This is a genomic window from Salinibacterium sp. G-O1, assembly GCF_030063305.1.
In the GTDB taxonomy this organism is placed as follows: Bacteria; Actinomycetota; Actinomycetes; order Actinomycetales; family Microbacteriaceae; genus Rhodoglobus.
The window spans coordinates 1-53,997 of sequence record NZ_JASISV010000005.1; the positions used below are offsets into that span (position 1 = coordinate 1).

General features: G+C 62.5%; 62 protein-coding genes. 31 read left to right on the forward strand and 31 right to left on the reverse strand.

Annotation, left to right across the window (positions count from 1 at the left end; translation table 11 throughout):
- The first annotated feature begins 252 nt into the window (after nt 1-252).
- The 8 genes from QMG83_RS15085 to QMG83_RS15115 all read left to right on the forward strand — a co-directional run bounded on the left by QMG83_RS15085 (nt 253) and on the right by QMG83_RS15115 (nt 6,596).
- Nucleotides 253-594 carry a hypothetical protein gene (locus QMG83_RS15085; RefSeq protein WP_283506245.1) on the forward strand — a complete coding sequence of 114 codons (342 nt, stop codon included), beginning with the start codon at nt 253-255 and terminating at the stop codon, nt 592-594.
- Nucleotides 595-859: 265 nt separating this feature from the next.
- Complete coding sequence (locus QMG83_RS15090) at nt 860-1,807, forward strand: ParA family protein (protein ID WP_283506246.1); 948 nt, start codon at nt 860-862, stop codon at nt 1,805-1,807.
- A gap of 176 nt (nt 1,808-1,983) precedes the next feature.
- Nucleotides 1,984-2,241: a ParB family protein gene (locus QMG83_RS15480; protein ID WP_502949045.1), complete on the forward strand. Its 258-nt coding sequence runs from the start codon at nt 1,984-1,986 to the stop codon at nt 2,239-2,241.
- A gap of 368 nt (nt 2,242-2,609) precedes the next feature.
- Nucleotides 2,610-3,551, forward strand: coding sequence for a DNA-processing protein DprA (gene dprA / locus QMG83_RS15095; protein WP_283506247.1), 942 nt, complete (start codon nt 2,610-2,612; stop codon nt 3,549-3,551).
- A gap of 319 nt (nt 3,552-3,870) precedes the next feature.
- On the forward strand, nt 3,871-4,335 hold the full coding sequence (locus QMG83_RS15100) for a single-stranded DNA-binding protein (RefSeq protein ID WP_283506248.1): 465 nt from the start codon (nt 3,871-3,873) through the stop codon (nt 4,333-4,335).
- Nucleotides 4,336-4,924: 589 nt separating this feature from the next.
- Nucleotides 4,925-5,092 (forward strand): hypothetical protein, encoded by a 168-nt coding sequence (locus QMG83_RS15105; RefSeq protein ID WP_283506249.1) that lies wholly within the window; start codon nt 4,925-4,927, stop codon nt 5,090-5,092.
- Nucleotides 5,093-5,177: 85 nt separating this feature from the next.
- A complete protein-coding gene (locus QMG83_RS15110) occupies nt 5,178-5,543 on the forward strand; it encodes a hypothetical protein (protein ID WP_283506250.1) in 366 nt (121 codons plus the stop codon).
- A 222-nt stretch (nt 5,544-5,765) separates the two neighbouring features.
- Nucleotides 5,766-6,596 carry an alpha/beta fold hydrolase gene (locus QMG83_RS15115; protein WP_283506251.1) on the forward strand — a complete coding sequence of 277 codons (831 nt, stop codon included), beginning with the start codon at nt 5,766-5,768 and terminating at the stop codon, nt 6,594-6,596.
- 184 nt (nt 6,597-6,780) lie between these two features.
- On the opposite strand, the gene QMG83_RS15120 is transcribed toward QMG83_RS15115, so the two are convergent.
- Together QMG83_RS15120 and QMG83_RS15485 are read right to left on the reverse strand one after the other, a co-directional pair.
- Nucleotides 6,781-7,053 carry a hypothetical protein gene (locus tag QMG83_RS15120; protein WP_283506252.1) on the reverse strand — a complete coding sequence of 91 codons (273 nt, stop codon included), beginning with the start codon at nt 7,051-7,053 and terminating at the stop codon, nt 6,781-6,783.
- Between the two features lie 227 nt (nt 7,054-7,280).
- Nucleotides 7,281-8,003, reverse strand: coding sequence for a CGNR zinc finger domain-containing protein (locus QMG83_RS15485; RefSeq protein WP_502949043.1), 723 nt, complete (start codon nt 8,001-8,003; stop codon nt 7,281-7,283).
- On the opposite strand from QMG83_RS15485, the gene QMG83_RS15125 reads away from it, so the two are divergent.
- On the forward strand, nt 7,986-9,272 hold the full coding sequence (locus tag QMG83_RS15125; RefSeq protein WP_283506253.1) for an MFS transporter: 1,287 nt from the start codon (nt 7,986-7,988) through the stop codon (nt 9,270-9,272). The genes QMG83_RS15485 and QMG83_RS15125 overlap by 18 nt on opposite strands.
- A 146-nt stretch (nt 9,273-9,418) precedes the next feature.
- Here the strand turns inward: QMG83_RS15125 and QMG83_RS15130 are convergent, their stop codons facing one another.
- Nucleotides 9,419-10,405 carry a helix-turn-helix transcriptional regulator gene (locus QMG83_RS15130; RefSeq protein WP_283506254.1) on the reverse strand — a complete coding sequence of 329 codons (987 nt, stop codon included), beginning with the start codon at nt 10,403-10,405 and terminating at the stop codon, nt 9,419-9,421.
- A 77-nt stretch (nt 10,406-10,482) separates the two neighbouring features.
- Between QMG83_RS15130 and QMG83_RS15135 the strand changes: the two genes are divergently transcribed.
- From QMG83_RS15135 to QMG83_RS15145, 3 genes are all read left to right on the forward strand, one after another.
- Complete coding sequence (locus tag QMG83_RS15135) at nt 10,483-10,902, forward strand: VOC family protein (protein WP_283506255.1); 420 nt, start codon at nt 10,483-10,485, stop codon at nt 10,900-10,902.
- On the forward strand, nt 10,899-11,360 hold the full coding sequence (locus tag QMG83_RS15140; protein ID WP_283506256.1) for a hypothetical protein: 462 nt from the start codon (nt 10,899-10,901) through the stop codon (nt 11,358-11,360). Before QMG83_RS15135 ends, QMG83_RS15140 begins: the two co-directional genes overlap by 4 nt.
- Before the next feature lie 183 nt (nt 11,361-11,543).
- Nucleotides 11,544-11,927: a hypothetical protein gene (locus tag QMG83_RS15145; protein WP_283506257.1), complete on the forward strand. Its 384-nt coding sequence runs from the start codon at nt 11,544-11,546 to the stop codon at nt 11,925-11,927.
- A 128-nt stretch (nt 11,928-12,055) separates the two neighbouring features.
- Here QMG83_RS15145 and QMG83_RS15150 read toward each other — a convergent pair whose 3' ends face one another.
- The 4 genes from QMG83_RS15150 to QMG83_RS15165 all read right to left on the reverse strand — a co-directional run bounded on the left by QMG83_RS15150 (nt 12,056) and on the right by QMG83_RS15165 (nt 14,756).
- Nucleotides 12,056-12,499: a VOC family protein gene (locus QMG83_RS15150; protein WP_283506258.1), complete on the reverse strand. Its 444-nt coding sequence runs from the start codon at nt 12,497-12,499 to the stop codon at nt 12,056-12,058.
- A gap of 94 nt (nt 12,500-12,593) precedes the next feature.
- Complete coding sequence (locus QMG83_RS15155) at nt 12,594-12,971, reverse strand: SRPBCC family protein (RefSeq protein WP_283506259.1); 378 nt, start codon at nt 12,969-12,971, stop codon at nt 12,594-12,596.
- A 4-nt stretch (nt 12,972-12,975) separates the two neighbouring features.
- Nucleotides 12,976-13,317 carry an ArsR/SmtB family transcription factor gene (locus QMG83_RS15160; RefSeq protein WP_283506260.1) on the reverse strand — a complete coding sequence of 114 codons (342 nt, stop codon included), beginning with the start codon at nt 13,315-13,317 and terminating at the stop codon, nt 12,976-12,978.
- A 182-nt stretch (nt 13,318-13,499) separates the two neighbouring features.
- Entirely contained in the window at nt 13,500-14,756 is a 1,257-nt protein-coding gene (locus QMG83_RS15165; protein ID WP_283506261.1) for an MFS transporter, read from the reverse strand.
- A 59-nt stretch (nt 14,757-14,815) separates the two neighbouring features.
- Between QMG83_RS15165 and QMG83_RS15170 the strand changes: the two genes are divergently transcribed.
- The 4 genes from QMG83_RS15170 to QMG83_RS15185 all read left to right on the forward strand — a co-directional run bounded on the left by QMG83_RS15170 (nt 14,816) and on the right by QMG83_RS15185 (nt 16,977).
- Entirely contained in the window at nt 14,816-15,361 is a 546-nt protein-coding gene (locus QMG83_RS15170) for a CGNR zinc finger domain-containing protein (protein WP_283506262.1), read from the forward strand.
- A 229-nt stretch (nt 15,362-15,590) separates the two neighbouring features.
- Nucleotides 15,591-15,998, forward strand: coding sequence for a VOC family protein (locus tag QMG83_RS15175; protein WP_283506263.1), 408 nt, complete (start codon nt 15,591-15,593; stop codon nt 15,996-15,998).
- Nucleotides 15,999-16,255: 257 nt separating this feature from the next.
- Nucleotides 16,256-16,459 (forward strand): DUF5708 family protein, encoded by a 204-nt coding sequence (locus tag QMG83_RS15180; protein WP_283506264.1) that lies wholly within the window; start codon nt 16,256-16,258, stop codon nt 16,457-16,459.
- On the forward strand, nt 16,459-16,977 hold the full coding sequence (locus QMG83_RS15185; RefSeq protein ID WP_283506265.1) for a TetR/AcrR family transcriptional regulator: 519 nt from the start codon (nt 16,459-16,461) through the stop codon (nt 16,975-16,977). Before QMG83_RS15180 ends, QMG83_RS15185 begins: the two co-directional genes overlap by 1 nt.
- Nucleotides 16,978-17,508: 531 nt before the next feature.
- On the opposite strand, the gene QMG83_RS15190 is transcribed toward QMG83_RS15185, so the two are convergent.
- Entirely contained in the window at nt 17,509-18,570 is a 1,062-nt protein-coding gene (locus tag QMG83_RS15190; protein WP_283506266.1) for an acyltransferase family protein, read from the reverse strand.
- Nucleotides 18,571-18,947: 377 nt separating this feature from the next.
- On the opposite strand from QMG83_RS15190, the gene QMG83_RS15195 reads away from it, so the two are divergent.
- Complete coding sequence (locus tag QMG83_RS15195) at nt 18,948-19,688, forward strand: hypothetical protein (protein WP_283506267.1); 741 nt, start codon at nt 18,948-18,950, stop codon at nt 19,686-19,688.
- Nucleotides 19,689-21,107 carry a helix-turn-helix domain-containing protein gene (locus QMG83_RS15200; protein ID WP_283506268.1) on the forward strand — a complete coding sequence of 473 codons (1,419 nt, stop codon included), beginning with the start codon at nt 19,689-19,691 and terminating at the stop codon, nt 21,105-21,107.
- Nucleotides 21,108-21,435: 328 nt separating this feature from the next.
- On the opposite strand, the gene QMG83_RS15205 is transcribed toward QMG83_RS15200, so the two are convergent.
- Nucleotides 21,436-22,035 (reverse strand): TetR/AcrR family transcriptional regulator, encoded by a 600-nt coding sequence (locus tag QMG83_RS15205; RefSeq protein WP_283506269.1) that lies wholly within the window; start codon nt 22,033-22,035, stop codon nt 21,436-21,438.
- 65 nt (nt 22,036-22,100) lie between these two features.
- On the opposite strand from QMG83_RS15205, the gene QMG83_RS15210 reads away from it, so the two are divergent.
- The 3 genes from QMG83_RS15210 to QMG83_RS15490 all read left to right on the forward strand — a co-directional run bounded on the left by QMG83_RS15210 (nt 22,101) and on the right by QMG83_RS15490 (nt 23,870).
- On the forward strand, nt 22,101-22,697 hold the full coding sequence (locus QMG83_RS15210) for a dihydrofolate reductase family protein (RefSeq protein WP_283506270.1): 597 nt from the start codon (nt 22,101-22,103) through the stop codon (nt 22,695-22,697).
- A gap of 260 nt (nt 22,698-22,957) precedes the next feature.
- Nucleotides 22,958-23,548: a recombinase family protein gene (locus tag QMG83_RS15215; RefSeq protein WP_283506271.1), complete on the forward strand. Its 591-nt coding sequence runs from the start codon at nt 22,958-22,960 to the stop codon at nt 23,546-23,548.
- Nucleotides 23,535-23,870: a DUF3024 domain-containing protein gene (locus QMG83_RS15490; RefSeq protein ID WP_502949044.1), complete on the forward strand. Its 336-nt coding sequence runs from the start codon at nt 23,535-23,537 to the stop codon at nt 23,868-23,870. Before QMG83_RS15215 ends, QMG83_RS15490 begins: the two co-directional genes overlap by 14 nt.
- Nucleotides 23,871-24,100: 230 nt before the next feature.
- On the opposite strand, the gene QMG83_RS15225 is transcribed toward QMG83_RS15490, so the two are convergent.
- Genes QMG83_RS15225 through QMG83_RS15235 form a run of 3 tightly spaced genes read right to left on the reverse strand, consistent with a single transcriptional unit; the run spans nt 24,101 to nt 27,550 of the window.
- A complete protein-coding gene (locus QMG83_RS15225) occupies nt 24,101-24,826 on the reverse strand; it encodes a DUF4238 domain-containing protein (RefSeq protein ID WP_283506272.1) in 726 nt (241 codons plus the stop codon).
- An 11-nt stretch (nt 24,827-24,837) separates the two neighbouring features.
- On the reverse strand, nt 24,838-25,887 hold the full coding sequence (locus tag QMG83_RS15230) for a hypothetical protein (protein ID WP_283506273.1): 1,050 nt from the start codon (nt 25,885-25,887) through the stop codon (nt 24,838-24,840).
- Nucleotides 25,868-27,550 carry an HsdM family class I SAM-dependent methyltransferase gene (locus QMG83_RS15235; protein ID WP_283506274.1) on the reverse strand — a complete coding sequence of 561 codons (1,683 nt, stop codon included), beginning with the start codon at nt 27,548-27,550 and terminating at the stop codon, nt 25,868-25,870. Before QMG83_RS15235 ends, QMG83_RS15230 begins: the two co-directional genes overlap by 20 nt.
- 305 nt (nt 27,551-27,855) lie before the next feature.
- Here QMG83_RS15235 and QMG83_RS15240 point away from each other — a divergent pair, with 305 nt between their 5' ends.
- Nucleotides 27,856-28,158 (forward strand): hypothetical protein, encoded by a 303-nt coding sequence (locus tag QMG83_RS15240; RefSeq protein WP_283506275.1) that lies wholly within the window; start codon nt 27,856-27,858, stop codon nt 28,156-28,158.
- Between the two features lie 39 nt (nt 28,159-28,197).
- Here QMG83_RS15240 and QMG83_RS15245 read toward each other — a convergent pair whose 3' ends face one another.
- Together QMG83_RS15245 and QMG83_RS15250 are read right to left on the reverse strand one after the other, a co-directional pair.
- Nucleotides 28,198-28,749, reverse strand: coding sequence for a hypothetical protein (locus QMG83_RS15245; RefSeq protein ID WP_283506276.1), 552 nt, complete (start codon nt 28,747-28,749; stop codon nt 28,198-28,200).
- 13 nt (nt 28,750-28,762) lie between these two features.
- On the reverse strand, nt 28,763-29,119 hold the full coding sequence (locus QMG83_RS15250; RefSeq protein ID WP_283506277.1) for a hypothetical protein: 357 nt from the start codon (nt 29,117-29,119) through the stop codon (nt 28,763-28,765).
- 920 nt (nt 29,120-30,039) lie between these two features.
- Between QMG83_RS15250 and QMG83_RS15255 the strand changes: the two genes are divergently transcribed.
- Complete coding sequence (locus tag QMG83_RS15255; RefSeq protein ID WP_283506278.1) at nt 30,040-30,312, forward strand: hypothetical protein; 273 nt, start codon at nt 30,040-30,042, stop codon at nt 30,310-30,312.
- A gap of 63 nt (nt 30,313-30,375) precedes the next feature.
- On the opposite strand, the gene QMG83_RS15260 is transcribed toward QMG83_RS15255, so the two are convergent.
- On the reverse strand, nt 30,376-30,759 hold the full coding sequence (locus QMG83_RS15260; RefSeq protein WP_283506279.1) for a hypothetical protein: 384 nt from the start codon (nt 30,757-30,759) through the stop codon (nt 30,376-30,378).
- 247 nt (nt 30,760-31,006) lie between these two features.
- On the opposite strand from QMG83_RS15260, the gene QMG83_RS15265 reads away from it, so the two are divergent.
- Together QMG83_RS15265 and QMG83_RS15270 are read left to right on the forward strand one after the other, a co-directional pair.
- Nucleotides 31,007-31,561 carry an LPD29 domain-containing protein gene (locus QMG83_RS15265; protein WP_283506280.1) on the forward strand — a complete coding sequence of 185 codons (555 nt, stop codon included), beginning with the start codon at nt 31,007-31,009 and terminating at the stop codon, nt 31,559-31,561.
- Nucleotides 31,558-31,737, forward strand: coding sequence for a hypothetical protein (locus tag QMG83_RS15270; RefSeq protein WP_283506281.1), 180 nt, complete (start codon nt 31,558-31,560; stop codon nt 31,735-31,737). The genes QMG83_RS15265 and QMG83_RS15270 overlap by 4 nt, the downstream gene beginning before the upstream one ends.
- 29 nt (nt 31,738-31,766) lie before the next feature.
- Here QMG83_RS15270 and QMG83_RS15275 read toward each other — a convergent pair whose 3' ends face one another.
- The 3 genes from QMG83_RS15275 to QMG83_RS15285 form a co-directional block, all read right to left on the reverse strand.
- A complete protein-coding gene (locus tag QMG83_RS15275; protein WP_283506282.1) occupies nt 31,767-32,843 on the reverse strand; it encodes a hypothetical protein in 1,077 nt (358 codons plus the stop codon).
- A gap of 11 nt (nt 32,844-32,854) precedes the next feature.
- Nucleotides 32,855-33,088 carry a hypothetical protein gene (locus QMG83_RS15280; protein ID WP_283506283.1) on the reverse strand — a complete coding sequence of 78 codons (234 nt, stop codon included), beginning with the start codon at nt 33,086-33,088 and terminating at the stop codon, nt 32,855-32,857.
- Nucleotides 33,089-33,372: 284 nt separating this feature from the next.
- Nucleotides 33,373-33,651, reverse strand: a complete 279-nt coding sequence (locus tag QMG83_RS15285) for a hypothetical protein (protein ID WP_283506284.1) — start codon at nt 33,649-33,651, stop codon at nt 33,373-33,375.
- Nucleotides 33,652-33,845: 194 nt separating this feature from the next.
- Between QMG83_RS15285 and mobF the strand changes: the two genes are divergently transcribed.
- Nucleotides 33,846-36,983 (forward strand): MobF family relaxase, encoded by a 3,138-nt coding sequence (mobF, locus tag QMG83_RS15290; RefSeq protein WP_283506285.1) that lies wholly within the window; start codon nt 33,846-33,848, stop codon nt 36,981-36,983.
- On the opposite strand, the gene QMG83_RS15295 is transcribed toward mobF, so the two are convergent.
- The 9 genes from QMG83_RS15295 to QMG83_RS15335 form a co-directional block, all read right to left on the reverse strand.
- Nucleotides 36,980-37,327, reverse strand: coding sequence for a DUF4913 domain-containing protein (locus tag QMG83_RS15295; RefSeq protein ID WP_283506286.1), 348 nt, complete (start codon nt 37,325-37,327; stop codon nt 36,980-36,982). The two genes, mobF and QMG83_RS15295, sit on opposite strands and share 4 nt — an antisense overlap.
- Nucleotides 37,317-39,035: a type IV secretory system conjugative DNA transfer family protein gene (locus tag QMG83_RS15300; protein WP_283506287.1), complete on the reverse strand. Its 1,719-nt coding sequence runs from the start codon at nt 39,033-39,035 to the stop codon at nt 37,317-37,319. Before QMG83_RS15300 ends, QMG83_RS15295 begins: the two co-directional genes overlap by 11 nt.
- A complete protein-coding gene (locus QMG83_RS15305; RefSeq protein WP_283506288.1) occupies nt 39,010-40,473 on the reverse strand; it encodes an ATP-binding protein in 1,464 nt (487 codons plus the stop codon). The genes QMG83_RS15300 and QMG83_RS15305 overlap by 26 nt, the downstream gene beginning before the upstream one ends.
- An 86-nt stretch (nt 40,474-40,559) precedes the next feature.
- Nucleotides 40,560-42,077: an SCO6880 family protein gene (locus QMG83_RS15310; protein ID WP_283506289.1), complete on the reverse strand. Its 1,518-nt coding sequence runs from the start codon at nt 42,075-42,077 to the stop codon at nt 40,560-40,562.
- Nucleotides 42,070-43,191 (reverse strand): hypothetical protein, encoded by a 1,122-nt coding sequence (locus tag QMG83_RS15315; protein ID WP_283506290.1) that lies wholly within the window; start codon nt 43,189-43,191, stop codon nt 42,070-42,072. The genes QMG83_RS15310 and QMG83_RS15315 overlap by 8 nt, the downstream gene beginning before the upstream one ends.
- Complete coding sequence (locus tag QMG83_RS15320; RefSeq protein WP_283506291.1) at nt 43,184-43,912, reverse strand: DUF8175 domain-containg protein; 729 nt, start codon at nt 43,910-43,912, stop codon at nt 43,184-43,186. The genes QMG83_RS15315 and QMG83_RS15320 overlap by 8 nt, the downstream gene beginning before the upstream one ends.
- A 9-nt stretch (nt 43,913-43,921) precedes the next feature.
- Entirely contained in the window at nt 43,922-44,230 is a 309-nt protein-coding gene (locus QMG83_RS15325; protein ID WP_283506292.1) for a TrbC/VirB2 family protein, read from the reverse strand.
- Nucleotides 44,227-44,907 (reverse strand): hypothetical protein, encoded by a 681-nt coding sequence (locus QMG83_RS15330; protein WP_283506293.1) that lies wholly within the window; start codon nt 44,905-44,907, stop codon nt 44,227-44,229. The genes QMG83_RS15325 and QMG83_RS15330 overlap by 4 nt, the downstream gene beginning before the upstream one ends.
- Before the next feature lie 2 nt (nt 44,908-44,909).
- Nucleotides 44,910-45,992: a MinD/ParA family ATP-binding protein gene (locus tag QMG83_RS15335; RefSeq protein WP_283506294.1), complete on the reverse strand. Its 1,083-nt coding sequence runs from the start codon at nt 45,990-45,992 to the stop codon at nt 44,910-44,912.
- A gap of 302 nt (nt 45,993-46,294) precedes the next feature.
- Here QMG83_RS15335 and QMG83_RS15340 point away from each other — a divergent pair, with 302 nt between their 5' ends.
- Nucleotides 46,295-46,615, forward strand: coding sequence for a winged helix-turn-helix transcriptional regulator (locus QMG83_RS15340; RefSeq protein ID WP_283506295.1), 321 nt, complete (start codon nt 46,295-46,297; stop codon nt 46,613-46,615).
- A gap of 7 nt (nt 46,616-46,622) precedes the next feature.
- Here the strand turns inward: QMG83_RS15340 and QMG83_RS15345 are convergent, their stop codons facing one another.
- From QMG83_RS15345 to QMG83_RS15360, 4 genes are read right to left on the reverse strand one after another with little or no spacing between them, the layout of a single operon-like run.
- Complete coding sequence (locus QMG83_RS15345) at nt 46,623-47,156, reverse strand: hypothetical protein (protein ID WP_283506296.1); 534 nt, start codon at nt 47,154-47,156, stop codon at nt 46,623-46,625.
- Complete coding sequence (locus QMG83_RS15350; protein WP_283506297.1) at nt 47,125-48,294, reverse strand: alpha/beta hydrolase family protein; 1,170 nt, start codon at nt 48,292-48,294, stop codon at nt 47,125-47,127. The genes QMG83_RS15345 and QMG83_RS15350 overlap by 32 nt, the downstream gene beginning before the upstream one ends.
- Nucleotides 48,294-49,232: a hypothetical protein gene (locus QMG83_RS15355; RefSeq protein ID WP_283506298.1), complete on the reverse strand. Its 939-nt coding sequence runs from the start codon at nt 49,230-49,232 to the stop codon at nt 48,294-48,296. The genes QMG83_RS15350 and QMG83_RS15355 overlap by 1 nt, the downstream gene beginning before the upstream one ends.
- 8 nt (nt 49,233-49,240) lie before the next feature.
- Nucleotides 49,241-49,585, reverse strand: a complete 345-nt coding sequence (locus QMG83_RS15360; protein ID WP_283506299.1) for a hypothetical protein — start codon at nt 49,583-49,585, stop codon at nt 49,241-49,243.
- Between the two features lie 366 nt (nt 49,586-49,951).
- Between QMG83_RS15360 and QMG83_RS15365 the strand changes: the two genes are divergently transcribed.
- The 4 genes from QMG83_RS15365 (at nt 49,952) to QMG83_RS15380 (ending at nt 53,976) form a co-directional block, all read left to right on the forward strand.
- Nucleotides 49,952-50,200: a hypothetical protein gene (locus QMG83_RS15365; protein WP_283506300.1), complete on the forward strand. Its 249-nt coding sequence runs from the start codon at nt 49,952-49,954 to the stop codon at nt 50,198-50,200.
- A 147-nt stretch (nt 50,201-50,347) separates the two neighbouring features.
- Nucleotides 50,348-52,336, forward strand: coding sequence for a hypothetical protein (locus QMG83_RS15370; RefSeq protein ID WP_283506301.1), 1,989 nt, complete (start codon nt 50,348-50,350; stop codon nt 52,334-52,336).
- 132 nt (nt 52,337-52,468) lie between these two features.
- On the forward strand, nt 52,469-52,843 hold the full coding sequence (locus tag QMG83_RS15375) for a hypothetical protein (protein WP_283506302.1): 375 nt from the start codon (nt 52,469-52,471) through the stop codon (nt 52,841-52,843).
- Between the two features lie 485 nt (nt 52,844-53,328).
- Nucleotides 53,329-53,976 carry a hypothetical protein gene (locus QMG83_RS15380; protein WP_283506303.1) on the forward strand — a complete coding sequence of 216 codons (648 nt, stop codon included), beginning with the start codon at nt 53,329-53,331 and terminating at the stop codon, nt 53,974-53,976.
- Nucleotides 53,977-53,997 lie beyond the last annotated feature (21 nt).

Genomic DNA, 53,997 nt, shown 5'->3' on the forward strand with positions numbered 1-53,997 from the left:
AAGCTCACGGCCAGCGACCAAGGCCCGATACCGGAAGGGCAAGATCCGGCCCGTCGGGATCAGCTACGACCGGGCGCTGCAAATCGCGATGAAGATCATCCGGTAGCCGGGCGCGGCTATGCCGCGGTGAGGGGGCGCACTGCCCCCTCACGCTCCCCCGCTTGCCAGGTTGTCCACAATCCCCGTCAACTCTCGGGCGCGACGCGACGTTGCGCGTACGGTCGAGCAGATTCGCTCTGAGAGAGGAACACGATGAACTTCATCAAGCTGGCCGTCACCACCTACCAAACCGGATCCACCCGACCCCAGATCGGCGCCGACGACACGTGGATCAACCTCGAGCAGGTCGTTAGCGTCGAGGAACGCCTGGGCAGCAACACATTCGACGAAGCAGTGCTCGCAGGGTCGAAAACAGAGGAGTTTTATCCCTGCGTGCTGCTGCACACCACCGACAGCCACAGCCATTTAGTGCCCATCGGGGTGTATCCCGATCAGGGCTCCGCGTTTCAGGCTCTGGTTACCTTCATGCCCCTGGTGATCGCAACCCCCGCCACCACACGCTGGGATGACCCGAGCGCCGCGGGTCTGGTCTGAATGGTGCGCGTGTCGCGGCCCTGTGTTCGGGCCCGAGGCCTGGCTTTATTCGGCCTTGAGACTTCGGTCAGAATACGGACGTGCGATTTTCGCGCAAGCTGCTGCACTACCAGCGCCGTCCAAAATAATAGTGCCATTAAATATAATGACGCTATTAGGGTTTATAGTTACAATCACGGCAAACACACCAATACGGTCAATGCAGTGAATACCCGTAATGCCGGTAATAGCGTTATTGTAGGTTTCATCCCGGAAGGATCACCTGATGCCTAAGACGCTCAACCGCTCAGCGCTTGATCGAGTCATTGCTGTCATTAACGGCAAAGGCGGAGTACTGAAAACAACCCTCACCGCCAATATCGGCGGGATGCTCGCCGCAAGTGGGTACCGTGTCCTCCTGGTCGACCTCGACCCGCAGGGAAACCTCGCGGAGGACTTGGGCTACACAGACGATGAACGAGGCGACGACGGTGCAGCGCTTGCGCGCGCGCTGATGTTCGGTGGGGGAGTAGAGCCCATCAAAGGCATCCGTCAGAACCTCGACGTTTTCGCGGGTGGTCTCCAACTCGACAAAGCGACCGGCGGCCTCGCTGTTATGGCCAACAAAGATCCCGACGAGGCGAAGCTTGCCGTGGCGCGCATCCTGGAGCCGATCGCTGCGAATTACGACATGATCCTTATCGACTGCCCACCAGGAGACGAGACACTCCAGACTGCTGCGGTCGCCGCCGCCCGTTACGCGCTCGTACCAGTGAAAACAGATAAGTCCAGTCGAAAAGGACTCACCGCAGTTGCTGCACGCCTCGACGCGGTGCTGGACATCAATCCCACCCTCGACCTCCTCGGGGTTGTCCTGGTGGACGTGGGCACCCCAAGCCAACGTAAAAACAGGATTGTCTTGCGCGCTTCAGAAATTGATGCACGCAAACACATCGCCGAACTGTTCAACTCCGATCACGACGTGGTTCTGACAGCCACCGTGCGCCACTCCGAAGCCACAGCACACGCCACCCGCGAAAAGGGACTGCTCGTCTATGAACTCGACGAACACGTCCGCAAAGGACCGAAATGGTTCGAGATCCGGCGAGGGGACGCCGAGGCGAGCACCCTCGCCCCCCAGGCAGCAGGGTCCGTCGCGGACGACCTTAAAGCGATCACTGACGAAGTCGTTGCCCGAATTACCGCGGCCGAAACACAGGAGCAATCAGCATGAGCGATGCACCGGACCGCACAATCGTCGGACTTACCCCACGCGCCACCCCTGACCTGTCACGAATGCAGGCTCGTAACAGGCCCATACCGCCCGCCGAAGAACCACCGGCAGCGGGAAAGTCAACTGTCGAGCCCGCGAAAGCGGCTTCTGCTGTGAAGAGCCAAGCTGTGGGGCGGATGCGCGCGGCGAAACAAGCCCCGCAAGCTGTCGCCGGCCCTAATGACCGGGTAAACGCCTACGTTTCCCCGGATCTCCACGAACGCGCCAAAGCTACGTTCAAAGCGACCCGGCACCTCGAGGGCGACATCAGCTGGTCCCAATATGTGGAACGGGCCATCCTCGCTGAAACCCAACGCCGCGAAGCTGAACATAACGCGGGGCAGGCATACCCCAGCAGCGGCACTCGACTGTCAGCTGGACGGCCCCTCAAATAGCATCGAAGCCAAGGGAGGTGACCGTGTGACCATCCCAAGCTTCGCGGCAGAGATGATTCCAGAATCCTCTCGGGATCATCAGCGCCCCGACTCAAGTGTCCGGAGGGTCCGAGATAGGTCAAACTGCTGACGACTGCAGAGGCGAGCGGAGCGAGACCGAGCCGCCGCCGCGGCGCTGTTGTCCGAGAGACATTTTTTCGTCTGTCTGGCCGGTCATCGTAGTTCGCTACCGCACCTTCGCTTCGGGCTTTCGCGGCATATCCTCACGATGTTCCGGTATTCCACGACCCTTCACTTCGGTGCTTCCGCTCTCAATCGATGCTCTTGCCAGACAGGCAAAAAAATCAGTTGACCAAGGGAGAAACACCATGACCGACACCACCACCACCGAGCTGCAGGGCCTCGAGGATCTCACCGCGGATGCGATCGCACGCGCGACGCTGTCGTGCCTGCTCGAGCCTGGAGACACCGACGCCGGAAGACTGGTCACACAGTTAGGTGCCGCCGACGCGCTGCGGGCGATCCTCAACACCGACACCGACACTGACGACGACGAGAGCAACGGTGGCGGCGGTGCGGGTGTGCCGGAGCAGTTGCGGGCTCGTGCGCAGCACCGGTTCACGCCGGGCACTCTCGCGATGGCTTACCGTGCGGCGGCCCAGTTCGGGGCAACGCTGGTGACTCCGGAGCACCCGCACTGGCCCACCCGTATGAACGACCTCGGGGACGCCGCCCCGTTCGCCCTATGGGTGCGCGGAGACAGCGAGATTCTGACCGATACCACCACCACGGCGATCGTCGGGGCGAGGGCGGCCACCGGGTACGGGGAGCACATCACGATGGACATCACCGCGGGGCTCGTCGCACGCGGGCACACGGTCGCGTCGGGTGCGGCGTATGGGATCGATGGGATGGCCCACCGGGCAGCCCTCGCCGCAGGGGGTCGCACCGTCGCCTACCTTGCCGGGGGAGTGGACCGGTTCTACCCATCCGGCCACGACGCCCTCCTAACCCGCATCGTGGAGCAGGGTGCTGTCGTGTCCGAGTTGCCGTGCGGGGCGATGCCCACCCGCTGGCGGTTCCAAGCCCGAGGCCGCCTCATCGCCGCCAACAGCACCGCGGTGCTGGTCACCGAAGCCGGGTGGCGCTCGGGGTCGCTGAACACCGCCCACCACGCACAGGCTTTGGGGCGTGGGGTCGGGGCGGTGCCGGGGCCGGTGACCAGCGCCGCCAGCGCAGGATGCCACCGCCTCATCCGCGACCACCACGCCACCCTCATCACCTGCGCCGAGGAAGCAGCCGAACTGTAGGGGCAGGGAGGCGGCGGCCGGCCTCCCGGGGCCGGCCGCTCGCCCCGGGCTCGTGCCTCACCAGGCGCGAGCGAGAAGACCAGGAAAGCGTGCGGAGCCGCCGGTGGCGGCGCTGACTGTTGAGAAGCCATTTTTTCGTCTGTCTGGCCGGTCACCGTAGTTCGCTTGCGCACCTGACGTTTCGGGCTTTCGCGGCATATCCTCACGCGCTTCGCTTGCTCCGGTATTCCACGACCCTCACACTCTCGGTGCTTCCGCTCTCAATCGATGCTCTTGCCAGACAGGCAAAAAAATCAGTTGAGCTAGAGGAGCAGAACCCATGACCGACACCATCACCCTCACCGGGCTTGTCGCCACCACACCGAGGAAGATCACCACCAGCGAAGGGCTTGATATCGCCTCGTTCCGCCTCGCCAGTACCACCCGCCGTTACGACCGGGGCACGAGCCGTTGGGTGGACGGGGACACCAACTGGTACACCATCACCGCATTCCGTGGCTTGGCCTGCAACACCGCCGAGTCCATCGACAAAGGACAGCGGGTCATCGTCACCGGAGCCTTGCGGATCCGCGAATGGGAGAACGGGGAGAGAACCGGAACAAGCATCGAGGTGGAAGCCGACGCCATCGGCCACAACCTCACCTTCGGCACCACCCAATTCACCCGCACACCCGCACCCGTCACCAGCGAACCAGAGCCTGCCGCGGAGGAGACAGGTATGGAGGAGACAGGCGTGGAGGAGGCGGATATCGCCGAGCTGCGGGCGAAGCTCGCTGGCGAGTAACCGACCTGGGTCGGCCTGCCCAGCAGGTCGGCCCACCAGGGGCGGCCCGCCCAAGGCAACAGCGCGCCGCCCGGCGCGGGAGGCGCTGTTGCTGGGTACGACGCTTGGCGCGTCCGGCGAGCCGGCCGCGCGGCGCATCATCGCCACGTACGCCCGGACGGGTGTCCGGTCTGATTCGCGCCCGCCGATGGCGGGGGAGCGGACCCCACCCAGGATTCGTGACGCTGACCAGCTCGTCGGTTCGGCGGCTGTCAACGATCATCGTGCCGCCGCTGGAGGGCAGGATCTCAGCGTCGAGCTCACCCGCGCACACCCGGCAGGGTGGCTCGGCAGGGTGGCCCCCGCCACGCGACAGCCCCATCAATTCCCACGAGCGCCGACGATGGGGGAGTAGGCGGGAGCGTCGCAGGAACTCTCCCCAGCGCTTGCCTTCCGGAAGAGGCGATCTTAGTTCGCTGCGCGGCTTACGTTTCGACCTTTCGCGGCATATCCTTCGCTACGCTTCCGGTATTCCACGAGTCGCCACTTCACCGCTTCACTCGGGGCGACCTCTCTCGCCGGAAGGCACACACCAGACAGGAGAGAGCACATGAACACCACCCACCAGAACCCCGCGATCATCGCCCAGGTCACCAAAACCGACCTCCACCCGGACGGGACCACCGAAACCACCGACAGCTACACGATCGCCTCCGTCGACGGGTACACCGTCCCCATCGACCCGATGGACAATCTCGAATGCGACAGCTGCCAATAACTGCAAGCGCTGACCGGGCACCACTGCACTGTCAGGGGTGCGCGGTTGGATCTGAAACACCACCCACCAGACAAGGGACACCACGATGGCCGTCAATGAGCAACACCGCCAGCTGCATGTAGCCGTGGAGCTTGCAGAGCAGGCGCGCACTCTCGCGCACTCGACACGGACCGTGCCGTCACCACCGGACTCCTATGATCTGCTGGCAGAGCTCGTCGGTACCCTCGACAGCCTGCAGCTGGTCTGTCAGCAACTCGCCGCCTGGCACACCGACACGGTCGACGGAAAGCACTACCAGGGCGAGGACAGCACCGGCGACGGAGCAACGGGAACCGTTGCTGCCGCCGCGAAACTCGACCAGGCCGCGGACGCGATCGCCACCGCGTCCGCCGCGGTCAGCGCCGCGCACACCGCCAACGGTGTCGTCCGCTGGTTCGACACCCCCCGCTAGGCGCGTGCGGAGCATCGCGACGAACGCAGGGCCCCGACAGGATCAGCGTTCGGGGCACCTCAGCTCGTGCGTTTCACGCCCGGCCATCGGGCAGTTTCTCGGGGCACCTAAACGGGCATCCACAAGCCTGGCGGTGCCGCGCCGCCGATAACGGCGGGGGAGTGTTCGCGGATCGTCCGGCTACCGGGCGTTAGCACGAAGGGCATGCTGCGACAATCGGGGATGACCATTCACAGCCTGACTCAGGAAATCACGTGGCAGGGAAGAACAGTCAAGTGGGACCGTTACGGTGATGGCCCAGCCCTGGTGCTTCTCCATGGAACGCCGTGGTCGTCGGCGCTGTGGCGGCCAATTGCTGACGCGCTCTGTCGCCAGTTCACTGTCTATCTTTGGGACATGCCCGGCTATGGGTCGTCTTCGAAGGACGCACCGCACAGGGTGGATCTTGGTGTCCAAAGTGAGATATTTGCGTTCTTGTTAGACCACTGGGGTCTCGATCGGCCCCACGTCATCGCACACGATTTCGGCGGAGTCGTCGCCCTTCGCGCCCGATTGCTCCTCGGCGCGAGCTACGCCTCTCTGTGCCTTGTTGACGTCGTCGCGCTCTCACCATGGGGATCACCGTTCTTCAACCTTGTGAGGCAGAACGCTGCAGTCTTCACCCAGCTACCACCCGCAGTGCATCGGGGCGCGGTGGAGGCGTACATCCGTGGAGCCAGCCACCGGGGTCTTCGAGAGGATGACCTCGAGATGTTGGTCTCTCCATGGATGAGCAACGAGGGTCAAAGAGCGTTTTACCAGCAGATCGCAGAAGCGGACGAGCGGTTCACCGATGAGGTAGAGCCGCTATACGAGAATCTAAGTGAACCGGTACACATTGTCTGGGGTGCTGAGGACACGTGGATACCGAAGGATCGCGCCGACCGGCTGCGTGCAGTGATTCCCCATGCTTCCATCTCGCTAATCCACGATGCCGGCCATCTCATTCAGCTCGATGCCCCTGCGGCTCTTTCCGCAGAACTCACCAGATGGCTTGCAGCCGGATTGGCATAAACCCCGTCCTGTGCCCCTAAGCGCGCGCGGTCCAGGATTGTTTGTCTTGCGGGTAAGTCGACTCACTCAAGGTCGGACCTGGCATGGGTCTGCCCGAAAGACGTTCCCGTTACGAGCATCATCGAGTGCTCGAGAACGAAGTGCCCGATAGGCGATCGCTATTCGTGCGCGGTGAGCGGACCCCTCAGCGTCCGAACTTCCCGGTCGTGCGCTTGGACTCCCAACGGTCAAGCTGGTGCAGTTCCTCCCGTGAATGACCGACTGCCGACATGGCTTCCTTGATGCGGGGGAGCGAAAGACTTTCTGAGGCTGCGCTTTCAAGCAGCTTCGGCATCATCTCATCGGTCTGCCCATTCCGATCCCACCCGTTGTTGCCGATGAAGTGCAGCGTTTCGAGGAGATCGTGCTGTTCCTTGGTGAAGCCGATCCAAGAAAGATTCGCGGGCGGAGGCGTCATGCCTCAATTCTGCTACTCGCCCTTCTCGCCCGTTAGTCGATCGTCTAACTAGCGTCTGCATAGCGCTCCCTGAGTGTTCCACTGTCTCATAACCAAAGTGCCTCGAAACCCATGGGATGCAACACAGTATTTGTAGTGTGTGCGCGGCGAGACCTCTTCTTTTCCTTGTGATTCGAGACGTAGCCGTAGCGGTGTACCTGCGGGGAGAAGGCTCACGATGGCTATCACTAAGTGCGATGGGGAGGTTGCGGCGTGCCTCGCTTGGTGCGGTCGAAGTACCGGGATGACTTATCCCGGCTTCCGCATGTTGCCATGTTGCACCAACGTCGCTTGCCGTTACGTGAAGTATCGAGAAACAGCCAGCCGCATGAGGGGCATTGCCCGAGCCTGCTGAGCGGCCCGCTCTGCAAGAGTTGAACGGCTGAAGCGGCAACCAAGTCTGGGATTTGTGAGGGATGCACCAGACTCCAGCCAGGGATCAATCGATCATCGACCATTTCCCAGGTCGCGCTTGACAGTGCCGCTGCGTGCCGGCTGACGATGCTAGTAAGAGGTCCGATCGGCATGGGCATCCCTCGTGCAACGTCGTGAAACACCGCGTACACAAGCTCCCGGAATTCTCGAAGTTCCGCGAGAACGGGAGGTTCAGCACTGGGCACGTGTCCATGGTCAAGCCCTGACGCTTTCAGCCAGGCGCTAAGACCTTCTGGGGTTTCCAGAAGGTCGCGTTTTGCCGTGGGCCGGGCGTTCACGGTGTTTGTGAAATCAAGACATAGCGAGTTCCCGGCCAGTTCGAAGGTCAACTCCATGACTGAACTCCTTGCGTGATGATATGTCAGCGTATCACCGCTAAAGCGGCGTTGACTGGTGATCGGGCGCCCGTTAGTCTCACTAGTGAAACTGGTTTTGATAGTGAGAAAGTGGTGTGATCGATGCGGGCAGCATCCCATGACCCCCAGTTGAGCGGACCCTTTCGCTGTCTATGGGCTGCAACAGCCTCCGCGAACCTTGCGGACGGTACGATCTTGACTCTTCTCCCGCTTCTGGCACTGACCATCACCGACGCTCCAGGAGAGGTCGCAGCGGTCACAGTTTCAGGCACCGCAGCATGGGCGATCTTTGGCCTCCCTGGAGGGTGGTTAGTTGACGTCGTTGACCGCCGCCGTTTGCTCGTAGTCGTTAACGTGTCCCGAGCGCTTCTTTTGCTTACGCTGATGGCAGTTTGGTCTGTTCTCGGTGGCAGCCTGCCGATTCTTATATCGCTCGCACTGCTTCTCGGTATGGGCGAGGTTCTTGCCGACAGCAGCTTCACTGCGCTGGTCCCCGAGGTTGTCCCACCTGTGCTGCGCGGGCGCGCCAATGCGCGAATTGAAACCACAATTAATGTACTCAATCAGCTAGCCGGACCGCCACTTGCGGGCCTTCTGCTCGGGTTCGGAGTGATAGCGGCAAGTGGCCTGCCTGCAGCGTTGTACCTGCTTGCAGTACCGGCGCTACTTCTCATGGGACGCCGAGCGGGCTCCCCGCGGATCGGACCACGTGACCGCGGGCGAAGGCACGCCAAACGCGGTGCATGGCACGCCGAGCTGACTTCGGGAATCCGGCTTCTCTGGCGCATCCCCATGCTGCGCTCCCTCACGGTACTCACCGCAGGCATGAATTTGGTGTGGGCGACATGGGGCGCATTGTTCGTGATCTACGCTGTTGGCCCGGGGGGCCTCGGCCTGACATCGATCGGCTATGGCGTGCTGCTAGGGGGAATGGCTTTGGGCGGGGTCCTCGTGGCGCCAGTCATCGATACCGCAGTTCGGAGAGTGGGCGTTCGGTGGGTGCTCTTTGCAGATCTGCTCGGCACGATATTCCTCGTGGCACCAGTTGCAGCGGGTCTCGGTCTCGCCCCGGTGGCGATCGGCCTAACTATCGCGGGCGCAGGGGCAACCGTGTGGCGCACGGTTGTGGCAACACTGCGCCAGAATCTAGTTCCACAGGCGTCTCTCGGTCGCGTCTACGCCGCCTCGAGGCTGCTCAGCTGGGGCGTCATACCCATAGGCGCAGCGGCGGCCGGTCTAATCGCAGAAGGCTTCGGGGTGCGCGTCGCATTCTTTGCGGCCATGCTCGTGGCTGTATCTGTGCTCTGCGGCTTCCTGCTGAGCCTCCGTCACACCGACCTGGAGAAACCATATGTGAAAGCGCAAGACGAGGAGGAACCGGAGGGGTGACCCGAAACTGCCCGTTGGCCGTCCCGCTTGCGGATGGTGGTGACCGGATCCAGTGCGCTGAGTCTGTAGTTCCTTCCAAAGCGGACGGATTGGCTCCGCTGAATGGCTCTGAGCAACGGTGTCGGTTGACAGCCGCCCGTCGTTCTTCAACCCATGTCGGCGATGGCATAGCGCTGCATGAGTTCCGCACCGAGCCGAGCTAGGTGGGTTTTGACCGAATCCGGTTCGATCACCTCAACCGCTGCGCCCCAGCCGGCGAGTTGTTCTGCGATGGATAGAGGCATCGGCGCCGTAATGCGCACCAGCGCGCGTCCGTCGTTGTCTAGGCCCAAGTCTTCGAAGTGTCGTCCAAATTGTGCGCGAAGGGCAGATGTCAGGTGGGAGTTGATAAGGATCGTTGCCGTCGCAAGCGATCGGTGCCGTTCGACCTCGACGACAATCAGCCACCATTCGCGGTTTAACTCGAAGTCGTCCGGCCGGTGATAGGCGACTTCGGAGGACTCCACTGCTGAGATGCGGTCGATTCGGAATGTCCGCTTTCCGGCCTCGGTCCCCGCGATGAGGTACCAGATGTTGTACTTACTAATCACACCCCACGGATCGACCAGCCGTCGCGTTTTCTGATGATCGCGATTCTCGTAGGCCAGCAAGACCTTGCGTCTGGCTGCGACGGCGTTTTGGAGTTCCGTGACCCACTCGGGGCGGTCGCGGACATCTTCTCCCCACTTAGTGTGGTCGATCGCAACGGCCGCGGCGGCAGCGTGAGCATGCTCGCGGAAGGTTTCCGGCAGAGCTTGGACTAGTTTTCGCAGCGCGGATCTCGCTCCCGGGTCGATGGACATTGCAGAGCCGGTTAGCAGGAACAGAGCCTTCACTTCGCTGGCGTTCAGCCCGGTCAAGTCGGTACGGGCACCGCCAACCAGGGACCAGCCTCCACCCCGCCCGGATTGCGGGTACACCGGGACACCTGCAGCGGATAGCGCCTCGAAATCACGCCGGCTGGTGGCCACAGACACCTCGAGTTCCGAGGCAACTTCGGCGGCAGTGACCCGCCCGCGAGCCTGCATCAGCAACAGGGTTGCCACCAAACGGTCCGCTCTCATATTCAGAAGTCTTCCACTGAAAGTGCTCACATGGTGCTCACTTTGGGTGGGAATACTTGAAGTTGTACAGCGGAGGTCGCGCCTCCGACCCAACTGAAGGAGTGTCAATGTTTCAAGGAATAGCAACGATCAGCTTTTACGCAGATGATGTGGCTGCAGCAGCGGACTGGTACGCAAAACTGCTGGGTATCCGTCCCTACTACGCGTTTCCGGCGCTGCCGGCGCCCGCAGCATATGTGGAGTTTCGGGTGGGCGATGATCAGGACGAACTTGGCCTCATCGATCGCAAGTACGCACCCCCAGGTGCAGCTAACGCCCCCGGTGGCGCAGTGACATTCTGGCATGTGGACGACCTGACCGAGACGGTTGAAAAGTTAACGGCGATGGGTGCCACACAGTACGAGGCCCTGACCGAGCGGGAAGCCGGCTTTACGACCGCGTCATTCATTGACCCATTCGGGAACATCCTGGGGGTCATGCACAACCCGCACTATATGGACATCGCGGCAGGCAGGAACTCCTCGTGAACGGTGTCGCCTCCACCCAGAAAGCTGCAAAGCGACCGACAGAACGAACAGTCGCGCAGAAGATGGGGATCAAACCCGGAACCCGCGCTTATCTGGTGGCTGCCCCACAACTCGCCGTGTCGGCCATGCAACTGCCGCCGCTCGCCATCGCACGTGAGCTCGCCGGCCAGTTCGACTATCTGCACCTATTCACAACGACTCAAGCGGAGATGGACGACCACTTCCCCAAGTTGAAGGAGAATCTGGCGCCCTCGGGGATGATGTGGGTGTCCTGGCCGAAGGCAAGAAAACTCAGCACCGACCTCACGCTTCCGACAGTAATAAGGGTCGGGTACTTCCACGGCTTGGTCGAAAGCACCTGCTTGAGCGTGAACGATACCTGGTCTGCGCTCAAATTCACCCACCCAAAGCCGGGAAAGCCGTATAACAATAGCTACGGAACACTCTTCACGCGCTGAGACGAGTGGATACCGCGGGTCGGTGCGGATGTGACCGGCATCAATTTTTCGAGTAAGTCCGTCAATGGCGCACACGCCCAATGCTTACCGCACAAACGTGGGTGGGCACTTCCCAGTAAAATATTCCGGTCGATTTCGAGCAAATGGCAGGGACTCGCAATCAACCGTCGATATGGTCGACCGATGAGCGGATCCTTCGGGCGAGAACTCACCGATCATGAGCGCGCGATTCTGCAGATGGCGATCGACACGATGCCAGTCGGTCGCGAGCAGGCGCATGCTCAACTCACGGTAGCGAAACATGGACGCCCCGCGCATGCGGGGACGCACCCGTGCTTCTTCATCACTGTGCCGAACGCGGTCGATCTAATACCTCCGGGATCGGAGCATCCATTGACACTTTATGTGGCACCGGATGAGCACACGGTTGGCACTATCGAGTTGTTCATCGAAGACGGCCGCCTCGACTCACTCGATTGGTCAGAAGTATCGCTAACTGACAATGCGCCAGAGGTCACCGAGTTTCCATCGCTGGCCCGAATCTTCACCGAAATGAATCTGGGTTAGTCCATCCTCAGAACAGTCCGCAAGATGTTCCCCTGAGACACGGGTCACGCTCCGCATAGGTTTGGAATTTCTGTGCGTGTGCTGCGTCGCTGATGGTTCGCGAGCCTCCCCCAGTATGCCGCTGACAGTTACGGCCAGGTCAGGCTTTGCGCGAGTCCGAGGAGGATTCCCTCGGGACCACGGATGTAACAGAGCCGGTATACGTTTTCGTACTGCACAACTTCGTTGCTGACGAGTTGTGCACCGTGCTTGTACAGACGATTCAGTGTCTCGTCGAGGTCGTCCACTTCAAACATGACGCGGAGGTAACCCAGCGTGTTCACCGGGGCTCTTCGGTTGTCGGCGATGACGTGTGGCGTGAGGAAGCGAGAGAGTTCGAGGCGGCTGTGACCGTCCGGAGTGCGCATCATGGCAACCTCGACCCGCTGATCGCCGAGACCGGTCACATGCCCCGCCCACTCACCCTCGACCATTGCTCGACCTTCGAGTTCGAGGCCGAATTCGATGAAGAACTCGACCGCTGCGGTGAGATCCTCGGCGACGATGCCTGTGTTGTTCATGGTGATTGCCATGATTCAGGCCAGTTCCTCACCGGCAAGACGCCGACCGATGTTCGTGAGGGCTTCGTCCCAGCCGTCGTAAACGAATCCATCGCCGGGCTTGCCGTCATATCCACGCAGATGGAATAAAGAGGTCTGTGCGTTCGCCCTGTGGAATGAGGGTGAGCGTGATCACCGGAGTCCCCTCGATGGGCGCATCAGGTTCGCCCCAGGTGAAGACGAGCCGATCGATAGGTTCCACTTCGAGGTACTCGCCTCCGGTCGGGAACTGCTCGCCGGTGTCCGCGTTCGTCATTGTGTAGCGGTATTGCCCGCCGACGCGAACGTCGAACGAGACGGAACCGGCGGTGACTCCGAACGGGTGTAGCCATTGCGCCAACTCGGCCTCCTCTGTCCAGGCTCGCCACACAAGCTCGCGCGGTGCGTCAAAGGTGCGGGTGATCGAGAACTGGAGAGCGTCGGGTGACGTGTTTGTCGTGTTCATTTTCTTACTTCCTGGGATTTGTGGTCTTCATGGTTTCGAGGTGGGTTTCCAGTGCGTCGAGGCGTAGATTCCAGTCGCGGCGATGCTTCTCAACCCAACCTGAAGCCTGGTCGAGAGATTTCGCCTTCATCGAAAGGGTTCGCCATTGGGCGTGAGCAGTGCGGGTCACCAGCCCTGCGCGCTCCAATACCTTCAGGTGTTGGGAAATGGCAGGGGCGCTCACCGCGAACGGCGCCGCCACCTCACCAACGGTCGACGGCCCTTGCGCGAGCCTCGACAGGATTTCGCGGCGGGTCGGATCGGCGAGCGCAGCGAAGACGAGACTCAGGGAGTCCGAAGCAACCATTTCACATACTGCTTAAATAAGACATGGCTTTATTAGGCACTAAGGCAGCGTAGATGTCAAGCGGGAGGTTCGGGATGGAAGTCGCCCGCACCATGTTTCCCTGCGATCACTCCTCGAAGATGGATCGCGCTTCTGTGTGTGGCGGCAAGGCGGCTGTGGTGCTTATCGAGGATGCGTGGGGCTCAGGCTCCAGGCGGGCGCACCTCGTCTATCGAGACGATGCGGCGCACCGGCGACAGTGCGACAGGCAGCGATGCGATTGCCATCACTGCTCCGCCGAGCACCGCGGCCGACCACGGGCCGAGTGCTGTCACGAGAATCCCGCCAGCGATTGCGCCCACCGACAGCGCACCCCAGGAGACCAGGCGATATCCCGCGTTCACCCGCGCTCGGAGCTCAGGGGCGACCGCGAGTTGCCGCAAGCTCACCGCCTGCGAGTTCGCGATTCCGATACCGATACCGGATACGAGGAAGGAAGCTGCAAGCGCGCCGATGCTCAGCGCCGTCGGGGTTGCTGCGGCCAGCACTCCGATCAGCGGCGCCGTGTTGCCCAAGAGGAGGGCTGCGACAAGCGACCGGCCGTAGCCGAAGCGGGCCGTGAGCCGACGGCTGAGGGTGCTGCCTATGAAAGCACCGAGTCCGCCGCACATCAGGATGATCCCGAGCACGAGAGGCCCGAAACCGTAGGTTTGCAGCACGAGGATTGTGAGCGCAAGGATCAGCACCTCGTTGCCAAGATTCCAGATGCTCGCCTCTGTCATAAGAGTCCGGAGCACGCGGTGGCGGGCGAGCAGCGCCATACCGACGCGAGCCTCGCCGAAGGCAGACCTGCGTTGCTCGCGGGGTGCTGGTGGGTCGTCAACGTGCACTCGGGCGATGAGGATACCGGATACCAGGTACCCAACGGCATTGACCAGTAGAGCGAATGGTGCCGTGAGCAGTTGCACGAGGGCACCACCCGCACCGGCGCCCGCGACGCCGATCGCGGACTGCGCAGCAGTGATTCGGGCGTTCGCATCGATGAGCTGGTGCTCGTCGACCACGAGCGGAATGAACGAGAAATCAGCAAGCGTGTACAGCACGGCGAGAGCTCCGATCAAACCCGCGACGGCGATGAGCATGGGGATGGTGAGCCACCCCGCGATCGCGAACCAGCACACCAACCCGAGCAGCAGCGCTCGCCCGAGGTCAGCGCCGATCATGAGGGGACGACGTGGATGTCGGTCGACGAGCACCCCGAGCCACAGGGTGAGTATCAGGTACGGCAGCAGCAACGCCGCACGGACGAACGACAATTCCGTGGCAGACGCACCCAGGGTCACGAGTGCGAGGACGGGAATGGCGAGCTCGCCGATCTCCGCGCCAAGGGCCGAGATCGCTCCGGCTCCCCAGACCCGTCGGAAGGGCGGACTGCTCCACGCGCTAGTAACCGTCGTCATACTGAAGAAGGTTACGAGAGCGACCGGCATTAGCGCAATGGCGGTTATATGCTGGGACGATGCAAACCTCAACGGTGGCTGCCGCGCCCGGCGAACTCGAGTTCGTGCGCGCATTCGTCAATACCTGGGATATTGAGTCGAACGTCGATCAACTCGGAGATCTTTCCCGCTGGCGCGTATGGGCGGCTACGCACGGCATCGGAGGAAGCGCATCCGCGGACGAGCTCGCCTTCGCCCGACACCTGCGCGAGGCGCTACGCGCGGGGATGCTCGCCAACCACGAGCGCGCTCCAATGCCCCACCACACTGCCGTCGCCCTCACGGAGGCAGCCACCCGAGGGCAGCTCTCGCTGCGCTTCGACACGACCGGAGCACGATTCGTCGGTGCGGGCAGCGGCGTCGACGGTGTCCTCGCGCGAGTGGCATCCGCCGTGGCATCCGCCGTGAATAATGCGAGCTGGTCGCGCCTCAAAGCCTGCATCAACGACCGCTGCCAGTGGGGCTTCTACGACCACTCCCGCTCTCGAACCGGTCAGTGGTGCTCGATGGAGATCTGCGGCAATAGGGCAAAGCAAGCGCGCTGGCGCGGGTCGACTCAGCGGTAAATATTCCCGTTTGGCACCCGTCGCCGCGCCGCTATATAGAGTCCGCTTCCCTATTCGAATTGCGTCGCCGGACGTTCCCTTCTGGCACACTTTAGGACCCACGCTTCGTTTGCCGTTTGCGCGCTCGACCTGCGGCGCGACCTTGCTGTCCGAGCCCCGCTAGCCCAGGGTTGTTCGCGGTAGTAGAGCGACATGGCGGGCGATTGGCTCTGCCAATACCATGTCAAAGATGACGTCCTCAAAGTCTCCAGTAATAGCGATCTCAGGCGTAGATCACCTCGTGATCTACGCGAGCGACGTTGCGCGCACAGTCGATTTCTACACGACCGTTCTGGGCATGTCGCATGTCATCTTCGAGGGCAGCTACCACGCCCTACGGTTTGGCGATCAAAAGATCAACATCCACGACGCCGCGCACCCGTTCGAGCCTCACGCCGCTCGAACGAACGCGGGTGGGCTTGATGTCTGTTTGCTAACCCAGATGCCGATTCTCAAAGTAGTTGAGCGGCTCCACGAGTGTGAGGTCGCCGTCGTCGAGGGACCCTGCCAACAAACTGGCGCACGAGGCACCATAACGTCGGTCTATATCAAGGACCCAGACGGAAACCTCATCGAGATCGCCACCTACTCGACATAGATTGCGAGCACGCGACGACACCTTTTCTCCGCGGCCTTCCTCAATGTTCGACGTGGGCCGCAGAAGGTCCCGCTACTGGTTCGCTTGTGCGCGCGATTGGTGCGTAGTCATGGACGACGCTTGCGGAACTGCTCGGGACAAGCAATCCGTCGCTGCCTCCCAGGCGAGCAGCGTCTGGCTTGACCATCTCGTTTCACCACCTGTACGGTACGTACCGTACGAGCGTACCGTACGAGCGTACACATACGGAGATGGGCATGAGTATGAATAAACATGGTTGGAAATTTGCTATTGGAGCAGTCATGGTCGTCGGGGGTCTGGTGTTGTTCTTCGCCTTTCTCAATATTGAAACCCCAGTGGTCGGTCTGCGTCAGGCGGGTTTGGTGATCGCGGTGCTTGGCGTGATTGAGCTCGCTGTAACTGCGTGGTCGATGAACCGCGCGAGACGATCGCAGAGCTAATGTCCGCCACTCGCTTGCTCGACGGTGTGCTGACCGTGCTCGCCGAGCAAGGAGTTGGAGCGCTCAGCGTCCGGAGCGTGGCCGCTGCGGCAGGCATTTCGAAGGCACAGGTGCAGTACTACTACCGGACTAAGAGCGAACTGGTGCGTGCAGGCTTCGACCATGCAGAAGAACAGTTCCTCGCAGACGTCCTGGCCGCGCAGGCCACGACCCTGATGGGCGTCGTGCATCAATGGCTCCCCCTAGACGATCGGCGCGAACGCCGTGCTCGCGTCTGGATCGCGTACGCCGCCATGTCGGCCGTCGATGCGGAACTGGCCGCGACTTCGGCGCAGCTCGATCAGGAACTTCGTCGATGGTTCACAGACCAAGGTCTCTCGGACCAAGCGGCCACGCAGCTCTTCGCGCTGATCGACGGCGTCACCATCCAGTGCCTCATGCTGCCCCTATCGGAACGTCGATCATTTGTTGAGCAGACGATCGTTCCATTTGTCTCGGGACTGCCAACATGCGCTTGAGGCGCGACTCGGCCGTTCGTAGGCTTGCGCACGAACCGACGATCCCGCACGGGTAGCAATTGCTGAATGCTTACCCTTGAGCGCCTCTTCCAGCGCGCTGACCCGGTAGCGGTTCTGCTGCGGACGCAGGCCGGGGGTGCTGAAAGGATGGTGACATCGATCCCATCTGGCTGCTCGTTGTGCTCATCCTCGTAGTCGCGTTCGCGAGCATCAGCATCGTCGGCGCCCTTCACCGAATTCGCGATGCGAGCGAAAAGACACTCGCAATTCTCGAGGCGCAGACTGCTTCCCAAAACCCTGGGACGCCATCTCACTGAAGGTTCCACTTGCGGGCCGCACCGCCTGCACGGTTTCTCGTATCCCGTGGGTTACGAGACACTTCGGTTACGAGACAGTGGACAGCCCCAATTCGGGTCGGCCGGAGTAAGTACGGCCCGCAAGCGGTACGAAAGCCGGCGCGATTCAGCACGAGAGCGGCCGTTACATCGCGGCCCACATTGTGTGTTAAAAGCCGCACCTCAGGGCCGCGGCTTAAGTGTCAGTCGGTACCAGGACCGCAGACGTTGCGGGACTCACGCGAAGCCGGTTCCTTATCGCTGCCAGTGCTCTCTTCTCGACTAGATGCCAGGAGGCCCACGCGACGGCGAGAGTGAGCGCCACGACGATAATCAGGTCCGTTACTAGAGCGAGGTTCGGCCAGGCTTGCCAGACAAGCTGCTGAATGAGGTAGCCCCAGAGGTAGACGCCGTAGGAAACATCGCCAAAACGTCCCGCTCGTCGGACGAATGGTGTCGCCCGGGAGCCCAGGCACAGCACCAGATATGGGAGGGTAATCCAAGTCATCACCTGTGCGAATTCTGGCGTCAGTGCACCGCCAAGCAGCCACGCCGGGATAAGAACCGCCGCTGGCCACAGGGGTAATCGATGCAAAGGTAGCTGCGATACAGCGGCTCCAATAGCAAAAAAGACCATCGCTGTCAGCGCTGGTCGCGGCCCATCGAACGATTCGAGGGGGAGGCTGCTTACGATCGCAAGCACAACTCCGACAACTGCGAATACGGCGGCGCGTGTGAATTCGTGTCGCGCCCGAAGAGCAACCGCGACGGTCGCCACAACCATCACCCCGACGTAGCAAAGAAACTCGGGTCCCAACGTCCATAGAACTCCGTTGACAACCGGTCGCGGGTTGGCCGCGAACACTCCAGGAAGTTCATACGACGCGACCAGGGTGACGTTTGTGAGATAGGTCCACGTCTGAGCGGACGTGAAGTAGTCGAGAAGGGGGAGCGCTGTCGCCAACGGGCCGAGCACAAACGTGGTGAGTACAACGACGACGATCAAAGCGGGAAAAATGCGTGAGGCTCTGCGGGCTAGGAACGGGAGAAGGCGCGGATCTCGTACCCAACTTGTCCCGACGAGGTAGCCACTTAGGGAGAAGAAGACGAAAACTGCGAGAGTGAACAGTGGGATCCCACCGATTCGAGGCGCGTGGCTTAGCCCCGTCAGCGGCCATGCGTGACCGACCACGACGGCCACCGCTGCCACCAGGCGGACAGCATCAAAATTGTTGTCGCGATTCACTTCGGCTCGCATGCGATCACGTTATCTCGCCACGCGCTGCGAATCGCAGTGCGAATCGCAAGGGGCTCCTTCCAGCCCCGCTTTAGCGAGCTGCATATTCAACAAGGCTCACAAACCTAGATCACCCACCTGGCTGCAACATCGGGCCGGAGCTTCACCGAGTCGAAGCTGTAGCTGGCCCACTGATCAATCATTCGAAGTACGGCGTCGCACGCGAATATTCGCCGGCCGCTCGAGACATCGCCGAGCAAGTTCGGCAGCAGCGATGAGCCGCAACGGTGAAATGATATGCACCATTGCGGCGACACGCCTTAGCCTGAATGACGGAATACTGTGTCTGGCTAAACCGATCTGCTACGGTGTTCCTTGTTGAAAGGTAGGGACACACTATGGAAGAGCCAGAGCGCCCCGATTGGCGTGCGGAGTTCTCGGACAAGCAAATTTCCGCCATACGCAGCGCCATCCCCACGGCTATCCATGACAGTCAGGAGCGCTCGGCGCGGGCGCACACCGAATACGCCGATCCTGACGGAGATCAGGATGTCTACGGCGTCGGGATGTCCCGGGGCGCGCAGAAGGAATTGCAGGCGGCGCTCAAGAGCCTCGAGGGCTACCGCGAGCAGCGCGTGGAGGGGACGCGGCGATCGCTGACCTACGTCGGTGACGCGCTCATTTTCTTGCAGCGGGTTGGCAAAAAAATGCCTCGCAACCACCGCCGCTTCCGGTTGAGCTATCTGCCGGAGCAGCGTCGTGAGTTGCTCGAGACGACTAGCAACGTGAAGTACACCGAGCCTGGCTTGTTCGATCTGCCCGAGGAAGAACCGGATGAGGCGGCCAACCTCTCCGACGTGCTGGATATCGTGGGCGACCTGGGCCGTGTGACGCTGTTCGTGCCGTACTACAGCAGCACGCCGTTTGCTGTTGGTTCGATGTTTTGGGCGCCGGCCCGGCTGCGCGGTCACCATCTCGAATTCACTGACCCCGAGCGTCTGACCTACGTGAAAGAGCCCGTCGCGAAGGAAACCAAGCGCGAGGCACCGCGCCCGGCGGGCGGCTTCGCCGAGGGAGATCGACCCCGTACCTCCGCCAAGCTCCGACCTCGTCCAGAAGACAAGGAGGGCCACAACTAAATGGCTGAGCAATGGGCAACCCCGCAGCCAAGCCTTACCGATGTTGCGCGCTTGTTTGATCCGGCACGTCTCACCCAGGCTCGTCAAGTCTGCAAGATGAGTAAGACCGAGCTGCACGAGGCAGTCGGTGTTTCTGCTGCTGCGATCGGGCAGTATGAACGCGGCGAGATGAAGCCGCGGGCCGAGACGATCGCCCTGCTTGCCAACGCCCTCCGTGTTCCTCCGGGGTTTTTTGCGCATGGTCGGCCTCGAGCGCAAGTCGATATTGCAGAGGCGTCGTTCCGTCGGCTGCGGGCGACGTCACTTGCCCAGCAGCAGCAGGCGACAGCCTACGTCGAGCAGGCTTGGGAACTCGGCTGCTACTTGGAAGAAAGCGTCGAGTTCCCTCCACTTGATATGCCGGACTGGGCGCTTGTAGATTCGCAGGACACTCCGGATCCGGTGACCGCGGCGCGCGCTATGCGAACGCACTGGGAACTAGGGCAGGAGCCGATCAAGCACCTCGTTTACGAGCTGGAGCAGCACGGCATCCTCACTGTCTTCTTCACCATGAAGCAGGAGGGTGCTCCCGATGACAAAGGTCGCATCGACGCCTTCTCGACGACTGCCCTCCCGCGGCCAATGATCGTGCTCACCCCGGATAAGGCTAACGACGTCATGCGTCACCGTTTCTCTGCGGCGCACGAGCTCGGGCACATCGTGCTGCACCACGGTAGGCAGGGCACCGACAGCCAGATGGAGCGTCAGGCAGACATGTTCGCCGCCGAGTTTTTGACTCCGAGGGAGATCATCGGCAATCAGCTTCCTCGACGTCTCAACTTCGACAAGTTGGAAGAAATCAGTCAGTGGTGGGGCGTCTCTGTTCACTCGCTGGTGTACCGGTCCAAGGAACTGGAGTTGATCTCCGAGTCGACCGCTCGTCGCGCCTACATAACGTTAAGCAGTTCGCCGCGTCGGCCACTGTCGATCCGGGACTTCCCCGGCGAGCGTCCGGAGCTGCTAAAGAACGCCATCGAGCTCTTGGACACGGTAGACGTCACCTTGACGCAGATCGCCGCTGATCTGCAGATGACCCCGAAGCACATCCGGCGCCTGGCCGACATCGACGACCCACAGCCCAAGCTCACCCTGGTGGGCAACACAGACGACCGTCGGCAGACAAATCCGGCGGCGACTCGTGGAGATTCCTCCATGAGTGACATCCAAAAGGAAGGAGCCGATATGGCTCACCGTTCCGCAATATCAGGCCGCTACATTTCCACGGCAGCGGCCGCCAGGCACCCGAGGACGAGCGTCACCGAGACCGGTGGCAACAAGTCGAGTGGCGTGCACAACCGGTCCGCGATCAGCGGAAAGTACATCTCTGACGCTGCGGCCGCGCGTCATCCAAACACCAGCGTCACAGAGCGCGGCAAGTAGTCAACCTCGCGAATGCGAGAGGGCGTTCGATCTCACTGGTATTGAGATCGAACGCCCTCTTCTCCCTCCTACTGTAGCGATTCGACCGCCAGTATCCTTTAGTCGCTAGGCGGACTCGTGCGTCAGTTTGCGGTACATCGCCGACTGCTTCGTTACATCGGAAGGAGTGCTCCCGATGCGTGTTGTGAGCAATGTCTCATATCCCTAGGGAATCGACGCGTCTCGCCCTGCGCCTGCTGTCGGCGGTCTGGCCCAGACGCGCTGAATCTCATCTGTTTCGAGGCGCTCCGGTTATGCGACGTTCTGGCCCGCCTTTTGGCGATTGAAGCTAGTAACTCCCCCTGGTGCCGGGAATGATCTGCACGCCTGAGGCGAGGTGTTGGGCTGCTTCTTTAGCGGTCGCAACGGGATCGCTGTGGGGATCAAGGGGAATCGTGAGGTGATCCAGGAGAATGCCGTTCACTAGATGGTGAAGGAGGATGACGACCCGCGGGTTCGCGCCAAGGCCCCTGACCTGGTGGAATTCGAGGTCGTCGCTCAGTCCTTGACGGAGGAACGGTGCCAATGCGTCGTGCACTTCGTGATCGCGTGAGGCTTCGAGGCGCAGTTCGATGAGGGCTCGTGCCATATCAGGATTCTTTGTAAGGCGCTCGACGACGTAGCCGGCGTATGACGCTAACGCTTCCTCCTCCGTCACCTGCTCGAGTTCCGTGAGGCGATTGCCGGCGGGCTCGAGCCGGTCAAATATTCGCTTAGCCATGGCGAGCAGGAGTGTCGCACGGGTGGGAAAGTAATTCGCACAGGTTCCTGACGGGATGTCAGCCAACGCATCCACTGCCCGGTGAGTTAGGGCGCGCCCACCGTCACGTCCGAGGATGACTAGAGCGGCGTCCGTGACGACCGCTCTGCGTTCCGGATTCGAGGCCATGAAGACATGATAAGTCAATCAATACAGGTGTTGTAGATTGGAGGCGACTACAACAGTTGTATTGATTGGAGTACTTCATGCGCAAACTTGTCTACTTCGTTGCCGTGTCGATCGACGGCTTCATCGCCGACCTGGCAGGCGACTTCTCTCGCTTCCCGGTCCATCCGGAAACGCTGGCGAACTTGTTCGCCCGGTACCCCGAAACGTGCCCGGCGCATCTGCGTGAAGTGCTAGGCGTGACCGGCAGGCCTCGCCGCTTCGATACGGTTCTCTTGGGTCGCCGCTCCCACGCCCCGGCGTTGGAGGCCGGTCTGACCGACGGCGCATACTCACATCTACGGCAGATCGTCGTCACGCATCAGGACTTACCCGAGTCACCCCAGGTCGAACTCATGGGTGGTGACATCGCCCCACGCATTGCTGAACTCAAAGCCGAACCTGGCCTCGACATCTGGCTATGCGGAGGCGGCGAGCTCGCTGCTCAGCTCGTAGACCTCATCGACGAGATCCAGCTGAAGATCAACCCCGTTCTCCTCGGCAGCGGAATCCCGCTATTTGGTGACGGCATCCAACCCCGCAGCTTGCAAGCCACTAATATCGAGCAGTTGCCAGGTGGAATCACCCTCGCGACTTACCGAAATGCAATCGAACAGTCTCACTGAGGTGCGGGGGCTTCTCCATCCTCAGACTTCTTGGTACGAGCAACTACCGCCGAGCGGGGTTCGACCGAACGATTCCCGAGGTCATTTGCGCGTAAAGGCGTGCCTCGTAACCCTAGGGATATGGGATGTCCCACAGGCGCCCGAGTTCGCGAGACCATTTCCCGGCTTTTCGGCACACCTCGATTCCCATAACTATGTACCAAAAGGTTCTGGTTGAATCGAGGTAGTCATTAACGGTTTTGGGACACCTGGAGGCACTATTGGGCAAGTTGATCGGATACGCGCGCGTCTCGACCAAACAGCAGGCCACTGACCGGCAGGAGGCCGACCTTTTGGCGGCCGGAGTGCGCCGAGACGATCTCTATGTCGACCATGGGGTGTCGGGTGCGCGTGTGTCGCGGCCGGAGTTCGATCGCGCTTTGAATGCGATCCAGGACGGGGACACTCTGGTCGTAGCGACGCTCGATCGTCTTGGTCGCTCGACGCAGAACATGCTCTCTTTCGCGGAGGGGCTGAGGTCGCGGTCGGTGGGCCTTCGGGTGTTGAACCTGGGTGGGGGAGACGTGGACACATCGACCCCGATGGGGGCGATGGTGTTCACGGTGATGTCGGCTCTGGCGCAGATGGAGCTCGACATCAAGAGGGAGCGCATCACCGACTCGGTGGCCAAACGGCGCACAGCTGGTGGGGATCTCGGCGGGCGGCCTAAGACAGTATCCGACCGGCAGATCCGCAACGCGCTGCACCTTATCGAGGAAGGCGCGTCGACGGCGCAGGTCCTCAGGGATCTAGGGCTGACCCGGTCCACGTTCTACCGCCGCGCTCAGGAAGCCTCTCGTGCCAGTTCCTGAGACCGACCTGCGACGCATCACGAAGTGGTGCACTAAGCAGACATCCCCTCTCCACGCCGATCAAGTCCGCGTCGAAGCCGACGTGACGACTACGGCGGTCACCATCGTGGAAACGCGGCCGCCATGGGATGATCCGACGGGGGAGTGGACAAGGTTTCCCATCGCACGACTGCGGTACACCGCCACAACGGGTGAGTGGACCCTCTACTGGCGGGATCGGCACCTCCGATTCCACCGCTATGATCAAACACCACCATCACGACAAGTGCAGGCTCTGCTGGATGTCGTCGCGGACAGCGGCGATCCAATCTTCTGGGGCTGACGCCAGAAAGTCTCTACCGATAACGGTCGACAAGCCGTTTCGACTCACTCCGGTTTCGGTGGGTAATTTCGGTGCACGATTGCGCGGCGTGTCGCGACCTGGTGGCGAAATCCCGACGTCGCTCGAAACCGCTCGTTATCCGTGGACACAATCACCGTCCTCCTCGACCGCCAGGGGTGCGCGGCCGCGGAACACCGCACACTCGTGATCCGCCCTTGGGTCGTTGCGGTTCAGCCTTCAGGTCGAGCCGCAACAACCGCAACTTGGTCTAGGGCGAGCTTGCCCCGCTCTGCCACGATCCACCGCCTGCTGTTCTTTGCGAGCAGGTTATTGATGGGAACGCCGTCAGGGAGATCTTGTCCGATCACGAGCAGTTGTGTGGGGGATAGCGGGAAGGTGACTGTGCATATGTCGGCGCCGTCGGTTGGTCGCCAGAGGAGAACCGCGCCGTCTCCGGTTGCGAGGTGCTGCTGATCCCCGATCACGTGCCACGGCCATTGTTCGAGACCGAGCGTGGCCACCCTGATGACATCCTGCACTGACCTTGATAGGAGCAATCTGTCGCCGAGGTTCAGCTCGGCATCTTCGACCTGGCCCCCGATCTTTAATAGAAGGGCTGGGATGCGGACGTCGGTCTGGTCCGCGTACCGCCCCCGATCGAGATGCATGTCGAGGAAGGCGATTATCGCGCTCCGTTCGACAACCGTCAATGTCGTGTGTCCGTCGCGAAGTTTGAGGATTACCGGGATGCCGCTGTGTTCAATAGCGGCGTAGTCGCTCTCCAGATCGTGGGTGAGGACCGCGGGGTCGTAGGCGTAGCTAACGACTGTGGCGTTCTCGATCGCTGAGGGGAAGCCTCGACCGTGTTGAATGTCGACGACGTCGACCCGATTCCTCGCGTCCGCCCACGCGCGCAGGTAGCCCTTCGACACCATGTGTGCGCGCTTAACCGCCATCCCGGGACCTCTCACCCTTCGACAGGGCCGCCGTTCCCGTCCGCTGCCACCGCGTTCTTGCGCCGTAGTCTGGCCTCTTTGTGGAGGTTGATGGGTGTGCCGTCGAGCGCACGGTTGACGATAGTGGCGATGAATGGCGCCGCTCGAAGATGGTCTTCAACAAGGTCCTCCTGGATGACAACCCGTGGGAGTGCGGTCAAGGCTGCGTCCACTTCGTCGGCGGGAACGTCCTCGATTTCCTCCTCACCGTCAGCCTCGGGCTCAGCACCGACGTCAGCGAGCGGGTTCTCGGGTTCTTCTTCGTCGTCGTCGTCCTCGTCAACCAGGTCATCGCCATATTCCATTAGCAGCAGCGCCGTCGCGTGGTAGGCGTCGTCTTCTTGGCCTAGCTTCCCGACAAGGTCTGTGAGCCAGTCAAAGATGAGAGGTTCCTTGACTCGTACATCGGAGCGCAGCGCGATCAGAAATCCGAGGGATGCCATGGGGTGCCGGAGGCGAAGGTTCTTCGCATCCCCGTACGACTCTTCGACCCGGTTAGCGGCGTTTTTGCCGTAAGACGAATCCATCCGTTTCGTCGATATGAGAATTTCCGGGCCAGTTGCCCAGTCCGTCATGATCACGTCAACTTGTTTGAGGTAGTTCTTGCCAAGGATCGAGGCGCTGGACGAAGTGACTCCCGGGATCGCGGTCTTCTTCGTCAATCGCTGCATGAGCTTCACGCGGTCGGCTTTGGGGAGAGCGTCAAGCAGATTTGTGATCGGAACCGGAAGGATCCGTGGATGGCTGGCGCGGGGCCAGACCGCGTCCGCTTCGAAACCTGCTCGCCGCAGCTCATAGGCCAGCCACACATCGAGCGCGAGAGCACGCACGCCAGATCGGACCGTTGCCCGCAAGTACAACGGAACTCCGAGAAGTCGTTCGAGCGTTGCAATGTCCGGCACGTATTCCCGTCTGTCGCCGATGAGACGCCATGGGTTCGTGTGGAACCCTTCTGGTGTTGCATCAGCGATTATGCGGTCGAATATGACCCAGGCCTTGTCTTTAGCGGTCGGCGCGGCCACTTTTGCCTCTCGTCGTGCGTCTTCGAGTGAGTTCGGCATGAGCTGCTCGAACTCCCTCGATTTCGTCGGATGTCACTTGACCGGCGTCGAGAAGAAGCACTTGGTCCACTAATCGGACAGCGTCCGTCAGGCGACCAGCCTGCAGCTTTCTGGCGACCTGATCGCGGATCCCGCGGAGCTGGGTCGCGCGAGAGCGCACCAACTCCGGGGAGGGCATCATCCATCGGTCGGCCTCTCTGGGTTCGAGTTTCAGGATGCCACCGCCGTACGCGCGGCCGACCATCTCCGCATTCAGCAGGGTGATGGAGTTCAATGAGGCCAAGGGGAGAAGTTCGGCACCGATTTCACGCAGGTCGTTCTTGAGGAACACGCCGTGGATTGAGTTCAAGTGATAGACCCCGGCGAGGTTGGTGGTCAGTCGCGGTGTGTCGGCGTTCATGCATGTCAGCAACAGGTCCGCCGGTTTGACCAGTGGGACCCGGTACCAGTTCTTGCGGACGCGGCATTTGTACGCTTGGTCGACTCCGGCCGCGTGGCCGGCATCGATGTATGCCTGCGCTTCGGCAGAGGGCTCGGAACCGGGGTGAAATAGGCGGGTTTCTTTGCCGTTCTGCCCCAGTCGGGTGAGCATGTATTGGGAGAGCACCAGGCCTCGCAAGTGCGTGCTGCCGGGGGGTGAGAGCGGCAGCAGTTCGTTGCGGGGTAACCCCAACTCTTTGACTCGCGAAGGAGACAGCGCGAAGTAGCGATTGTTGCCGGTCACCATACCGAGGGTCGTATCGCCCCATGTCTCAAGGTCTGAATATGATCCGGCCGCGGTAAGCCGGGCGAGGGGTATATGAGCGGCCGGGGGAACGACCCCGGCGCCGGTCCATTTGCCAGCCGGATCGATCGGTGACCATTGCATTCCAAGTTCGAGTTCCGCGAGGTTGGCAGCGTTCTTGGCCTGCCGGATCGTTGCGTGGTCTGTGGGCCCCAGGCCGTACCCATCGGCGAGAAGCAACACAACGTCCGCCTCCGCTTCGGGGAAGACTTGCTCCTCAAACAGCACGATTTCGAGGTTGCGGAAGTTCTCGAACAGGAAGCGTCGAACAGGTGCCGCGTAGTTCACTGACAACAACTCGGCCGGGAGCACCAGACCGAGGCGACCTCCCTCACGGAGGATCGAAGCGCTTTGGACGACAAAGGCGGCCCAGCTGGACGCGAGACCGGTCAGAGAGACGCCTGCCCGCAGGGCAGCCTCTCTTGAGCGAAGTCGAGCGTCCCCGGACCAGTCTTGGTAACGAACGTAGGGCGGATTTCCGATCGCCGCGGTGTACTTTCGATTGGAATCGACTCGAAAAAAGTCGTTAACCTCGATTTGAGGACGGCCCCCAGCAGCCCGAACGCGACCGCGGCCAACTCGCGCACTGTGCTTGTGTATCTCGACCCCGTGAACCACTGGCGTGAATGTCGGATCGCCACTGAGCGCACGAAGGCGCCGAACGGATTCCACTAAAAACTCGGCGTCGCCGGCCGACGGTTCGAACACGGAGTCGGCTGCATCCCGGAGGGCCCAGTCGGCGATGAACCGGACAATCGGCTGAGGAGTGAAGAAGGCACCCCGCGCTTTACGCAGCTCAGGCGTGTCGGCAGGGTTCAAGGGCGCCAAGGTCACACCCATATTGTCTCGCACAGAGAACCGTTTTGGCCTCAGCTCAAGTTGCCAGAAATCCTGGTGGCGGTTTTGGTGGGTTCGAAATTTCGCCGCACTCCGCGCATGGACTGATCTGCAAGGTGATCGCCGCGGCCGGATGGCGCACTCGCCCGTCTTGGCCAGCCTGAAATAGAAGACAACAACCGCCGTTATGTGCAGTAGGCGTCATTCTGATTGCCGTTTCTGCAATCAGAGTAGAACCGGGCAATGCCCCGAGCCCTGGTCGGCGTTCTTCGCTGCGCACGAGCACCGCTGCGGCTAGTGTTTCCGGCATGACTGTTCTGGATTCCCGCACCGCTCTCTATGCGGCTCTCAAGTTCCTGCCTGAGGGCACCAAGGTCACGGTCTACACGCGCGATCAGGGTAGGGCGCGCACAAACATCGTGGCGGAGTTGAGGAAAGAACCTGGCGGTGGCTGGCACGATTGGCAGATCCTCAAGCGCCCCGCGTCAGCTGACCCCTCACTTCTGCCAGCGACTTGGCCGAACGAAAGCCCAGCGGTTATTCACTCGCAGGCGCTTGCGGAGACGTTCGCGAACGATCCGAATCTCTGGGCAGAGGTCCACGACGAGTAGGCGCTTCCTGCTAGGTCTGATGCGCGCTGCAACCGGTTCTCAGCTCGCGTCCGCTCGCCCTCTACCGACCCAGGCTTTGTGGGTCGACGCAACATGGAACCCTGTGTGCAGTCGGCCCTGAAGAATGCCGATGCGCATCCGTCCCTCCACGAGTCGGAGGCCCACCTCGTCACGGTTCAACAGCTTCAATTCCAGCAGTAGCGGTGCCGTCATCCATGTTCCCTTGAGCTCCCACCCATCTCGGATTGGCGCCGGCCTTAGCCCGAGGTAGTGAAAGTGGTGCATGGCTACGCTCTCGAGGAACTTCTGCTCGGACGGGCCGGTGCGGATGACCTGCAGGGAAGCTGCCGGCACGTCTTCGAGCGTCCAGGTGATCGCGCTAAGATCCAGGTCGCGATAGTCGACCTGAAACGCTTCGTGGGCGCCGTGGTCAAACAGCCAGTCTTCGACTACCGCGTCCGGCCACCCAAGGCGAGCGATAGAGGGGAGGGCGATGAACTCGGCGAGACTGCCGCCGCGGTCGACCATGTTGCGGTCTGGGTCCGCGGTCGGAAGATCCACGAGGAATACCGACTGGCCTGCGTCTCCCATCCCTTCGCGCGGGTCAGCTAAAGTTGGCGGTTTGGTCGCCGTAGGGACTGACTAAGAATACGTTTACGGCAATCGAGGAGAGCCACAGCCACCCGTTGGATTCGTAGGACAAGAGGTACTTGTGGCTGTCAACGGCGTTTGTCCATCGGGCGAACATGTCCTCTAGGTCCTCGCGCGCCGTTCCGTCCGCGAAGTACAACTCGAACATCGACGTTTCGAGGTCGTGTTGCCGCAGCTTGGCCAGGAATGAGTCGACGAACCCGGCCTGGGCGACACGTGCCGCATCGTGGACGGTGTACTCCGGCTCCCTCGCCGCAAGGGCATTGAGGTTGTAGATGAGCATGCCCGCGCGGCCGTTAGTGAAGGTCATGCACGAATGTTAGCTCTCCTCTGGAACTGGAAGGACGTGATCTATTTGATGGGGGTGTGGCCCTCGTAGCGATTCCAGCTCTCGTGGGCGGCGTTTAGCAGGTGAGCTGTCTGGAGCGCGAACGTCGCCACGGACTCAGGGTTGGAGTACACCATCGGCTCCCCCGCTGGCCCGGCGGCGCGCTCAGTTGGCTCACGGCGCTCAGCGAGCCATGAGCACTGTTACTCGTGATTGTTTATGGCTGTCCCACAGGCCCATCGAGACTGATCGAGGCGAACGTCGTAATAAATGTCGCGAAAGCAGCGGCCGACGTTACGGGCAGCTGCAGCAGACCCCACTATCTAGCGTGAAGACTTTCGCCGTGCGTTCCGTGCGTTTTTAGTTGTCTCCCAAAGCCCGTTCAAAGGTGCCTTGGGATCAGCGTCGTGACGGCGGTGTACCTCTGCATGGCAGGGAGCGCAGAGCGGGACGAGATCCATCAACCTCTCAGCGCCGAGGTTCTTGTAAGTGCGGTGGTGAAGGTGCATACCGGGATGCTTAGGAGCGTCGCACACGTAGCAATTTTTGGGCATCGCGGATGCCCAGTACCGGTTTCGAACACCACGCCACGCCGTCGACTGGATGTATTCACGATACCCGGCGCGGGTGACCGTGGACTTACCCGGAATACCCATCAGCCTGAGACCATGAGATGAGAACGCTCGGGGGTAAGGCCTTGCGCGTCGGTGGAGGCTCGCCTGTATCCGATAAGTATCCCCGTCATGACGGCAGTCTCACATAGCCCCCGGCCCCGGAACATATTTCGGACGGTTCTGACGGACCGTGCCGTGTCTCGCTATTCCTGGCGTGTAGATCGTGCGGGGGAGGGGCCGGCCAGCGATCGACTAGCCGGCACTCAGGGGGAGCAGCAGAATTGAGGCATGACGCCCCCGGCCGCGAATTTTTCTTGGATCGGTTTCACCGCGGAACAGCACGATCTTCTCGAAACGCTGCACTTCATCGGTAACAACGGGTGGGATCGGAATGGGCAGACCGAGGAAATGATGCCGCGGCTGCTTGAACGCGCAGCCGCAGAAAAGCTCTCACTCTCTCGCATCAAGGAAGCCATGTCGGCAGTGGGTCATTTACGGGAGGAACTGCATCAGCTTGATCGGTGGGAATCCAAACGCACGACCGGAAAGTTCGGCCGCTGAGGGATCGCCTATCGAGACTGCCCAGATCGCGCCCGACGTCGACCCCCGCTGACCGCTATTCAGCTAGTAGCAGTTGGCCAGGCTCAGCGCCTCGAGAATGTACCCCATCAGCACACTGTTACCGTGCCCGGTGCGCTCTTGCGTAAGTGGGCTATTCGCCTCGGCGATATCGAACTCCCCTTGAAGGCCAGAGCAATCGCCCGCGAAACCAAGCTCATCGATGCGGGTTTTCACGCTCGGGTCATAGTCGGCCCATTCGACCGCCGTACGGCTCGTCTCGGCCTCAGCGGCGGGCGCCAGAGTCTCGGGCACGGTGGGCCGATCTACACGCGCAGCTGACGACGCACACCCGGTAAGTGCAACCAGCAAAAGCGGAACCATCAGAAAGCGCATGCGGCACAGCATGGCAGGGTTTTGCGATTCTGCGGAAGTCGAGCGGCCGGCCACTCGAAACTCCCTGTCGAGCCCAGGCGCAGAGCGTTCTTCTATGAGCAACGTTGTTGCTTTTCGTCTGAGGGATTATTCACTGCGGTGTACCAGCGTCAAGCCGTCGTCGCAGTTTCGGCAAAACTTCTTCCCCCGCTGCGCTCCGCCAGAACTTTGGCCTGCCAACCGTTCCTTGGGGCTTGACCCCGGCACCCCTTTCGTGAGGGCGGAACGACCGCCGAAAGGCAAAAAAATTGGAGGAGAGATAATGACCGACTACATCAGTACCAAGGACACCGCCACGTTGGTTCGCGTGGCATTGAAGAGTGCATTTCCGGGCGTGAAGTTCAGTGTTCGGATGAGCACCGGCACCGCCTCCGCGTGGATGCGCGTGCGCTGGAGCGACGGCCCCACGACTCGCGACGTGGACGCGATCACCGCCCGCTACGAGGGCCGGAAGTTCAACAGCATGACCGACGGGTACGACGACGCCGGGAGCGTGCTCATCGCCGGGGAGGGCAACGACATGCCCCGCGAGATTCGTTATTGCTGCGACGGGATCAACACCCAACGCGACTACACCCCCGCCGGGTTCGCGGTCGCGCAGAAGATCATCAGCACCGACAGCGACCACAAAGACCTCACCATATTCTCCCCCGAGGGCGAGAAGATCGCCGGGGCGATCATGCCCGATTCGATCCACGCAAACGGCCACTACCACGACTACATTTACAGCCCCGAGGATCTCGCGCGGGTCATTCTTCACCACGTGAACCTCTGCACCGTCACCACGGCCAGCAACGAGAGAAAGGCGAAACAATGACCGACAACACGAATACCGCACGCGCGGTCGTGTCGATCGTCGCCCAAGTGTCGAAGATCGATCTTTACGAGGACGGCGCGACTAAGACCACCGGGGGCTATCCGGTCGCCGCGATCGAGGGTTACATCGTGCCCAGCGATCCAATGGACGACTTACAGTGCGACAGCTGCCAGTAACAACCGTGAGCAGCTGAACCAAATTTGGTTCAGCTGCTCACGTTCAGCGGCCCGTCAGTGAAGAGGAAATCTATGTGCTGGTGGTTGCAGCTGTCCGCAATTTGCGTGATGTTCTGCCAGGTGCGAACCGGTCGGCAATTAGCCTGACCGGCTCGCGTGCCAGCCGGCACGACTGCAGAAAGAAGATCCAGCAACGCGAGGTTATCCGGCGTCGCGCCGTCGAGTGCGGCACCATTCAGGCTGTAAAAATCGACGGCGTTACCGCCGCCCTTCGCCCAGTGGGCGAGGGTGCCGAGATTGTCGCCAGCACATTTCCGGTTGAGGTCAGATACTCCGACGCGCGGGAAGTGGTTGAGGACGAGGGTGATCGTTTGCAAAACCGACACGTCGATTGTGCAGTCCGCAGTGGCGGTGCCGTTGGCCATGTTCGTGATCTGGGAGGCGTAGCGCGGCTCGAGGAGGGTCAGGCTCCCGTTTTCCATGGCAACGACTAGCCCTTGTGCGAGTACGACAGCATTACCGGATACCCGGCATCCGTCGCTGCCCCCGGCACCGGGGGAGAGGGTGGCGAGATAGCTGGTGATCGCAACGGCAATCGCTCGGTATTGCGTGTAGTGGTACGGGTCGGCATTGATCTGCACGCTGCTAATCGCGATCGACGGGTCAAGAGTTTCCCAGTTGGGGACGGCCGCGAGCCGCTGGAAAAATAACACCGCCGCGGTGCTCGGGTCGAGGCGCTGCGCGGCGGTTCCCCAGGAGCTTTGTTGCTGAAAAAGACCGATCGAGTCAGCCGTAGAGCCGTCCGGGTTCATCGCCTGGTCACCGTAGTTGAGGTTCACCAGGGATGATTCCCCGATCGCTGCCTGCACCCCGAGGGCTTGGGCCGCGGCAGGCAGCTTTGCTGCGGCCGCGGCGTTGGTGATCGCGGCGGCGTTCAGCAGCTGCTCACGACCGAAGCCGCCGACCGTGGCGTCGGCGGGAATTGTGACCCCGTCAACTGTTCCAGCTGAAGGGGTGCACGCGCCGGCTGGGGCACCGAGGGAAGTTACAGCGAGCACCAGCCCGAGGATGAGAGCCATGGGGAAGGCGATCACCCCAAAGATCACACCACCTGCATTCACGAGGGGGCTGCCATCCGGTCGACACGGAACCCATCACTGGTAGCCGCTCGAGTGACGTAAGCCTCATACGTTCCGGTATCGGTGGGCACGTTCACCCTGAACGTGTAGGCCCCGTCGCCGTCGCGAATGTTCGTGCCCGGCAGGGTCGACGTGCACGGGACCGTGGCCGGGTCGACGGTCCCGTATGCCAGTACCGCCGAGTCGGTCAGGTAGACGGAGAGATCGGCCATCCATTGGCCTTTGCTGGCGCCGGGTCGGCAGTAGGCCGACACCGCTGCTATCGCAGCGACTATCGCGTCTGCGGCCGGGTCGCCGGTTACCTCTGGCGTCGAGTCCCGGACGGGCGATTCGGTTGCCGCCGGGGAGGGCGTCGACGTTGCCGAGGGCGTGCCGCTAGGTAAGGCACTCGCCGGTGGGGTGGGGGAGGAGGCCACAATATTCGGGGTGCACCCAGTCAGGCCGCAGCAGGCCACCGTTAGCGTTGCCGCAAACGTGCCGGGGTGCGCCCTGAAGGTCACTTGCTCAACCCGGACTCAGGGTCGTTGCTGACGGGTTTGAGAGGGGCGGTGCGCCGTGGTGAACGTCCGCGAGAGGCGAGCCCAAGGCTTCGCAGTTCTGTCTCGCTCCATCCAGCTTTCATCGCCTGACGCCGTGCTGTCGCGGCGTCACTCGCGCGCGCGGCGAGTTCTCGCTGTGCCCGGTGAACCGCAGCGACAGCTGTCTCTAACGCTTCGCCTGCTGCGATCTTCGATGCAATTTGCTCGTGTACGAGCTGCTGAATTGTCTTTGGCATTCTCCGAGACTACAGAGTTGCGGTTCCGCAAGTAAACGATCTAGAAGAACTTCTTCGAGTAGGAAGAGATCGGTTATCGAGCTCAATGAGTCTCAGACATAATCGACCTTCGATGAAGACACTTCTTACGATCTCAACCAAGATCAGAAACTATGCACGTATGCTACGACGCTGCGTCGTAGTACGGTGAGGGTGTGCGAGGCGGTCTGGTGTTCTTTCGGGGGGCGGGCGCAGCTGCGCGCGCCTACTTGGAGTCGGATCACTCGAACGCAGACGAGTACTACCTCGAAGACGGTGGCGCTGTTGCCGCCTGGTCGGCGTGGGATGGGAGCGGCTCGCTGACTGCTTCCGCATCCTTGGATGGCGAACAGTATCAGGGGTGGGTTGACTGGAAGGATCCCGAAACGGGACTGCTTCGGGGGGTAGCGCGTGAGGAAACGCGCATCACTCGCGATGGCGAGCTGGTCGCAAGCCCCGCATCGCCGCGGTTCGTTGAGATGACGGTCAACTGCGACAAGAGCCTGTCGGTTGCGGCCGCGCTCAGCCCGAGCGTGTCTGCGGCGCTGGACGAGGCTCAGGCGGCAGCGGGGGAGGCCATGAAGAGGTACATGGCCCAGAACTCGGTGACCCGAGTAGGGGCCCGCGGGAGCCAACGTTTCGTGCCGGTCGAGCGGATGGAGAGCGTGTCGGTGGTTCACCGTTCCTCACGCGCCGGGGATCCGCACCGGCATGTGCACGTGCAATGGAATGTGCGAGTGATGGCTGAGGGGAAATGGCGGGGCCTTCACACGGCCGCGACCTTGAAGCAGCAGGGCGCGCTCCGTGGAGTCGGGGAGGCGGCGATCAACTCCAACGCGCGTCTGCAGGCGGAGCTTGCCAAGGCGGGGTTCGTGTTTGATCCGGCCACCGGGGCGGTGACGAACCTGCGGAAGCAGGCGCGCGCGCTGAGCAAGCGTGCGGTGCAGATCCAGGGCAACACTGCTCGCCTCGAGCGGGCATGGCGGGCGGAGAACCCGGGCTGGGAACCCGACGCTGCCACACGGCGTGAGTTCGACCAGAAGGCGTGGGCATTCGAGCGTCCCCGGAAGCGACAGCAGGCCGGCTCGGCACAGTCGGTATCGGCAGAGTCGAAGTGGGTGGGGGAGCTGCGTCAGCAGCTCTTACCGGTCGAGGGGTTCACGGCTTTGGCTACGCCCGCCGCCTCGAGCTTGCAGGAACTTGATCGCACCGCGATCGCCGAGCAGGTGGTGACCGTTGCGGGCGCCAAGGCGTCCGCGTGGTCGCTGGCCGATCTGGAAGGTCATGTCGGGGTGCTGGTCGGCCGCGCGGGGGTGCGGGCCCTGCCGGAAGAGGTGACTGTGTACGCGCGGTCGGTCGCGGCCGAGATCGCTGCGACGCTGCCGCGACTGCGGATGGACGTGCCCGGCCAGGTGCCAGGGTGGGTGCGGCACCTGACCTCGGAGCGGGTGCAGCGCATCGAGGCGCAGCTGCAGGCCAGCTTTACCGCGCGCGGTCTGAACTCGGGGCTTACGTTCGACCCGGCAGCGGTGAACCTGTCGGGGCTGAACGCGGAGCAGTCCATGGCCGCGCGAGCGTTGGCGACCGCAGCGCCGCTGGTTGTCATCGAGGGTGCCGCCGGCGGTGGGAAGACCACGATGCTCGCAGCCGCACGCGGGTTGGCGGGCGAAAGCGGAATGAGGTTCATCGTCTTGGCGCCGACGTTGCGAGCCGCGAACGAGGCGGCGGCTGCGATCGGCGCTAACGCATCCAGCGCCCACAAACTCGCCCACGAGCACGGATTCCGGTGGGACACCGACGGCAGATGGACCCGGCTGAGCGTGGGGCACATCGACCCATCAACTGGGGCTGTGTTCGACGGACCCAGTGAAACGTTCCGCGTCGACGCGCTTACCCGCCTGGTCATCGACGAGGCGGGGATGCTCGACCAGGATCTCGCCCACGCGGTACTGACCATCGCCGACGAAAGCGGCGCACCACTGGCGTTGATCGGGGACCGGGCGCAGCTTCCCGCGGTCGGTCGCGGGGGAGTGCTGGACATGGCTGTCGCCTCCCACCCTCGCCCGCTGGACCTGTCGGAGCTCTACCGGTTCCGAGAGCCCGGCTACGCGGAGCTGACCTTGAAGATGAGGGACCGCACGGAGCCGGCGGCGCTCTTCGATGACCTCGAAGCACGCGGCAACATCATCCTCCATGCGAGCGGAGATGAAGCGTGGGCGGCGATCACCCGCGATGTGTCCGGGCGTGCTGCAGTCGGCGCAAGCGTCGCCGTTGCGGTGGCCACGAATGAACAGGCCGCGGAGCTGAATGCGCTGGTTCAGGCAACCCACGCCGAGGCGGGTCGCACCCGACAGCCGGCGCTCGATGTCGCAGGCTCCGACGGGCTGTCGCTGCGTATCGGGGACCGGGTGATGACCCGCCGGAACGACAAAGAGTTAGGTGTCGCCAACCGGGACACCTGGACTGTTGACCGGGTGCACCGGGACGGGACGGTGACCGTCACCGGCAGCAGCCGGCGGGTGCGGCTCCCGCGCGACTACGTGGAGGAACACACGCACCTCGCTTACGCCTCAACGGAATACGGGGTGCAGGGCGCCACCGTGGACTATGGCCACGGTGTGGTCACCGACTCATCCTCCGCGCAGGCGGTCTATGTTGCCGCGACTAGGGGCCGAGAACACAATGCGCTTCACATCGTCGCCGGCGACCGGGACGAAGCGCGTGGGATGTTCACCGCCGCGTTGAACCGTGAGGCCGGCGACCGCGGCACCGAGGCTGCGAGGGTTGTCGCCCACCGGGACGTTGAGGGTGTCATCCTCCCGACGCTCGAGCACGACCCGACCGTGCGCACGGCTCGCCTCGCTGCTGAGCACCGGCGGTACGACGGAGAGGTGCGCAACTGGGAGAGCGCACGTCAGCGGTGGCAGGACCGTAACCCTGACCTGGCTGCGGCAGATCACGCAGCAGCCTCGACTGCCGCTGACGGCGCAGCGGAGCAGGCGAGATCCGCGCGCGAAATCCTCGAGCGGGGCACCGCGGCCGCAGCGGGCGTGTCACCCACGCTGGACGCGGCACGCGCAGTGGAGCGCCGTGCACTCGCGCTCCGGGACCGGTTGAAAGCCGATCCGCCTCTTACGATCACTCCAGTGAGCCCAAGGCCGGGAACGGCCGAGCAGGAAGCGTCGAAAGACGCTGCCTACCAGGCCCGGCATGGCGCTGATGCTTTCCAGCAGGCACAGGACCGCGGCGCCACCCTCGCCCGCGAACGGCAGCAGCCGAGCATGGTCGACCGCTCGCCCACACCGGAGCGTTAAGGGGTGGGCGGCGGCTTCACCGCGTCCAACTGCGCGTGAGTGCTGTGCCGGCCCTGCCCGCACCGCCGGAACGAGCCTTTTTCCCGGTCGACCAGCATCGGCAGGTGATAGTCGAGCACGTCCCGCAGGAACCCGTGCAAGGAGGCGTCGGGGCTTTCGAGCATGTGGGACCACTCGTCGCTTATTGCCGCCAGGCGGTGCACCGCGTCGGGGTGCTCGCCCCACTGGGAGCACCAGATGGTGTCCTTCGGCTGGCCCGCTGTCAGGTGCGGCAGCAGAACTCCGTCCACGAACGCGCGGACTGAGTCGGGGATGTCTGTCAGGGGTAGCAGTTCAGGTTCCATCGTCGCCCGTCCGATTGGCGGATATGGCGGCAGCGTTCAGTTTGGTGAGGGCCTTGTCTTTCCACCACGGGATAGACCGGACCAGTGCTGGCCGGCACCCGGAGGCGAACACCACCATCCGTCCTAGCGTGAGCGAGGCGAGGTCGGAGACATCCATGATCCGCTCCGAACGGCGGGAGGTATTTACGGTGCGTTTTCCATCGTGAGTGGAGGTCGATCGTTCGGTGTACTCGTAGTCTCCTATCAGCTCTGACAGGTCCCGCAGGAAGCTGTTGGAGGCGTTGCCGCCACCGAAGACCCGCACCGTGGAGGATGCCCACAGCTGGCCGAAGCCGGTCTGCCCCCACACCTGCTCACCCTGCTCCTGAGTCTGCAGAATCGTAATGGGGATAATTCCGCGCGAACCGTAGTGCGTGTATTTCTCGGGCAGGTCGGGGATGCGGCAGATGTTGCCGGCCTCATCAAGGATCGCCATCAGCGGGACGGGCAACCGGCCGGAGGGTTCCCTTTTTGCGGCGTTCTCTGCCGCTGACAGCACCGCGCGTGTGAGCGCAGCTAAAAGCGGCCCCGCCGAGCCTGGCCCTTCCTCACTGAATAGGTACAGGGTGTCTGCGCGGGCGGTGACGAACTCTTCGGGGTCGAACTCGGGTCGCCCTTCTCGGGGCTGCACCCAGCAGCGCACTGATTCGCTGGCCAGGAAGCTGAGGGCTTCGCGCGCGTACGCGAACACCCCTGATCGGGTGCGTTGTGTCACCGCTTGGGCGGCGTCGACGTCGTCGGCCAGGTGCGGGTAGCTCTCTTCGAGGATCCGCGCCGGCGTCGAGTCGGTCTCGTCGGTGAGCCACTGAAGAACGGCTGGCAGGTACAGTTTCTCGACGGATGCTGCGAACAGGTACCGGGAGATTAGCGTGCGCCCGGTCGAGGAGAAGAAGGCGTCATCATCGGCTCCGGTGCCGTATGTTGCTGCGGTGAACACGGCGGCCAGCTTGTCGCAGTCCTCTACCGAGGTGATACGCGCTAGAGGGTTCCACCAGCAGCTGTAATCGTCGTAGGCGCCAGCAAGGCGCTGCGGGTCGAACAGGCGCACCGTGCCGGCGGCGGCCCTTACGGTGAGGGTTTCTGCCAGAATGTCCGGCTTCACGGACGTTGCCAGCAGTGTGCCGGGGGCGGCCAGAATGTTCGGGATGACGATGGACGCTGATTTGTTCCGGCGCGGTCCGGCAATGACCGACACAGTGTCCTCGTAGGACGCCCGCAGCGGCAGGCGGCCGGCGACGGTGTGGCCCACGGTCACGCCGAGAAACTGTGGCGGGATACCCATGCGGTTGTGACGTTTACGCAGAGTACCTGGGAGTAGCGGCGCGATGTCCCGACCGGTGCCCATCTTCGGGGCGGCACCGTCCGCCGGTGACCGGTCCCGCCCGCGCCGAAGCACCACGACGAGCACCATGGCGATGACAGCCACGATCGCTGCCCCAACCAGCACCGCTGCGGCGGTATGGGTTGTTGTCCAGGGGGCGCCGTCCCGGATCGCCTCGGCCGGGTTCACGAATCCGCTCGAGGATCCTGACCACCAGCCGGCGATCGTCCACACCGACACCGCACCAGCCAGCACCAGCACGATTACCCCCAGCGCGAGCAGCGGTGTGATGGAGTCGGTGCGTCTGGTGACGGCGGACACCTCAGACCGCCACTCGACGGTCGTCACTTCGGCGGCTCTGGGCGCGGAAACGTTCGTCGGTGATGTGAAACCCCTTCTGGGTGGGCGTCTGAATCATCTTCACCGCGACTCCAGGTCGGCCCTCAACCTTAAACAGCACCCGGCCGGCACCGGGAGGGGCCGAACTCGCGTCGCCGGTTCGTGCTTTCGCACCCCACGACTCGGCCGCGTTGAACTGCGACACCATCGCGATCTCCTTGTCCGTCAGCGGCTTGATTTTCGCCAGCTCCTCGAGGTCCGGCACCGTCAGCGCCATCAGACCAAGAAGGCCACTTCGTTCGGCAAGACCGCGCGCTTTCTCGCGATCCTCTGCATTGGGCAGCGACATCATGTCTTTGGGTGAGTGGGTGATCTTCATCTCCGCCGTGCCAACTGACCGGTTGGAGCGAGAGAGCGCATCCACCCGGTCCACGATGCCGGGCGCTGCCCGCATCGGATACCAGAACTCGTCCATCAGCGTCGTGTAGCCGCTCCACGTCACCGCCGGCACATACGTCTCACCCTCAGCCGCTGCAGCCGCGGCTTTGCTGGCTTCGTGCTTGGCCAGCTCCCAGTGCGCGTCGATCGAGTCCATACCCAGCGACCAGGACATCAGCATGGCGGTGGACAGTAGGGTCGTTGCGCTTTGCGGGATCGAGGACGTGTCGAAGCAGAATCCGCCGCGGTTGCCGGCGTCGATCTCAATCGACTCTGTACCGCCCAGCAGGCGCCCCAGGTCGCCGGACAGCATTGCCTCGATCGAGTCCCCCAGCGCGTGATACTTCTCCTCGAAACGCTCTGGGGTGTGCGTGCGCGTCAGCGACAGCACCGCCTCCGACGGCTCCCGGAACGCATGTCGCAGATCCCGCGTCACCGGAGAGGCGCTGCGGGCGAGGATGCCCTGCACCAACGCTTCCACGACCGCATCTTCCATGTCGGTCAGCGGGTTGCCGCGGCTGACACGCAACGCCAGCTGCGCCTGCTTGGTGATCTTCCACATTGCCAGCTCGTAAAGCTCTTCACCCACTGCGCCTCCGATCTGGGCCGCGGCACGCCCCAGCGGGCCCACCGACAGCAAGTTCAGCTGGTGGCGGGAGTTCGGGCCGAACTCGAACACCGAGCCGCCGGCCTGCTCCACCAGTGGTGTGTGTTCGCCCTTCTTCAACGGGTTGAAAACAGCCGGAATCATTCCCCTGGCCATCATCCCCAACGTCATCGTCTGCGCCGTGGAGCTCTTTCCCACCCCGTTGATGCCGAACAGGAACATCGATGGTGAGGAGATCACTCCCTCCACGTAGAAGGCGTAGTGGTCGAGGGCCACCGCCGTTCGGGTCAACAGGTCCGTGCCGCACGGAGCGCCGGACACAGGGCGGGCCGTTCCCGCGGTGAACGGGTAGATCCCGTTGGCCTGCACCGAGGAGCCGTACCACAGCGGCGCCGCCGGCACCCGGCTCCACCGGCCCCCGCCTCGGCCCACGTACCCACCAGGGGTGAGTACTCGAGGTCGTGAGCGTGTCCACGCTGCCGGGAGCTTCATACGATGCCCTTCATGGCTGTCTCGATCTGGGTTTCATGAAGCCACGGCAGGATCCCCAATGGCAACGTCGTGTGAAAGGCCGGCCCAGCGTCGTACTCGCAGAACCGGTAGGACAGCGAGGAGGTTTCCAGCAGTGACTTCAGCTTCAGATGCGCCTCCCGGTATGCCCTGGCGTCCGGCGCGAAGGTGACGGTGACGGCCATCCCGAAGCGGGTCACCGCAGCGCCGTCGACGACTTCCTCCTCGAGCTTCTTGGCTTTCTTGATCCGATCCCGATCCGAGGCGGTCGATCGCGCCTTCGCGGTCGCAGCGGTGTTCGCTCGCGCATCCATTCGCTCCACGAGCTGCACCGTCCGTGACGGGGACACCGGACGGTAAAAAATCGCCACCCGCTTACGCAGGAACCGCTCAGACGGCCGGAACAAGGCCGCCATCGTGTCCTCGGTGATGTGAAGCCGTGGCGGGGCGAGCACCAACGTCGTCATCGACGCGACCCCATCGTGCAGGCAAATGCGTTTCTTGCCGTCGTCGAAGTAGTCCGGGCCGGCCTCCGTCACCCGAAGACCGGAATCCTGCCCCCGGAGCGCATCGCTTGCCACCTCGGCAGAGCGATCGGGGCTGTACGCGACCCGCACGCCCTCAGCCAGCGTCCTCGAGGTCGCCACGGACACCGAGCCTCCCCCCGCGTCGCGAAGCGCGTCGACCTGGTATGGCAGCTTCGCCGCCACCTCCGCGACGGCATCCTCTAACGCCTCCGCCAGCGACGGGACCGACCAGGTCAGTGTCACCCAGGTGGACACTTCCGAGTAGCGGGCAGGCAGCTGCTCCCCCGCCTCGAAGCTATGACGCCGCGCGATCTCCGGCGCGTCCGGGTCAATATCGGCGATGATGCGCTCAACCAAGGGCCCCTTATCGCGCAGCGCCGAATCGACCACTACAGTCGCGCCCGCCAGCGCATCATCCTTCGACATCGACGCAATCCACCCGCCATAAACAGCGACGTCGCGGTCGATCGCGGCCTGGGTGCGCATGTCCGTACCGTCCGCGTTGCAGGACAGCACTGCCGTCAGGGTCTTGTTGCGCGGGTTGTGGAGCAACGTGAACGGACGCCCGAAACCGTCCGTCCCGTCGATCTCGCGCAGGTTCGCCAAAATCCCCGGCAGTGACGTCAGAGCCTCAGCTGGGAGGGTCGAGAACAGCCCGGAGTTGAACGTCGATTCGCCGCGCTCAGTCCGGCCGCTGGCCGCGATCGCGCCCGAGAGCCGATCAGCGATCGTGCGCCCGGTCTGGTCGCCGCCGAAGCGGATGACGAACACCAGCTCGAACAGGAGCGTTACCGCCAAAGCGATGAGGCCTAGAGCGAACCAGCCGCGGGTGAAGGTCATCACCATGAAAATCAGCCCGCCCAGCAGCACCCCCCAGCCCGGCAGCGTCAGCCCTCCGAGGGTTGCTCGGTTCGTGGGCAGCCACACCCCGAACCGGACTCTTTGCGGTTGTTGCGTCTGGTCATTCATCGATCAGTTCCCCCACTCCGCGGCTACCAGTGGGCAGCATGTGACCCACCTCACGGGCCGCATCCCAGCCCGACCGTCCTGACCCACCTGACCGAGCGGCCGTCGACGCGCCAGAAGAACCAGTAGTGCCAGCTGCCCCGGCAGCACCAACTGAACCCGCAGCGCCGACAGATCCAGTCGCGGCAGCCCCGGCAGTAGCAGCCCCAGCGGCGGGCGCAGACGCGCCCGCCGTCATCACTACCGAACCCGCTGCGACACCGGCAACCACTGCGGTCCTAGCCGCGCCGAACGCCAACCCGCCAGCACTGGCACGGCCCACCGCCGACGTGATGGGCACTACGAGCTTCATCAGCGCCGGCAGCGCGAAGATGGCCAGCACGAACACGGCTAGGCCGACCATGGCCCCCTCGACGCCATCGCCGCCGAGCCGGAACCGGATGGACAGGCCGTAAAGAGCGGCCGCTACCGGGGAATAGAGCAGGAACGCAAGGAGCCACCCGGTCGTTTTCTCGAACATTGCCTCGTACTTGTCGAACATCGCGCCCGCCGCCGCGATCGGCCAGAATGGTACGAGAACCGAGATTGCTACCGCACGCAGGATCATGATGATCCATTGGATCCCGACCACAAGCAGGCCGAGGAGCCCGAAAACTAGGGCTATCGCGATGTTGTTGCTGAACGTCAGCGCCTCAAAAACGGGCGATGGGGGCTGGCCACCGTTGGCCGAGTCGAGGATGAACTTCGCCAGAGCATTCGTGCCTGCTTGCAGGGCGGTGAAAAACGCGACACCCGCCACCGAGATGAGGATCGCCCGCAGAAACTTTCGGCTCGCATCCGCCGCCACGTCACCGCGTGCCGACAGAGCGATGCGAATTCCGGCGACCATCAGCCCGAGGGCCAGTAGCAGTGCTTGGACCGGTAGCGCCACGCCCGAGAACCAATCAGCCGTCGACCCACCGATGACCCCGTCCAGGCCCCCCGCGATCCAGCCCGTGAAAAACCCGTTCCACAGGTCGTTCGCGCCCTCAATAAGCTGTTGCGCGAACTTCTCCAGCTCCTCCTGAGCGATCGTGGAAATGTTGCACCCTAGATTCAGTCCACACGGCTCAGCCATTGCTAGCCACTGTCCAGTATGTGAAATCGCCGTCGGTTTCATCAGACGCTTGACCCGTGGAGCCGTTGTCCAGCAGTTTCACCTTCCAGTCACCGTCGACCCACACCATCGGTGCTGGATAACCACTGAAGCCGGTGACGCTACCCGGCACTCGAAGCACAATTCGTATGACGGCGCGATTGCCGTCATACTCATCGACTTTGAAGCCGACCACCGAGATCCCGTTAGTTTCAATCTGCTTCTTTAGCTGCGACACAGAATCATCATTGAGCTCTGCGAGAGCGGCATCCCGGCCGGGAGATTCAGCGAGGTAGAAGTTCGCTGTGTCCAGCGGCGAATGGTCTACTTGGGCGAACAGAAACGACACTGCCGCGAGGGACGCACCGACGGGTGAATGTTCGAAGCAGGCGGGGAATCCTTCTGTTGTTGTTGTCGGGCCGGTGGAGTCCGACACCGGCCAGGTGATGCCCTGCGATGCGGCCCAGCGCAGATCGCTCGGCACTTTCCGATTGTCGCTCGGGGGTGCTTTGCAGCCGGAACCCGCCGCGCCCGGATCCGGGCTGTTCGTTCCCGGCGCCGGCGATGCTGTCGGTGACAGGGTCGGGGTTGGGTCGGTCGAGGGCAGTAAGAAGATCACAAGCGCAGCAATAATCGCCAGCGCCAGAACGCCGAAGGACGCGTACAGGGTGATCTTGCTCGTACGGGTGCTCTCGGTGGCCATGATTATCTCCTAGTTGGGGATGCAGTTGCTGTCAGGGCTGAGAAAAATTGCCACGATGCCAGATGCGGCGGCGATGAGGACAACGCCGCCAATCCACCAGCCCAAGGACTTGATCATCTCGCCACCGTCGCCGCGGCGGGATGAGAAGAACATGCCTATACCGATCAGAATCAGTGCGACGATCGCCAAGGCGACCGCGATTAGCTGCGTCCAGAACTTTGCGGTGTCCAACGCGTTCACTGCGTCAGCCGGTAGGCAGTAAGGAGCCATCGGAACCGTCGGGATCGCGGCGGCGATGGAGTGAAGCAGCTCGATCATGTTGTTTCCTTCCATGTGCCGCGGATACTCGCAGCGATCTTGGCCGCAGCTTTTGCTACAGCGGGGGTGTGAGAAGCGGTCATCGTGCCGCGAAGCGCCGCCAACCACGGGACACGAACGAGAGGTGCCGCTCCGGACAACACTCGAATCCCGCGCCTGACATCTGCGGGGAGCGTGCCTGGCGCATCCGCCACCATCAGGACCGCGCCCGCGCGGTAGGTAAGTGTCTTTGCTTGCTCGATGCCGCCCAGTGTCGTGCGTGCGACGAGGAGTAGACGCCCACTGCTCGCTTTCGGGTCGCCAATCTCGGTGCCGTCGAGCAAGTTTGCCCAAGTGGTCGCTCCAGATCCGTGATGCAGCCCGAACAGCGTCCACCCGCCCTTAATGGTCGGCTGCGGCACCAAGGGCGTGACATTGTCCGAGCGTGCGGGGCGCAGCCACTGCAGGATCTGTGGGTCGGCGATCGACTTCGCCGTCACCGACCCGTCAGCGCCGAGCGTCAGCGTGAACGGCTGCTGCTCAGTAGGGCGCACGGTAACCTCCCGCTGGCCGAGCTCGACGCTTCGGACCCGCAGCAGGTCGGTGATGTACTGGGCCGGGAGGATCCCTGCCGGCACTTCGAGGGCTTGTCCACCTACGGTCCAGATTGGGCCGTTCAGCTGTGCGACGGCGACCACGATCAGAGCCCGTCAACGATCGCTGCAGTGGCCGCGAGGTAGGCCCGCTGCGTAGCTGGTGCCAAGTTCTCGAACACGACCTGCGAACCGTCCGCGAGAGCTTCGTCGTAAGGCACCGTGACCACATGGCGCACGTAGTGGCGGAAGTGATCGACAGTCACCCCGCGCTGCTCGTCACTGGCTTTGTGTCGGGCACTGCATTTACGAGCCGGTCTGGCCGGTTCGGTCAGGACCAGCACACCTCGAGCAAGCTTGGCCTCCAGGCCCTGAGATATCAGGGTGTCTACCGTCGCGGCAAGTTTTTTCGCCGAGTCGCGCTTATTGAGCGCCACCAGCACGATCTCGTCCGCGATCTCTACGGCCGCCCGCCAAGTACTCGCCGTCGCAGCGTTGCCGGTATCGACAAGGATCAGATGATAGAACTGGCGCAGCATGCCGTGCAGCTGCGCAAAGGCACTCCCGTTGATCACTTCCTGATTGGAGGCCTTATTCTGCGACGCGAGAACCGAGAAGCGGTTCCCTCCTTGCGGACGCATGTAATTCATTAGCTCTGGCGAGTTCGACGAAACCGCGAATCGATCGATGTTCGCGAAGAGATCTGTCGCGGTCAGGTCGTGAGAGGCAGGCATGGCCAGGTCGCCAAGGGTTCCCTGGTTCTCATTGTTGTCCCAGGCGAGCACGTTTCCGCCACGAACGCGCCCGAGGGTGGCACCCAGCAGGTAGGAGGCTGTGGTCTTGGTCGACCCACCTTTCAGGTTCACAACGACAACGGTCTTATGGCCGGCGAGGCCGCGCTGCGCAGCCGCACGCCACTGGCGATCTTTCAACTCGTCCACGGCTGGACCGAGACGTAGACCCAAGGAGTTCAGAACACCGCGCCACCCTTGCTCCGCGGGATGGGTTGCTGGCTCCGGGGCGTTTGCACCAAAGTCGGCGGCGGACGGCTTGCGGGGCGGTACCAACGCTGGCACCGGCTCGTGCATATGGGCGTCGCGCCCCCCAGGTGGGTCTGCCAAGGCCACCGTCCCATCGACGGCCACCGTTACCCATGAGTGGCCGTCCTTCCCGGTGGCACGCACGAGCACAGGAGCACCCTGCTTACGGGCCTCCCGAGTGAACAAGTCGATCGCCGCGCCGTATGCATTTGCGCCGGCGGCTTCGTATACCTGCGCTCCATCGACCAAGACCGCGCCGTCGTCTTCGATAGCGAATTCTCGCCACATGGTGATCCTTTCCAGCCCTCATGCCGTCTTCGTCGGATGGCGCGGGACAGATCGTCGCCCTGTGCCATTAAATCATGAGTCTTGTCTAAATATTGCGGAATCGCAATCACGGGCTATGCCGATTCGTCTCCGCAATTGGGCTGTACAGACGGTTGAATAGCTAAATGGAAGACGACGCTACCCTCGCCCAGACCTCGTTAGAGGCCAGCTTCGCCATCCTGAACGGTGTTCCGCGACATTCGATCCTGAAGGCCCTTCTCGACCTCGGGAGGGCGACAGTCGCGGAACTGGCGGAACATTCCGGCGTGGGGTCCGCCACGGTGGCCCGCCACATCACAGAGCTCGAAGATTTGAACATTGTCACGGTCGATCTTCCGCGAGGCTCCCGGCGGGGGCGGGCGGCGAATATCTCACTCAACCGCGACCGGTATAGCGCGGCTCTCTCGACATGGATAGCCGAGATGAGCCCCCAGAAGTCTGTGTGAGATCCCCCTACTCGCTTCCGAAATCTCTCGCCATTTGAGAATCGATCATTTGCGAAATTGCTTGAAGGCTTTCCGGGGTGAGTGGCCCAAGAGATCGCGCAGCCACCCTAGTCAGCTTGTTGCGACGCAGGGTCTGGACCAGCTCGCGCTGCGCCAGTATCCGAGCAGGCAACTGAGGATCATCCCAATCCAGGAGGAACGATGGGTCGACCTCAAAGACTGCCGCCAATTCGGTGAGCAGCTTTGAGTCCGTCGTCAGGGGACCATCGCCACTGAGCATGTATGTCCAACGGCCCTCTGAGAGATTCACTCCCCGAAGTGAGAGGTTCTCCCGCAGCTCACTGAACCCGAGAACTCGATCGCCATGCCCACTCGCATAAGCGTCTTGAAGCAGATTGAGACGGCGCGCAAGCTCGACGGCGCGCGCGCGAACTATGACAGAGGGCTGGTCTCCTCCAGCTTTGCCGTCGTTCATTTCACGCGCCCCTTCCTGGTCGACCCTAACGCGTTCATTCGTTTCCCAACTGCCGGCTACGATCATGCAGCAAAGCAGAGGCCCACGTCCGAAGGGTCTCTTCAAACTTTTTAGGCTCCACATTCCACTCCATTGCATGAGGTGATTCCTCAAAAACTACCAACTCCGTGTGTTTGGAGTTGCGTGCCACATAGGCGGCAACCGTGGAAAACGGGACCAAGTCATCGCCCGGGTTGTGTATCACCAGCGTGGGAACGGGCCGCGTATGGTTCGTGGAGACGCTCTCAAGCGCACCGAGGGAGACCGGTGTGGAGAGACCGGCAAATCTACTCAGGACGCGATTGCCCAGAGCCACTTCCACTCCCCAGGCAACTGCTGCTGGTAGACGCGCTGCGCGGATGGCACGCTTGATGACTGCCCGCCAACTTGTCACGGGGCTGATGAGTACCATTCCTGCCACGCGATCGCGGAAACGCGACCTCTCCATCAGCAGCCGGGCGATAGTTGCTCCCATCGACCATCCGATGAAGATAATCGACTCTGCGCCAGAAGACATGACGAACGCGATAGCAGCCTCGACGTCGCGCCACTCCTCTTGCCCGAGAAAACTCGTTCCGTTTGCCGTCTGGGGCCCTTCCGTATCGCCTCGCCAAGAAACAACTAGCGACGTGATTCCTAGACCGCTCAGTGCTAGTACCCCGGGGAGGACAACTGAGCGTGTTGTGCGGATCCCATGAAGGTGAATTGCCCACACGGTCGAGTAGGATCCACTTCCCGGCGTCACTACCCACGCGGGTGATGTGCCCGCGTCGGAAACGATATCGACATTCTCGAACGGAAGTCCCAGGGCGGCAGGCGTGCGGTACACGTCTCGAACGAACGCCCCTTCCCCCTGGCGAGGAATCGCGGTGCCCGTTACTGAACTAAAAGCCCGAATAACGAACCCCTGTTCCGCCCCGCCATCGATGACTGAGCCAATACGGGCGTGACCACGGCCATTGTCGTAGATAAGGCCATATTCGCCCGGCAATACCGTCTGCGGGGTAACAGGAAACCGCACGGCATCACTCTGATGCAGCTCGAACGCGAGTTGTTTAGGCGCGGGTGCCGCCACGAGCTGCCGAGCGGCCATTACCGACACCCCAGTAAAGACAATGCAAACAAGGACGGCAATAGCCAACCCAACGATCAGAACCGTACTCATCAAGCCCTCACCGACCCCGGAACCGCACTCACTTGTTCAAGTTCACCTTCGGACTCCGCGAGCTGCCTCATGTGCTCTGGACGCAAAGTGATTCCATCCAGATACTGAAGGTTTCGCAGCGCGATCGCCGCTTCGTACGTCTCGTGTACTGGATCCAGGCCGATGCTGGACCGGAGGGCTTCCGCGACCGGAGAGCGTGTCGCGTTGCCGCTGTAACTGCCCAAAGCGCGACGTAGGCGCGCGGCGCGGAGGCGCCACTGAGCAAGTACCAGAGCGTCTCGTATTGTGATTGCGACGAAGCCGGCGACAGTCAGCAGAATGCCGGGATAGAAGAACACGTTAAACAAGACCCATGCGAGGTCGCCAGAAACCGGCTCGATAGCGCCGGCCAGGATTAGTCCGCAGTGAATGACAAGGGCCACCCCACCGACAATCGTCATGAGCGCGCCGACCTTGAAGGGGACGAAGTGTCTTCCGCGAAATGGAAGAAGCTGCGAAAAGATCCCAGCTGAGGTCCAGATGACGGCGGCGACGTAGACACATGCCCACAGGAAGGCGGCCGGATAAATCATGTGCTCGTCGACAAAGTAGATATTGGTGGTCCCACGGTCGGGGATCATGATAAAAAGCAGCACTTGGACGGCAAGCAAGGCCCAGAGAATGGCGCGCCCGCGGCGGGGGCTCTCCTTGCCGACTTGCACCGCGACCGCTTCGCGGAGGTACCAAAACGCGATCACGGGAAGCGCCGTGCGCAGCAGAAATAGGAGATTCACTCCACCGAGCCACGAATCTGCCAGCGGAATCGGGATGATCACACCAATGCTTAAGAGTGCTGCGATTCCTGTACCTGAGGCTATCCACGCAGGGCGCGCCTGCGGGCGGCGGAACGCCACCGGTGCTCGCGCCAGGAATAGGATTCCCAGCGCGATGACGGTCATCGTGTTTATCACAGTCCGAACGCACTCTCACGGCCATGCGACCCACTGATGAGTTTGCGCGCAAGTGCGTACGCAACGGCCTCGGCCATCAGCTCATGCTCTCCAACTTCCAGTCCGCGCGCCGCGGACCTCACGATTGCCTCGCGCATCCCAGCGGCTTCAACCAGGTCTCGAGGTATGAGGTCGAGAATGTCGCACTCCGTTTCTTCTGCCAGCATGTGTCCGAATTCATGGAATATCGAATGCTGTTGATACAGAGTCGAAGCCGCTGTCGGGTACAGGATGAGTACCTTCGTCTCAGACTCAAGGAGAAGGGCTGTAACAGCCTCCCACTCCCCGTAATCGAGTGGCACGAGCTGAATCGTCTTTCCTGAACGGGTCTCGATTCTTTCGATAATCGAACCCCAGTCGGGGCGTGACGGGAGATCCAGACGATCTACAATCGCCTGAGCTGACCGCTCCCGAACTCTGTGTTCTCGTGACGTCATTTCTGGCCTTCCGTCTTACGAAAGTCGTGCGATCTGCCGGTTTGTCCGCAATCATCGCGATACTCTCGCATGGCGAAGATTGCGGTTCCGCAATAGTAAGGCAATAATCATGATCTGATGATGCTTACAAACACCTTGCCCTGTCAGGACTTTACGCCGTGGCGCACCTCGATCTCAATGCGCACGGCGCGCCTGCCCTTAGCGCTGGCGTTAAGTGGCAAAACTTCTCACATGACGAGCAATGCAGGGATCAAGAGAAATCGACGCCCCCGTGTAGGTCTTCCCATCGTACGAACAGAAATACGACTATCCCCTGAGACCGACGCCAAGCTTGGCGCGGCTCGCATTGCCTCCGGCCACCTGTCGCTTTCGCTCTACATCGAGCGACTTGTCGCGGGCCTCGAAGCCGAGCACGGCAGCCTGCCAGTGCTCAACCCCGAACTCGATGGCATCCAGGAGGTCACCACGACAGCCGCTTAAACGAAAAGACCCGCCGCTGTCGCGACGGGCCTTCCAAGTTTCGTAGCTCAAACCTTCTCTTGCTTGCCGGCGGTAGAGGTTCGAGCTAATCAAAAGATCCGGATGAACCGGAGCTTTTGCCATACCAGAAATAAATTCCCGGAGAGGATGGCCCCAATACTAACCGATGCAGACGTTTTTGGCACGCCCTCTTCGCGAGAGCGTGTCGCAGGCGTAACCCAGGAACACTCCACGGCGTGGGAGATCACCCGCCGGGTGAGTCCACGCGACCAGGTGCGCGTGATGAAGCGAGACGCCTACGGTCGTCTCGACGAGAACAGCTACCCCACTGCGCACCGTGTCGGCCCGCACTGCCCCACGACGCCGTGGGCCATATACCTGGCCGATGACCACGGCATATTCCGCGTCCTGTGCTTCGATTTCGACGGCAAAGACAAGTACGGGGTCGATGCCGACCTCATGGAGGTGGCCCACGACGAATGCAACGTCCTATCGGGGGTGCTTACTCAGCTCGCGATCGCGCACGTTGTCTGCAAGTCGTCCGGCACCGGCGGCCGACACATCTGGGTTGCCCTGCGTTCCGGCGCGGCCGCCGCGCAGGTTGCCGCGGTCGCCACGGCTGCTCGGGCGAGTTTCCGCACCCTGGATCACGGGATGCTCCACAACAGTCGCACGGGCGCGGCGCGGCCGCCGCTTTCGCCTCACAGGGACGGCAGCTACTCGACAGTGCTGCTCGGTAGCCTCGACACCCTCATCGAGCCGTCGACGACCGTCGCCGACCTCGCCGCCCTCGCCGCCCTGCTCGAGCAGCTGCGGCCGGCGTCGCGGGCGGCCGACACCGCCCCGTCCGGGCCGGTCGACGCCTCACACCAGGCGCACCGCACGCTCAGCCGCGCAGGTACCGCCCACATGGCCACGATCGACGGCGGCAGCAATCCGAGCTGGACCGGGTTCATGTGCCTGCTCGCAGCAGCCAACGCTGGCTGGAGCCTCCGCGACGTTGAGCATGCCGTCAAGACCGCGCCGGGCATGGAGCATTACCGCACGAAGAACACCGGCCGCGGTGGCCGGCGGGCACGTAGTGCGTCGGAGGCCCGCGCCCGGCTTGAGCGTCAGTGGGACAAAGCCCAGCAGTACGCGGCCATACAACGACCGCTGCCAGCCGATCGGGAGCCCCGAGACCTCACGGAACTCACTACCATCGTCCACGACGTCGACGACGTCCTAAACCGCTTCCGGGTCTCCCCCGGCCGGTGGGGACGCACCGAGAAGGCGCTGTCCCAGCGCACGATCCTCACCGCTTTGGCCTATCTCACCCTGCAGACCGGCAAACGCGTCGTCGCAGCCTCCATCCGCGACTTGGCACTAATGAGCGGCCTCGGCCGCACGACCGCGGCAGATGCCCTCAGGGCGCTCTCAGAGGCAGGTTTCGCCGAGCAGGTCACCGGAAGTGACGGCGGCAACGCCGCCGAATGGCGGTTGACCCCACACTTTTCCACAGCCTCCAACACCATCCGGTCACAACCACTCAATAACCCCCGCCCCCCTTCCGAACTTTTCACTGTCCGCATTGATCTAATTGCAACCCTCGAGGAACAGTTGACCGATCAACGTCACGACCTTTTCACACGCGCGGGTCTTGGCCATCTGGCGGGCAAGGTTTATGCGATGCTTCGCCAATTTCCCGGCCTAACAGTTGATACGGCTGCGCGGATCCTGGGGGTCTCCCCCAGGCATACCGCCACGGTTCTCAGCAGACTCTGGCACCACAGGCTCATCGTCAAACACCCTGACGGATGGACTCGGGCGAAACGGGATCTCCGTGACCACGCAGCTCGAGCGCTTGGAGTTGCCGGGACTCTCGTCGATCGAGCCGAACGATATCGAGCCGAACGTGAAGTGTGGGCGTGGTGGCAGGCAGAGGTCGCGACGATGATGACAGCGCCAAGGCGCCGCCCTCGACGTCCACATGTTTCGAGCCGTACCCTCGAATTCGTCGATGAACGTCCCGGGGAGCGCAGCTGGCCCCGCTACCCCCGGGCAGCGGACGGTCGAGGTGACCATCGAGAAGCGAAATATTGGGCCCAGAATGGGATGCTTGCCCCGGATAGCCTCTGGTGGTCAGCCGCGGCCTAACGTGGTCAGACCTATCGAAGAACCGACCGGGTCGGGGCGGCCACGGGGGTAGCTCGTAGAGTATGAACGGATGCTCTCACCCCAGCAGAGCAGCCGCTACACGCGTGGCCGGACGCCCTACCTGGAACAGTCATGGGCTCGAATAAACGTTACGCCGAGGCGATCGACCGGCGGATGGATCAGAAGATCCAGAACCTCGCCGACCGGCCGCCGGTGCCACCTGCGGTGGTACGGCAGTGGCGGCCTCCATGGCCGCCGATCCGGTTCGGGGAGGATGAGTGGTTTCTGATGCGTGACAGCAACCGGGAGCCGGCCGCTATTATCCGAAAGCTCCGCATGGGCCCACGCAGCGAGACTTACTATCGGGTCGTGACCTGGGCGCTACAGTCCGCAGATCGAAATCTCGTGGGCTACTTTGCGACTCTCGAGGAGGCCGACCGGTCGGTGCTGTTCGTCCCCGACAACCCGCAGGTGCCAGGGGCATCCCGGGGGCCGAACGGCCTCTAACTCGAAGCGGGGCATCCCGCTCGAACGGATCGATGAGGGCGACCGCGCCGTGGCGCGGACAGGTGTAGGCGACCGCCCGGGGTCCGCCGCCGGCGAGTGGTTCGGCGTCGAGCTCACGCCCACACATCGGGCACTCGGGGCCGGTCCACCCCAGGTCATCGCTCACCCGACCCAGTGTGGCCGACGACCGTGCCTGGCGTCGGGAGTTGTGCACAGACACGGTGTGGTGCCGCGCGGCGGCGCTGCGCTCGGGCCAGGGCCCGGTTTTTTGGCCGTGAAGCCTTCGGCAGCATACGGTCGGCAGGCCTCCGCGCAAGCAGCTGCGCTGCCAGGTCCGCCGACAAGTGCGGCACGCGGTCGCATGCTCCCTTATTTCGCGCCGCACTTCTCTCCCCACCGCCCTGGCGGGTTGCACTACGACCAGCTCTCCCTAGCGGCGGTTACCCGCCTTCACGGCAAAAAAACGTGAAGAGAGGGAGAAGATCATGTCCGGGTTCATCACTACACGACCGCAGCGCACCAGTGACGAGATCGCGGCAGACCGTAAAGAAGCCACCACGTTTTTCGCACGGTTCGACCGACCCAACACCATCACCAAACGCGATGTCGCCCGACTCATGAGCTACTACGCCCACGATTGGCGGCTGCTGCGGTGCGACGTCGAAGCTCACGTCTGGAGCCAGCGGGTTAGACCCAACGCGGCGCAGGTCAGGCAGGCCCGGAGCCGACGTGAGGCGACGGCTCAGGCTGCCGAAGAAGTCGCGCGCATCCCGCCACGCGGCGACGCACCGCTACGCCGGTACGCGCACCCCGTGACTCGCCGGATGCTCCCCGAAAGCTCGCTGCACTCCGTCAGCGCTGGAGAACGGCTGGAGGCTCAAGGCCAAGCCGCGAGATTCTGGCGACTTTGCGCAAGCTCACCGTCATTCGGTCGCCAGTTGCTGCGCGCTCAGATCCCGTTCCCCCAATGGCTGGCAGCACACCCCGACTACGGGCCGCTGAGGGACGCTCCCGAGGGTTACACCGGAAGCTCACGGCCAGCGACCAAGGCCCGATACCGGAAGGGCAAGATCCGGCCCGTCGGGATCAGCTACGACCGGGCGCTGCAAATCGCGATGAAGATCATCCGGTAGCCGGGCGCGGCTATGCCGCGG

Bases quoted from the DNA above. Each gene is read 5' to 3' on its own strand.
- QMG83_RS15085 (WP_283506245.1), top strand. From the start codon at position 253: ATGAACTTCATCAAGCTGGCCGTCACCACCTACCAAACCGGATCCACC.
- QMG83_RS15090 (WP_283506246.1), top strand. From the start codon at position 860: ATGCCTAAGACGCTCAACCGCTCAGCGCTTGATCGAGTCATTGCTGTC.
- QMG83_RS15480 (WP_502949045.1), top strand. From the start codon at position 1,984: ATGCGCGCGGCGAAACAAGCCCCGCAAGCTGTCGCCGGCCCTAATGAC.
- dprA (WP_283506247.1), top strand. From the start codon at position 2,610: ATGACCGACACCACCACCACCGAGCTGCAGGGCCTCGAGGATCTCACC.
- QMG83_RS15100 (WP_283506248.1), top strand. From the start codon at position 3,871: ATGACCGACACCATCACCCTCACCGGGCTTGTCGCCACCACACCGAGG.
- QMG83_RS15105 (WP_283506249.1), top strand. From the start codon at position 4,925: ATGAACACCACCCACCAGAACCCCGCGATCATCGCCCAGGTCACCAAA.
- QMG83_RS15110 (WP_283506250.1), top strand. From the start codon at position 5,178: ATGGCCGTCAATGAGCAACACCGCCAGCTGCATGTAGCCGTGGAGCTT.
- QMG83_RS15115 (WP_283506251.1), top strand. From the start codon at position 5,766: ATGACCATTCACAGCCTGACTCAGGAAATCACGTGGCAGGGAAGAACA.
- QMG83_RS15120 (WP_283506252.1), bottom strand. From the start codon at position 7,053: ATGACGCCTCCGCCCGCGAATCTTTCTTGGATCGGCTTCACCAAGGAA.
- QMG83_RS15125 (WP_283506253.1), top strand. From the start codon at position 7,986: ATGCGGGCAGCATCCCATGACCCCCAGTTGAGCGGACCCTTTCGCTGT.
- QMG83_RS15485 (WP_502949043.1), bottom strand. From the start codon at position 8,003: ATGGGATGCTGCCCGCATCGATCACACCACTTTCTCACTATCAAAACC.
- QMG83_RS15135 (WP_283506255.1), top strand. From the start codon at position 10,483: ATGTTTCAAGGAATAGCAACGATCAGCTTTTACGCAGATGATGTGGCT.
- QMG83_RS15145 (WP_283506257.1), top strand. From the start codon at position 11,544: ATGAGCGGATCCTTCGGGCGAGAACTCACCGATCATGAGCGCGCGATT.
- QMG83_RS15150 (WP_283506258.1), bottom strand. From the start codon at position 12,499: ATGGCAATCACCATGAACAACACAGGCATCGTCGCCGAGGATCTCACC.
- QMG83_RS15155 (WP_283506259.1), bottom strand. From the start codon at position 12,971: ATGAACACGACAAACACGTCACCCGACGCTCTCCAGTTCTCGATCACC.
- QMG83_RS15160 (WP_283506260.1), bottom strand. From the start codon at position 13,317: ATGGTTGCTTCGGACTCCCTGAGTCTCGTCTTCGCTGCGCTCGCCGAT.
- QMG83_RS15165 (WP_283506261.1), bottom strand. From the start codon at position 14,756: ATGACGACGGTTACTAGCGCGTGGAGCAGTCCGCCCTTCCGACGGGTC.
- QMG83_RS15170 (WP_283506262.1), top strand. From the start codon at position 14,816: ATGCAAACCTCAACGGTGGCTGCCGCGCCCGGCGAACTCGAGTTCGTG.
- QMG83_RS15175 (WP_283506263.1), top strand. From the start codon at position 15,591: ATGACGTCCTCAAAGTCTCCAGTAATAGCGATCTCAGGCGTAGATCAC.
- QMG83_RS15180 (WP_283506264.1), top strand. From the start codon at position 16,256: ATGAGTATGAATAAACATGGTTGGAAATTTGCTATTGGAGCAGTCATG.
- QMG83_RS15185 (WP_283506265.1), top strand. From the start codon at position 16,459: ATGTCCGCCACTCGCTTGCTCGACGGTGTGCTGACCGTGCTCGCCGAG.
- QMG83_RS15190 (WP_283506266.1), bottom strand. From the start codon at position 18,570: ATGCGAGCCGAAGTGAATCGCGACAACAATTTTGATGCTGTCCGCCTG.
- QMG83_RS15195 (WP_283506267.1), top strand. From the start codon at position 18,948: ATGGAAGAGCCAGAGCGCCCCGATTGGCGTGCGGAGTTCTCGGACAAG.
- QMG83_RS15200 (WP_283506268.1), top strand. From the start codon at position 19,689: ATGGCTGAGCAATGGGCAACCCCGCAGCCAAGCCTTACCGATGTTGCG.
- QMG83_RS15205 (WP_283506269.1), bottom strand. From the start codon at position 22,035: ATGGCCTCGAATCCGGAACGCAGAGCGGTCGTCACGGACGCCGCTCTA.
- QMG83_RS15225 (WP_283506272.1), bottom strand. From the start codon at position 24,826: ATGGCGGTTAAGCGCGCACACATGGTGTCGAAGGGCTACCTGCGCGCG.
- QMG83_RS15235 (WP_283506274.1), bottom strand. From the start codon at position 27,550: ATGGGTGTGACCTTGGCGCCCTTGAACCCTGCCGACACGCCTGAGCTG.
- QMG83_RS15240 (WP_283506275.1), top strand. From the start codon at position 27,856: ATGACTGTTCTGGATTCCCGCACCGCTCTCTATGCGGCTCTCAAGTTC.
- QMG83_RS15245 (WP_283506276.1), bottom strand. From the start codon at position 28,749: ATGGGAGACGCAGGCCAGTCGGTATTCCTCGTGGATCTTCCGACCGCG.
- QMG83_RS15250 (WP_283506277.1), bottom strand. From the start codon at position 29,119: ATGACCTTCACTAACGGCCGCGCGGGCATGCTCATCTACAACCTCAAT.
- QMG83_RS15255 (WP_283506278.1), top strand. From the start codon at position 30,040: ATGACGCCCCCGGCCGCGAATTTTTCTTGGATCGGTTTCACCGCGGAA.
- QMG83_RS15265 (WP_283506280.1), top strand. From the start codon at position 31,007: ATGACCGACTACATCAGTACCAAGGACACCGCCACGTTGGTTCGCGTG.
- QMG83_RS15270 (WP_283506281.1), top strand. From the start codon at position 31,558: ATGACCGACAACACGAATACCGCACGCGCGGTCGTGTCGATCGTCGCC.
- QMG83_RS15280 (WP_283506283.1), bottom strand. From the start codon at position 33,088: ATGGCCGATCTCTCCGTCTACCTGACCGACTCGGCGGTACTGGCATAC.
- QMG83_RS15285 (WP_283506284.1), bottom strand. From the start codon at position 33,651: ATGCCAAAGACAATTCAGCAGCTCGTACACGAGCAAATTGCATCGAAG.
- QMG83_RS15295 (WP_283506286.1), bottom strand. From the start codon at position 37,327: ATGGAACCTGAACTGCTACCCCTGACAGACATCCCCGACTCAGTCCGC.
- QMG83_RS15310 (WP_283506289.1), bottom strand. From the start codon at position 42,077: ATGAATGACCAGACGCAACAACCGCAAAGAGTCCGGTTCGGGGTGTGG.
- QMG83_RS15315 (WP_283506290.1), bottom strand. From the start codon at position 43,191: ATGGCTGAGCCGTGTGGACTGAATCTAGGGTGCAACATTTCCACGATC.
- QMG83_RS15320 (WP_283506291.1), bottom strand. From the start codon at position 43,912: ATGGCCACCGAGAGCACCCGTACGAGCAAGATCACCCTGTACGCGTCC.
- QMG83_RS15325 (WP_283506292.1), bottom strand. From the start codon at position 44,230: ATGATCGAGCTGCTTCACTCCATCGCCGCCGCGATCCCGACGGTTCCG.
- QMG83_RS15340 (WP_283506295.1), top strand. From the start codon at position 46,295: ATGGAAGACGACGCTACCCTCGCCCAGACCTCGTTAGAGGCCAGCTTC.
- QMG83_RS15345 (WP_283506296.1), bottom strand. From the start codon at position 47,156: ATGATCGTAGCCGGCAGTTGGGAAACGAATGAACGCGTTAGGGTCGAC.
- QMG83_RS15350 (WP_283506297.1), bottom strand. From the start codon at position 48,294: ATGAGTACGGTTCTGATCGTTGGGTTGGCTATTGCCGTCCTTGTTTGC.
- QMG83_RS15355 (WP_283506298.1), bottom strand. From the start codon at position 49,232: ATGACCGTCATCGCGCTGGGAATCCTATTCCTGGCGCGAGCACCGGTG.
- QMG83_RS15365 (WP_283506300.1), top strand. From the start codon at position 49,952: ATGACGAGCAATGCAGGGATCAAGAGAAATCGACGCCCCCGTGTAGGT.
- QMG83_RS15370 (WP_283506301.1), top strand. From the start codon at position 50,348: ATGGCCCCAATACTAACCGATGCAGACGTTTTTGGCACGCCCTCTTCG.
- QMG83_RS15375 (WP_283506302.1), top strand. From the start codon at position 52,469: ATGGGCTCGAATAAACGTTACGCCGAGGCGATCGACCGGCGGATGGAT.
- QMG83_RS15380 (WP_283506303.1), top strand. From the start codon at position 53,329: ATGTCCGGGTTCATCACTACACGACCGCAGCGCACCAGTGACGAGATC.